The sequence below is a fragment of the Streptomyces hyderabadensis genome (assembly GCF_020404845.1).
GTDB lineage: Bacteria > Actinomycetota > Actinomycetes > Streptomycetales > Streptomycetaceae > Streptomyces > Streptomyces hyderabadensis.
Genome location: NZ_JAIOJZ010000004.1, coordinates 1 through 57,044 on the forward strand (window position 1 = coordinate 1; position 57,044 = coordinate 57,044).

Consider the following 57,044-nt stretch of genomic DNA (forward strand, 5'->3'; position numbering starts at 1 on the left):
GCGCTACCCGGTCTCCGAGATCCTGGCCAAGACCCCGGCCATCCCGTCCGGCTGCCAGTGGGGCATCTTCCTGCGCAACCACGACGAGCTGACCCTGGAAATGGTCACCGACGAGGAACGCGACTACATGTACGCGGAGTACGCCAAGGACCCGCGGATGCGCGCCAACATCGGCATCCGGCGGCGCCTGGCCCCGCTCCTCGACAACGACCGCAACCAGATCGAGCTGTTCACCGCCCTGCTGCTGTCCCTGCCCGGCTCGCCGATCCTCTACTACGGCGACGAGATCGGCATGGGCGACAACATCTGGCTCGGCGACCGCGACGCCGTGCGCACCCCGATGCAGTGGACGCCCGACCGCAACGCGGGTTTCTCGTCGTCCGACCCGGGGCGCCTGTTCCTGCCCACGATCATGGACCCGGTCTACGGCTTCCAGGTGACGAACGTCGAGGCGTCCATGGCCTCGCCGTCCTCGCTGCTGCACTGGACCCGGCGCATGATCGAGATCCGCAAGCAGAACGTGGCCTTCGGGCTGGGCACCTACACCGAGCTGCCCTCCTCCAACCCCGCGATCCTGGCCTTCCTGCGCGAACACGGGGACGACCTGGTGCTGTGCGTCCACAACTTCTCCCGGTTCGCACAGCCCACGGAGCTGGACCTCAGCGCCTTCGGCGGACGCCATCCGGTCGAGCTGTTCGGCGGGGTCCGCTTCCCGGCGGTCGGCGACCTGCCGTACCTGCTGACCCTGGGCGGGCACGGCTTCTACTGGTTCCGCCTGCGCAAGGACGCCGCCTGAGGGAAAGGAAGCGACACGCCATGCCGGAAGCCGTCATACGCACCGACGCCGGCCCGCCGGGACTCCTCGCGTCCCTCGACCCTCTGCTGCGCCAGTGGCTGCCGCGGCAGCGCTGGTTCGCCGGCAAGGGACGCCCGGTCACCGGCCTCTCGCTGGTCGCGGCCACCGAACTGCTTCCGGCCGACTCCCGCCTCGGCCTGCACCACCTGCTGGTGCGCGCCCACCAGCAGGGTGTGCCGGCCGGGGCCGCGGCGGAGCAGCCCGGCGACTGCTACCAGTTGCTGATCGGCACCCGCGAGGCGCTGCCGCCCCGGCTGGCGCCCGCCCTGATCGGGCATGTCACGGAGGGTCCGGTTGCCGGGCGCACCGCCTACGACGCCCTGCACGACACCCGCCCCGCCGAGGTACTGCTGGAGGCGCTGCGCACGCGGGCCCGCATCGGGGGGCTCCGCTTCGAGCGGGCCGCGGAGACCGACCTGCGCGCCGGTCTGGTGCCCCGCCTGATGACCGCCGAGCAGTCGAACTCGTCGGTCGTGTACGGAGATACGTTCATCCTCAAGCTGCTGCGGCGCATCGTGCCCGGCGTCAACCCGGACCTGGAACTGCCGCTCGCCCTGGCCCGCGAGGGCTGCCCCCGGGTGCCCGCGCCGGCGGGGTGGATGGTGGCCGACCTGGCCGGCCGGTCCTGGGTGCTGGGCGTGCTCCAGCCCTATCTGCAGGGCGCGACCGACGGCTGGGAGCTGGCCCTGCGTGAGCTGGCCAAGGGCGAGGACTTCGTCGCCGAGGCCCGGGCGCTCGGGCGGGCCACCGCCGAGGTGCACACCGCGCTGGCCCGCGCGCTGCCGACGGTCACCCTCGGCCAGGCCCAGACGCGGCAGCTCGCCGAGGGCATGACCGAGCGGCTGGAGGAGACCGCGCGGGCCGTGCCCCTGCTCAGGCCGTACGCACCCGCGCTGCGGACGGCGTTCACGGCGCTGGCGGACCTGGCCGCCGAGGGCCTCACCTGGACCGCGCAGCGCGTCCACGGCGACCTGCACCTCGGCCAGTGCCTGCGCTCCCCCGACGGCGAGTGGTCGCTGATCGACTTCGAGGGGGAGCCGGCGAAGCCCCTGGCCGAGCGCCGGCTGCCGCAGCCCGCGGTGCGGGACGTCGCGGGGATGCTGCGCTCCTTCGACTACGCCGCGCACTCGGCCGAGGTCCGCGTGCCGGGCTGGGCCGAGTCCTGCCGGGCCGCGTACTGCACCGGGTACGCGGAGGCCGGCGGCCGCGACCCGCGCACCGATCCGGTGCTGCTGCGCGCCTATGAGACGGACAAGGCGGTCTACGAGGTCCTGTACGAGGCCCGGCACCGCCCCGACTGGCTTCCGGTGCCGCTGGCGGCGGTGCGCCGCCTGTCCGTGCCCGAGCCGGCCTGACGCCCCCGACCCTTCCCACTTCGCCCAGGAGGCTCCGCCCGTGACCCCCCGCCCCTCGTCCAGCGGCCCCGACCCGAGGAAGACGACCGGGAAGGAACCGGCCGGGAAGAAGACGGCCGAGGCCGCCGAGAAGGCCGCCCCGCAGAAGGCCGTCCCGAAAAAGACCGCCGCGAAGAAGACCGCCGCGAAGAAGACGGCAGCGAAGAAGGCCACCACCGAGAAGGCCGTCGCGAAGAAGAAGGTCACGGCGAAGCAGGTCACGCAGAAGACCGCCGCAGGGAAGAGCGCCGTGGGGAAGGCCGCCGCAGGGAAGGCCGCCGCGAAGAAGGCGGCGCCGAAACGGGCCGCGCCCCGGGCGGCCGCCGCCTCCCCCGCGGCCGAGGTCGCCGTCTCCCCCGCGCTGGACGCCTCAGACCGGGAGCGGCTGCTCGCCGGCACCCACCACGACCCGCACGCGGTGCTCGGCGCCCACCGGGTGCCCGGCGGGGTCGCGTTCCGCGCCTTCCGGCCGTACGCCCTCGCGGTGACCGTGCTCGCCGGGGAGCTGCGGCTCGAACTGCACGACGACGGGGACGGGTTCTTCTCCGGTCTCGCGCCGCTGCGGGAGGTCCCGGTCCACCGGCTGCTGGTGGCGTACGACGGGACGGTCCAGGAGGCCGAGGACCCGTACCGTTTCTTGCCCACGCTGGGCGAGCTGGACCTGCACCTGATCGGCGAGGGCCGGCACGAGCAGCTGTGGCGGGCGCTGGGCGCGCACCCGACGACGCACGACGGGGTGGCGGGCACCCGGTTCGCGGTGTGGGCGCCGAACGCGCGCGGGGTCCGGGTCGCCGGCGGCTTCAACTTCTGGGACGGCACCGGACACCCGATGCGCTCCCTGGGCTCGACCGGGGTGTGGGAGCTGTTCCTGCCCGGCGTCGGCGCGGGCGAGCTGTACAAGTTCGAGATCACCCGGCCCGACGGCTCCCGCACCCTGCGCGCCGACCCGCTGGCCCGCCGTACGGAGGTGCCGCCCGCCACGTCCTCCGTCGTGCACGCCTCGGACTACACGTGGGGCGACGGGGAGTGGCTGGCCCACCGCGCGGACGCGCCCGCGCACGAGGCACCGATGTCGGTGTACGAGGTCCACCTGCCGTCCTGGCGCCCCGGACTGACCTACCGCGAGCTGGCCGAGCAGCTCCCGGCCTACGTCGCGGACCTCGGCTTCACCCACGTCGAGCTGATGCCGGTCGCCGAGCACCCCTTCGGCGGCTCCTGGGGCTACCAGGTCACCGGCTTCTACGCGCCCACGGCCCGGCTCGGCGACCCCGACGACTTCAAGTACCTGGTCGACCGGCTGCACCGGGCCGGCATCGGCGTCCTGATGGACTGGGTGCCGGCGCACTTCCCGCGGGACGACTGGGCGCTGGCCGAGTTCGACGGGCGCCCGCTGTACGAGCACTCCGATCCGCTGCGGGCGGCACATCCCGACTGGGGGACGCTGGAGTTCGACTTCGGGCGCCGGGAGGTGCGCAACTTCCTGGTCGCCAACGCCGTGTACTGGTGCGAGGAGTTCCACATCGACGGGCTGCGCGTGGACGCGGTCGCCTCGATGCTCTACCTGGACTACTCGCGCGAGCCGGGCCAGTGGACGCCGAACGAGCACGGCGGCCGGGAGAACCTGGACGCGGTGGCGTTCCTCCAGGAGATGAACGCGACGCTGTACCGGCGGGTGCCCGGGGTGGTGACGGTGGCGGAGGAGTCGACGGCCTGGGACGGGGTCACGCGGGCCACCCACCACAAGGGTCCCAGCGGCTTCGGCGGTCTCGGATTCGGGCTGAAGTGGAACATGGGCTGGATGCACGACTCGCTCCAGTACATGAGCCACGATCCCGTGCACCGCGCGTACCACCACGGCGAGCTGACCTTCTCCATGGTGTACGCCTACAGCGAGAACTACGTGCTGCCGATATCCCACGACGAGGTGGTGCACGGCAAGAAGTCGCTGGTGTCGAAGATGCCCGGCGACTGGTGGCAGCAGCGGGCCAACGAACGGGCGTACCTGGGCTACATGTGGGCCCATCCCGGCAAGCAACTCCTCTTCATGGGGCAGGAGTTCGCCCAGGGCGCGGAGTGGTCGGAGGCGCACGGCCCCGACTGGTGGCTGCTCGACCCGGAGTACGGGGCGGCGGCGGACCACCGGGGCGTGCGCGACCTGGTGCGGGACCTGAACACCGTCTACCGGGCCACGCCCGCGCTGTGGCGGCGCGACACCCACCCGTCCGGTTTCTCGTGGGTGGTCGGCGACGCCGCCGAGGACGACGTCCTGGCCTTCCTGCGCCTGGACGCCGACGGCACCCCGCTGCTCGCGGTGTCGAACTTCGCCCCGGTGGTCCGCTCCGCCTACCGCCTCGGCGTCCCCGACGAGGTCCCGGCCTGGCACGAGGTGCTCAACACCGACGCGGCGCGGTACGGCGGCGGCGACGTGGTCACCCCGGACCCGGTCAAGCCGGAGCCGCAGGGCCTGCACGGCCGCCCGGCGAGCATCCGGCTGACCCTGCCGCCCCTGGCCACGGTGTGGCTGCGCCCGGCCTGAGCCTCACCCGGCGTCGGCCAGCCCCCTCGGCAGCGGTTCGCTGTGCAGGACGCCGAGGTGCTGGGTGGCGCGGGTGAGGGCGACGTAGAGGTCGCTGGTGCCGTAGCGGCCGGGCTCGACGACCAGGACGGAGTCGAACTCCAGGCCCTTGGACTGGCGCGGGTCCAGGAGGACCGTCTTGTGCGTCAGGTCCGGCTCGGCGCCCGCCGTCACCCCGTCGAGCCGGGGTGCGAGCACCCGGTGCAGCTCGCGCGGGGCGATGACCGCGAGGCGGCCCTCCTCGGGGGCCAGCTCCCGGGCCGCCTCGGCGACGGCGGCCGGGAGGTCGCCGGTGGCACGGACCCAGGGGCGTACGCCCGTCGAGCGCACCGAGCTGGGCGGCGTGAAGGACGGGTCCTCGGCGCGGACGACGGCCGCCGCCAGGTCCATGATCTCGGCCGGGGTGCGGTAGTTGACGCCGAGGCGGGTGTGTTCCCAGCGGTCCTCGACGTACGGGGCGAGGATCTTCGACCAGGAGCCGACGCCGGCCGCCTCCGCGGTCTGCGCCGGGTCGCCGACCAGGGTCATCGAGCGGGTGGGGCAGCGCCGCATCAGCAGCCGCCAGGCCATCGGGGACAGCTCCTGCGCCTCGTCCACGATGATGTGCCCGAACGCCCAGGTGCGGTCGGCCGCCGCGCGCTCGGCGGCACTGCGGTGGTCGTCCTCCTCCTGGCGTTCGGCGAACCGCTCGGCGTCGATGATGTCGTGCGCGGACAGGACCTCGGCGTCCTCCTCGTCCTTGTCCTCGAACTCGTAGGTCCGGGAGGCGTACGACACGTCGAGGACGCCCTGCGCGTAGGCGATCTGCTGCTCGCGCTCGCGTTCCGCGCGGGAGCGGGCGACCCGGTCGTCCACGCCGAGCAGTTCGGCCGCCTCGTCCAGCAGCGGCACGTCGGCGACGGTCCAGCGCCGGGTGACCGGGCGGCGGACGGCGGCGGCGTCCTCGGCGGGCAGGAAGGCCTCGGGGGCGGCGAGGAAGTCGGCGACCAGGCGGTGCGGGGTGAGCCGGGGCCAGAGCTGGTCGATCGCCGACCAGACCTCGGGGTTCTCGGCGAGTTCGTCCCGGATCTGGGTGATGTCGCTGGGGTCGAGGAGGTTGCTGCCGTCGTAGGGGTCGGTGCCGATGCGCTCGGCGACCATGTCGGTGAGGGTGTTGAGGATGTGGCCCTCGAAGTGCTCGCGGGCCGCGTTGTGCGGCAGCTTCGCGGCGCGGGTGCGCTCGCGGGCGACGTTGACCAGGCCGTCGTCCAGCATGAGGACGTCCCGGTCGTGCTCGATCGCGATCACCGGGTCGGGCAGCGCCTGCCGGTCGCTGACCACCGCGGCGAGCACGTCGGCCATGTCGGCCCGGCCCTTCACGGCCGCCGCCTCGGGGGTGTCCGTCGCGGTGGCCCGCACGCCGGGGAACAGCTCGCCGACGGTGGCGAGCAGGACGCCGGTCTCGCCGAGCGAGGGCAGCACCTCGCCGATGTAGCCGAGGAAGGCCGGGTTGGGGCCGACGATGAGGACGGCGCGCTTGGCGAGCAGTTCGCGGTGCTCGTAGAGGAGGTAGGCGGCGCGGTGCAGGGCGACGGCGGTCTTGCCGGTGCCGGGCCCGCCCTCGACGACCAGGACGCCGCGGTGCGGGGCGCGGATGATGCGGTCCTGGTCGGCCTGGATGGTCTGCACGATGTCGCCCATGCGGCCGGTGCGCGCCGAGTTCAGCGCGGCGAGCAGCACGGCGTCGCCGGAGGGGTCCTCGTGGCCGGTGCGCCTCTCGTCGCCGAGGTCCAGGATCTCGTCGTGCAGCGCGGTGACCGTGCGGCCCTCGCTGGCGATGTGCCGGCGGCGGCGCAGCCCCATCGGGGTGTGTCCGGTGGCCAGGTAGAAGGGGCGGGCGACACCGGCCCGCCAGTCGATGAGGACGGGGGTGCGTTCGGCGTCGTCGGCGCGCAGGCCGATACGGCCGATGTGGTGGCCCTCCCCGGAGGTGAGGTCGATCCGGCCGAAGCAGAGGGAGCCGTCCACCGCGTTGAGCGCGGCGAGCAGCCCGGAGCGCTCGGCGACCAGGATGTCCCGCTCCAGGCGGGCCTGCTGGGGGGCGTTGCCCTGCGCGAGCGCCTCGGTCACCGAGACCTCGGCGTCGCCGCGCAGCGCGTCCACGCGCGCGTACAGTCCGTCGATGAATTCCTGCTCGTGCCGCAATTCATCATCCGGAAATTCGGTGTTTGACAATTCCACTCCCGGCCGCATATACTGTGCCTACTGAACTTCTTCGCGACCTCTTTTTCCTGAAGTCGCGAATCATCGAATATACGCAGAGAAATCCCCCGAGCGCAATTGCTCGGGGGATTTTTTCTGCGTCGGCCCGTCCGGGTTCCGGGCCGGTCAGACCACGTCGGACAGCTCCTCCAGGAGCCGCCGCTTGGGCCGGGAGCCGACCATCGACTTCACCGGCTCACCGCCGCGGAACACCATGAACGTCGGCATCGACAGCACCTTGTACGCGTTCGTGGTCGCCGGGTTCCGGTCGACGTTCAGCTGCACCACCCGCAGCCGCTCGCCCTCCTCCTCGGCCAGGGCGCTGAGCACCGGCCCCATCTGCCGGCACGGCGGGCACCAGTCGGCGGTGAACTCCACCAGTACGGGCAGGTCCGAGCCGATCACCTCCGCCGCGAAGTCCGCGTCCGTCACCTCGGGCACCCCATGGGAACTCATCCGTGTCCTCCCAGTTCGCACTTGGGCTCCGGACCCCCCGGAACCGCCGCCTCGGCCCGCGTCAGCTGTGCGGCGACCTGCGCGCGCACCGACGTGAGCTGCTCGATCAGCGTGTCCAGCTCGGCCAGCTTGCGCCGGTAGACCACCAGGGACGCGGGACAGGAGTCGCCCTCGGGGTGCCCGGCGCGCAGGCACTCCACGAAGGGGCGGGTCTCCTCCAGGTCGAACCCGAAGTCCTGGAGGGTCCTGATCTGCCGCAGCAGCTTCAGGTCGTCCTCGTCGTAGGTCCGGTAGCCGTTGCCGCCCCGCCGGGCGGGCAGCAGGCCCCGCGACTCGTAGTACCGCAGCGTCCGCGTGGTGGTCCCGGCCCGTGCGGCCAGCTCGCCGATTCGCATACCGACGAACGTAAGCCTTGACGCGGACGTCAAGGCAAGAAGCCCCGCGCCGGGGGGAAGGCGCGGGGCTTCTTCGGGGGACCGGGCGGCTGAGCAACGGGGGGAGCACCTCAGCCGCCCGGGGTGTGCGGGCGTACCCGGAGCGGGTGGGCGTCAGGCCCGTGCCAGCTCCTTCTCGCCGCCCTGCTCGGGCAGGTCGGGCGTGCCGTCGTCGTCGGCGGCGCCGTGCCCGTCGTCCAGCAGCGTCTTCTCGTCGAACGGGACCCGGCCGGCCAGCACCTCGTTCACCCGGTCCTTGTCGATCTCCTTGGTCCAGGTGCCGATGAGGACGGTGGCGACCGCGTTGCCGCCGAAGTTGGTCAGCGCGCGGGCCTCGCTCATGAAGCGGTCGATGCCGACGATCAGGCCGATGCCGTCCACCAGGGCGGGCTTGTGCGACTGCAGGCCGCCGGCCAGCGTGGCGAGGCCGGCGCCGGAGACACCGGCGGCGCCCTTGGAGGCCACCAGCAGGAAGAGCAGCAGCGGGATCTGCTCACCGATCGACATCGGCGTGCCCATGGCGTCCGAGATGAACAGCGAGGCCATGGTCATGTAGATCATGGTGCCGTCGAGGTTGAAGGAGTAGCCGGTCGGGACGGTGATACCGACCACCGGCTTGCTGACGCCCAGGTGCTCCATCTTCGCGATCAGGCGCGGCAGCGCCGACTCCGACGAGGAGGTGGACAGGATCAGCAGGAACTCGCGGCCCAGGTACTTGAAGAGCGAGAAGACGTTGATCCCGGCCACCACGCGCAGCACCGTGCCCAGCACCAGGAAGAGGAAGAGCACGCAGGTCACGTAGAAGCCGAGCATCAGCACGGCCAGGCTCTTGAGGGCGTCGACGCCCGCCGAGCCGGTGACGGCGGCGATGGCGCCGAACGCACCGATCGGGGCCGCCCACATGATCATGGCCAGGACGCGGAAGACCAGCCGCTGGATGTGCTCGATGCCGCGCAGGACGGGCTGCCCGGCGGAGCCCATGGCCTGCAGCGCGAAGCCGCAGAGCAGGGCGATCAGCAGGGTCTGGAGCACCTCACCCGCGGTGAAGGCGGAGACGATCGTGGTCGGGATGATGCCCAGCAGGAAGTCGACGGTGCCCTTGGCCTCCGCGTCGACCTGTGCCTGGCCGGTCTCCTTGACGGCGTCGGTGACCGCGAGGCCCGTGCCCGGGTCCAGGATGTTGCCGACGATCAGGCCGATGGCGAGCGCCACCAGCGACATCACGAAGAAGTAGACCAGGGCGATGCCGCCGACCGCGCCGACCTTGGCGGCCTTGCGGACCGAGCCGATGCCCAGCACGATCGTGCAGAAGATGATCGGGGAGATCATCATCTTGATCAGGTTCACGAAGCCGGTGCCGAGCGGCTTCAGCTCGGTCGCGAAGTCCGGCGCGATCAGACCGACGGCGATACCGAGGGCGACCGCGATGATCACGGCGATGTAGAGATAGTGCGTGCGGTCGCGCTTGGCTTTGGGTGCGGCAGGTGCCGTAGCGGCTTTGCTGGTCACGGCGGCCCTCCTTGACGACGTCGTCGGCATCACCGGCGTGCGGCTCACGTCCGGGGGTGGGTAGTGGGGACGGGGTGACTATCTCCCGGTGTGTGAGCGCGGTCACCCTTGCGTTCATTTAGTTCACGATCCAGCCAGGAGGGAGACTGGCCGCATGCACCTCCGCGTCCCGAGACCCCGCAGCCTGGCGGGGCAGCTCTTCGCCATGCAGGCCGTGCTGATAGCGGTCGTCGTGGTCGGGTACGCGCTGTTCAGCTACATCAGCGACCGTGGGCAGGCACAGGACGCGGCCGGGCGACAGGCCAGGTCAGTGTCGCTGGCGATCGCCGACTCGCCGTCCGTGGCGGAGGCCATCCGCACCCCGGACCCGACGGCGCGCCTGCAGCCGTACGCGGTGCGGGTGATGCAGGACACCGACGTGGACTTCGTGACGATCATGAACCCGGAGGGCATCCGCTGGACCCATCCCGACCCGCAGCAAATCGGCCATCCCTTCCAGGGCCACATCGAGCGCGCGCAGCGGGGCCAGACCTTCACCGAGACCTACACGGGCACGCTCGGCCCCTCGGTCCGGGCGGTCACCCCGATCACGGACGACGGCCGCATCGTCGGGCTGGTCAGTGCCGGGATCAAGGTCGAGGAGATCAGCAAGCGGGCACAGGAACAGCTCACGGCCCTGTCGGGGGTGGCGGCCGGGGCGCTGCTGCTCGGCGCGGTCGGCACGTACGTGATCAACGCGCGGCTGCGCCGGCACACGCACGGCATGAACGCCGACGAGCTGAGCCGGATGCACGACTACCATCAGGCGGCGCTGCACGCGGTGCGGGAGGGCCTGCTGATGCTGGACGGGCAGTACCGTGTCGCGCTGATCAACGACGGCGGACGGGAGTTGCTCGGCGTGCGCGGCGACGTGGTCGGCACCTCGGTGGCGGACCTGGGGCTGCCCTCGCAGCTGACGGGGGCGCTGCTGGCGTCGGAGCCGCGGGTGGACGAGGTGCACCTGGCGGCGGAGCGGGTGCTGGTGGTGAACACCTCGCCGGTCTCCGGCGGTGAGCGCCGTGGCACGGTGGTGACGCTGCGGGACGTGACCGAGCTGCAGTCGCTGACGGGCGAGCTGAACTCGGAGCGCGGTTTCACGCAGGCGCTGCGCTCCCAGGCGCACGAGGCGGCGAACCGGCTGCACACGGTGGTCTCGCTGATCGAGCTGGGACGGGCGGAGGAGGCCGTGGAGTTCGCGACGGCGGAGCTGGAGCTGGCGCAGGCCCTCACCGACCAGGTGGTGGCGGCGGTGAGCGAGCCGGTGCTGGCGGCGCTGCTGCTGGGCAAGACGGCGCAGGCCAACGAGCGGGGAGTGGAGCTGGTGGTGTCGCAGGACAGCCGACTGGACGACGGACTGCTGCCGCGGTCGCTGCCCGCCCGGGACCTGGTGACGATCCTGGGCAACCTGGTGGACAACGCGGTGGACGCGGCGCAGGGTGCGGTGCCGTCGCGGGTGACGGTGGCGGCGTACACGGAGGCCTCCGGCGCCGGCGGCTCCGAGCTGGTCCTGCGGGTGTCGGACACCGGCGCCGGCGTCGATCCCGCCCACGCCGACCTGGTCTTCCAGCGGGGCTACTCGACCAAGCCGGCCGGCGAGGGCGGACGCGGTCTGGGCCTGGCCCTGGTCCGGCAGGCGGTACGCCGGCACGACGGCACCCTGACCGTCACGGAGGCGGAGGGCGGCGGCGCCCGCTTCGAGGCCCGGCTGCCGCTGGCCGACGCCGGGCGCGACGGGTCGGCCCCGGCCGCGGTGACGGGCGGCAGACCGGACTTCGGGGGTGCGGTGTGAGACGGCGACGTCCCCTGCCCCTCGTCCCGGCCGACGTGGACCGCCGGACCGCCGTCGGCGTGCGGCGCGCCCGCCCCGGGGGCGCCGCATGAGCACCGCCGACGCACGGCCCATCCGGGTCCTGGTCGTCGAGGACGACCCGGTGGCCGCCGACGCGCACGTGATGTACGTCGGCCGGGTGCCGGGGTTCGTCGCGGTCGGCAAGGCCCACACCGGCGCGGAGGCCCGCCGCACGCTGGACCGCACGCCGGTCGACCTGCTCCTGCTCGACCTCCACCTCCCGGACGTGCACGGACTCCAGCTCGCCCGGTCACTGCGTGCGGCGGGTCACCACACCGACGTGATAGCGGTGACGTCGGCCCGGGACCTGACGGTCGTACGGGAGGGGGTGTCGCTGGGCGTCGTCCAGTACGTCCTGAAGCCCTTCACCTTCGCCACCCTCCGCGACCGCCTGGTGCGCTACGCCGAGTTCCGGGGCACCGCCGGGGAGGCCAGCGGCCAGGACGAGGTCGACCGCGCCCTGGCCACCCTGCGCGCCCCCGGCCCGGCGGCCCTCCCCAAGGGGCTGAGCGGCCCGACCCTGGAACGGGTCACGGGCGCCCTGCGCGGCTCGGCCGAGGGCCTCACGGCGGCCGGGGTCGCGGAGGCGGTGGGCATCTCCCGCATCACGGCCCGGCGTTACCTGGAGCACCTGGTGGACGCGGGACGCGCGGGGCGGAGCCCGCAGTACGGTCAGGTGGGGCGACCGGAGTTGGTGTACCGGTGGGTGCGGGGCCGGTAAGCCGGGCCGCCCGGCGCGCCTGCTCGGCCTCCTCGGGCGAGCCCGCCCGCTCGTAGGCGTCCGCGGCCTGCGCCATACGCGCGCGGGCCCGCTCGGCGTCCCCCGCCGTCTCGTGCACGAGCCCGAGGGCGTACAGCGTCCGGGCGGCGCCGTGCCAGTCCTCGAACTCCTCGCAGATGTCCAGAGCGTCGAGGCAGGCGGTCACGGCTTCCGCGGTGCGGCCCCGCGCGTTGAGGGCGACGGCGTAGTTGTGCCAGGCCCTGCCCTCGCGGGGCCGGTCCCCCGTCTCCCGGTAGAGGTCGAGAGCGGCTCGGAGGGCGTCGAGGGCCTCGTCCACGCGGCCGGACTTGCGCAAGGGGATGGCGAGGTTGTTCCACACACCGGCCTCGCTGTGCCGGTCACCGGTGCGGTGGAAGAGGCCGAGGGCGATGTGGAAGGCTTCGACGGCCTCGTCGATCTGACCCACGTCGCCGAGGATGTTGCCGAGGTTGGACACCGCCATCGCCTTGCCGTTGTCGTGGCCCACGGCGTGGTAGAGGTCGCCCGCCCGTTGGTGCGCTTCCCACGCCTCCCTGAGCCGGCTGCCTCCCCGCAGGGCGGTCCCCATCCTGTTCCAGGCGGCGGCTTCGACGGCCTTGTCGCCCTCCCGGCGTGCGGCGGCACAGGCGGCGCGGCACACGGTGACCGTGTCGTCGAAGAAGCGCCGCCATTCGAAGTACTCACAGAGCGCACTGGAGAGCCGGACGGCGTCGGAGGCCAGTTGGCGGTCCGTCGCCCACTGGACGGCGGCCACGAGCCCCGCGCGCTCCGCGTCGAACCAGGCGAGTGCCTCCTCGCGGCTCCGGAACGGCCCGGTCTCCTTGTCGTCCGCCGTGTGGTGCTTGAGGTGGGCGTCCGCCGCGCGGGCCCGCTCCAGGTAGTGCCGCAGCACGCGCGCCCGCGCGGCGTCACCCTCTGCTCGGGCCACCACGCCCGCCCCGAACACCCGCACCAGGTCGTGCAACCGCCACCACCCGCGTGTGCGCCCCCGCTCCACGAGGTGCGCCCGGGCCAGGGCGTGTTGGTCACGCACCGGAGGACGGTCGGTGTCGACCAGCGCGGCGACGACCTCGTCGCTCACCTCGGGTCCGGGCGCGAGAGCGAGCAGGCGCAGCAGCCGGGCCTGCTCGGGCGGCAGCCGACGGTAGGACAGCTCGAAGGCGGCGCGGACGCTGCGTTCGCCGTCGTCGAGGTGGTCCAGGCGGTCGTGGGCCTCGGCCAGTTCGGCCACGAGTTCGCTCACCGGCTTGCCAGGGTCGGCCGCCAGCAGGGCGGCCGCGATCTGCAGGGCCAGCGGAAGGCGCCCGCAGAGGCTCGCGAGCCGGTCGCTCGTACTGGGGTCGTCGCCCACCCGGCCGTCGTGCGGATCGGCGATCCGCAGGGCGCGGTCGAGGAGTTCGTACGCCTCCCCCGTTCCGAGTTCGTCCAGCGGCAGCAGCCGTGCACCGAGTTGGGGCAGACGGTCGCGGGACGTGACCAGGACGCGGTGCCGGGAGTCACCCGGCACGAGGAGCCGTACCTGGTCGGCCGACGAGGCGTTGTCCGCCAGGACCAGCACCCCGCCGCGCTCGCGGGCCCGGACGGCCAGCGTCGAGCGGTAGAGCGCGGATCGCTCGTCCGTGGTCGTGGGCATGCGTTCCGGCGGGGTGCCGAGGGCGTGCAGCAGGGTTCGCAGACTTCGGTCCGCGGTCACGGGTTCCCGGTCGTAGCCGTGCAGGTCGATGAAGAGGACCCCGCCGGGGAACCAGCCCCGTTCCCAGGCGAGGTGAGCGGTCTCGACGGCGAGTGCGGTCTTGCCGATGCCGCCGAGACCGGACACGGAGGCGACCGGCGCCGCGGCGGATGGCGCCCCGTCCGGGTCCAGCGCGCGCAACAGGTCCTCGGTCTCGCGCTCCCGGCCGGTGAACCCGCCGGGCCTCGGCGGCAGGCCCGCCATCGCCTCCGGGACGGCGGCCCCGCCCTCCTGGACCACGACCTGTACGCCGATCACCTCGCGCAGGAAGACCCCGCCCCGGAAGTCGGCGTGATCGCCGCCGTACCAGGACGCCCCGCTGCCCGGTGCGGACCGCTCCATGGCTCGGGCGACGGCACCGGCGACGCCGGACGGCTCGGCGGCGAGCAGTTCGGCCACCGTCTCGCCCCACTTCCGTACGGCGTCCCGCCGCGCCGGTTCCGCGGCCGCCTTCGCGATGTCCCGGACGGGTGCGCCGGTGTCGAGCCCCACCGCCCGCGCCAGCGCCTCCACCGCCCGGCGTCCACCGTCCCCGCCCGCGCCCTCGGCCAGTGCCGTCAGCAGTGCCGCTTCCATCCGCGCCGTTCCTCCCGTGCGAGAGGGACGATCACGCCGCCTTCGCGTACCACACGACCTGCGCGGCGAGCCCCGCCACGGCGAGCGCCTCCAGCACCGAGAGCGCGACGAGCAGCCGGGTGGCGTCCCCGTTCACCCAGAAAACGACCAGCGCCGCCAGGGGTACCGCGCAGAACGCCGTCAGGTCGATCACGGTCTGGATGGTCTTGCGGGACCGGCGCCGGGTGTCGCTCCGGTGGTACGCCTCCCACCCGAAGGTCGCGAACCCGCTGCCGTGGGCGGCGAGTTCGGCCAGCTTCGGCCCCAGATCGTCCCGGACGTAGAGCCCGATCGCCGAGATCTTCTCGTCGTTGACGAGGTAGGTCCACCCGAGGACGAGACACACCGGCGGCAGCGCGAGCAGCATCGAGGGCTGCTCCGCCTGTGCCGTGGCGGCGATGACGGCGGCCACGACGGCGAGCGTCACGTAGAGGAGGTTGTCCCGGAACCCGATCCTCGCCCTCTGCTCGCTCTTCACGCTCTCGTACTCGGCGAGCAGCAACTGCCCAACCGTGACGTCCTGTTCCGGCACTCGATCCCCTTCTCCCAGCGGTAACTTATGACTATGCCGGACATCCAGCCCAGCATTCTGGTCCTGACCGCACTCCCGCTCGAATACGCCGCGGTCCGCGCGCACGTGGAGGAGCGGGAGGAGCGGGTGCACCGGGACGGCACCCGGGTCGAGATCGGCCGGCTGCCGGACACCTCCTGGCAGGTCGCCCTCGCCGAGCTGGGCATGGGCGCCGAGCGGGCCGGCGTCCTCACCACCCGGCTCATCGACTGGCTGCGCCCCGAGGCGGTGCTGTTCGTCGGGGTCGCGGGCAGCCTGAAGGACGACGTCGGGATCGGCGACGTCGTCGTCGGCACGCAGGTGTACGGGATCCACGGCGGCAAGCAGACCCCGGAGGGCTTCCTGGTCCGCCCGAAGGCCCTGCCGGGCTCGCACGCGCTGGAGCAGGCCGCCCGCTCCGCCGTGCGGGACATGCCCGGCCTACGGGCGCACTTCATGCCGATCGCCACGGGGGATGTCGTCCTGGCGGACGCCGGGTCCGAGATCGCCCGGTTCGTCCGCCGGAACTACAACGACGCGGGCGCGATCGAGATGGAGGGCTCGGGCGCCCTCCAGGCGGCCCACCTGAGCGGCCAGGTGAACGCCCTGGTGATCCGGGGCATCAGCGACCGGGCCGACGCCGGGAAGCACCAGGCCGATGCCTCGGGTTCGCAGCAGCTGGCCGCCGAGCAGGCCGCGGCGGTGACGGCGGCGGTGCTGCGCAAGCACCGGCCCCGCGAGGGTTCCACCGGCTTCGGAAAGGAGCCCCGCGGAGCGACGTACGGCGGAGACCACATCGACTTCCGGGGCGGCACCTTCCACGGCCCCGTCACCGGCAAGGCCGATCACCTCCTCCGGGGCCAATCCGGCGCACACTCATTGACCTGACTAGACCATTCCTCTTACGTTCGCCACGCAGCCGTCCAGGCCACAGTGTCGTGCGCCCGTAGGAGGTCATGCCCGTGCGTCCCACCGTCCGGTTCACCGCCCTGTTCACCCTCACCGCGCTCGCCTCCACCTCGCTCGCCGCCTGCGGGAGCGGCTCCGGCAGCGATCCGGACACGGTGAAGGTCTCCTTCAAGCAGTCGACGGACAACTCCATCAAGGTGATGGACACCTACCTCGGCGACATCAAGAAGCAGTTCGAGAAGGCCAACCCGGGGAAGAAGGTCGAGCTGGTGCCGATCAAGGCGCCGGACTCGGAGTACTACACCAAGCTCCAGCAGATGCTCCGCTCCCCCAAGACCGCCCCCGACCTGGTCTACGAGGACACCTTCCTCATCAACTCCGACATCACCAGCGGGTACCTGAAGCCACTGGACGACTACCTGGCCGAGTGGAAGGACTGGGACCAGTTCATCGACACGGCGAAGGCGGCGGCCAAGGGCGAGGACGGCAAGACGTACGGCGTGCCGGACGGGACGGACACCCGCGGGCTCTGGTTCAGCAAGGACGTGTTCGCTAAGGCGGGGCTGCCCGCGGACTGGCAGCCGAAGACCTGGGACGAGGTCCTCGACGCCGCCCGCACCATCAAGGAGAAGGTGCCGGGCGTCACGCCGATCAACGTCTACACGGGCAAGCCCGCCGGCGAGATGGCCACCATGCAGGGCTTCGAGATGCTGCTGTACGGGACGGGGGACGGCGGCGCCGACCCGCTGTACGACAAGGGCGCCAAGAAGTGGATCACGGCGGGGCAGGGGTTCAGGGACTCCCTCGGCTTCGTCGAGACCGTGTACAAGGAGAAGCTCGGCCCGGAGGTCTCCGACGCGCTCGACCCCAACTTCTCCACCAAGATCCGCGGTGAGCTGCTGCCGCAGGGCAAGCTCGGGATCGCGCTCGACGGCTCCTGGCTGCCGCAGGACTGGCTGGAGGGCAGCGGGCACGAGTGGCCCGAGTGGTCGAAGGAGCTGGGGCTCGCCGCCATGCCCACACAGAACGGGCAGGCCCCGGGACGGGTGAGCATGTCCGGCGGGTGGACCTGGTCCATCCCGGACAAGGCCGGCAACCCCGACCTGGCCTTCGAGTTCATCAAGACGATGCAGACCAAGGCCAACGCCCAGAAGTGGTACGTCGCCAACTCCGGCATCGCGGTCCGCGAGGACGTCGCGAACGACCCCGCCTACGTCGACGCCCAGCCCGGCATCAAGTTCTTCACCGACCTCGTCGCCGACACCCACTACCGGCCCGCCTACCCGGCGTACCCGAAGGTGTCCGTCGCCATCCAGGAGGCGATGGAGGGCGTGACGACCGGCGACAAGTCGGTCGAGGAGGCCGCGCGCGGCTACGACGAGGCGCTCAAGGAGGCCACCGACAACCAGGTGGTGAGCAAGTGACGGCGACCGCGCCGGGCCGCGCCGGGCCGGGGGTGCGGAAGGCGTCGGCGCCCCCGGCCTCCGGCGGGCGCACCGGAACCGTCCGGCGGTCCCTCTTCCGCGCCCTGCCCGTCTCCCCCGCCGTCGTCCTGCTGCTGCTCTTCCTGGCCGGCCCGATCGTCTACTGCGTGGTCATCGCCTTCACCGACCTCCAGCTCACCGGGCAGGCCCAGGAGTCCTTCGTCGGCTTCGACAACTTCACCCGTGCCTTCAAGGACGAGGCGTTCCTCAACGCCGTGTGGCTGACCCTGGTGTTCACCGTGCTGTCCTCGCTGATCGGGCAGAACACCCTGGGCCTTGCGCTGGCCTCGCTGATGCAGCGGGCCTCGAAACCGGTCCGCACCCTCACCGGTGGCATCGTTGTCACGGCCTGGGTGCTGCCGGAGGTGGTGGCGGGCTTCCTGCTCTACGCCTTCTTCCGGCGCGAGGGCACCCTCAACGCCGTCCTGGACTGGCTCCACCTGCCCACCCAGAACTGGCTGTTCACGCTGCCGATCCTGGCGGTGTCCTTCGCCAACGTGTGGCGCGGCACGGCGTTCTCGATGCTGGTGTACTCGGCCGCGCTGAACGAGATCCCCAAGGAGGTCACCGAGGCCGCCGAGGTGGACGGCGCGAGCGGCTGGCGCCGGATGTGGCACATCACGCTGCCGATGATCCGGCGCTCCATCGGCACCAACCTGATGCTCAACACGCTGCAGACCCTGTCGGTCTTCGGGCTGATCTGGGTGATGACGCGGGGCGGGCCGAGCGGCAAGAGCCAGACGCTGCCGCTGTTCATGTACGAGCAGGCCTTCCAGAACAGCCTGATCGGGTACGGCACGGCGGTGGCGCTGCTGCTGTTGCTGATCGGCTCGCTGTTCTCGGTCGTGTACCTGCGCCTGCTGCGGACGGAGGTCTGAGATGACGGACACGCTCACGCCCCGCCCGTCCACCCGGACGGTCCGCCGTACGACCCCGGCCTCGCGGCGCAACCGGCGGCGGGCGGCCGCCGACGCCGGGCTGCTGGTGGCGGCCGCGGCCTTCGTGCTGCCGCTGGCCTGGGTGGTGCTGTCCGCCCTCGACCCGCACGCGAGCCTGCGGGTCAAGGTCCCCGACGGGGTGACGCTGGACAACTTCGACGCGGTCCTCACCCCGGAGATCACCTTCACCCCGCTGCTCAACAGCCTGATCCTGTGCGGCGGCGCGACGCTGCTGACGGTGGTGTGCGCGGCGCTCGCGGCGTATCCGCTCTCCCGCTTCCGGTCGCGGCTGAACCGGCCGTTCCTGCTCACCATCCTGTTCGCGACCAGCCTCCCCATCACGGCGATCATGGTGCCGGTCTACGCCCTGTTCGTGCGGGTGAACATGATCGACACCATGCAGGGGACGATCTTCTTCTTCGCCGCCTCGCAGCTGCCCTTCGCGATCTGGCTGATGAAGAACTTCATGGACGGGGTGCCGAAGGAACTGGAGGAGGCGGCCTGGACGGACGGGGCGTCGTCGTTCCAGTCGCTGCTGCGGATCGTGCTGCCGCTGATGGGCCCCGGGGTGGCGGTGGTGACGGTGTTCTCGTTCGTGATGATGTGGGGGAACTTCTTCGTCCCCTTCATGCTGCTGCTCTCCCCGGACCAGATGCCCGCCTCGGTCAGCATCAACGACTTCTTCGGCAACCGCGGCATGGTGGCGTACGGGCAGCTCGCGGCGTTCTCGATCGTCTACTCGACGCCGGTCGTGCTGCTGTACGTGCTGATCTCCCGGCGGCTGGGCGGGGGCTTCGCGCTGGGCGGGGCGGTGAAGGGGTGAGCGGCGGGGGCGCACCCCGGCCGGCGCGCCCCCGTACGTTCCTACAATCCGTATCGCTGGCCGAACAGCCCGTAGTCAGCGCCGCCCCGGACCCCTACGGTGTGGCGCGTGCGCCGACCCTCACCCGGCCCGAGCCAGTCGGGCCCCCCGTTCAACGCCCTCGCCGCCCGCCGGCTGCGTGCCGCCCTCAACATGGGGCCCGAGCACGTCGCCCACGGCATACGGGTCTCGTACGGGCTGCCGTACGTCACCCCCGACCTCGTCATCGCCTGGGAGCGCGGCACCGCCGCCCCCGAGGGCCCGGAGCTGACCGCGCTCGCCGGGGTGCTGTGGTGCTCGCCGGGTGAGCTGCTCGGGCGGCCGCAGTCGCTGCGCGAGCACCGCGTCGCCCGCGGTCTGGCACCCGAGGACGTGGCCCGTGCCGTCGGACTCGGGCTCTCCGCCTACCAGCGGATGGAGGAGGCGGACGACTGGCGCGGCACCGACCGGCAGTCGGCCCAGCTCGCCGACGTGCTCGGCCTCACGCTGCCCGACTTCGTGACCGTCACGGGGCGCGAGGAGAAGCTGGCCGAACTGCTCACGAGCGCGGTGACCACCCGCTGGCAGGGCTGTGTGCGCCCGATCGGCAAGCTGGCGCCGCTGGACCGGCGGGTGCTGGAGAACGTCCTCCAGGTGCTGCACCAGGACTACCAGGGGCGGATGGCCGCCACCCTCAGCTGGGGCGGCGGCGCCCCCGAGTCCAGCGCCGGGGGCCGGGACTTCCTGGACCGGATCGTGGAGCACTTCTGGACGGCGGTCGAGAAGCACCCGTAGCGCTCCTCCAGCGCTCGGTTCGGCGGCTAGAAGACCGACTCCGCCTCGTCCATCCGGTCCTTCGGCACCGTCTTCAGCTCGGTGACCGCCTCCGCCAGCGGCACCATCACCACGTCCGTGCCGCGCAGCGCCGTCATCCGGCCGAAGTCGCCCCGGTGCGCGGCCTCCACCGCGTGCCAGCCGAAGCGGGTGGCGAGCACCCGGTCGTACGCGGTCGGGGTGCCGCCGCGCTGGACGTGACCGAGGATGACCGGCTTGGCCTCCTTGCCGAGCCTGCGCTCCAGCTCGAAGGCGAGCGCGGTGCCGATGCCCTGGAAGCGCTCGTGGCCGAACTTGTCGATGGCGCCCTTGCCGTAGTCCATGGTGCCCTCGGCGGGGTGGGCGCCCTCGGCGACGCAGACGACGGCGAACTTCTTGCCGCGGGCGAAGCGCTCCTCGACCATCTTGACCAGGTCGGCCGGGTCGAAGGGCCGCTCGGGCAGGCAGATGCCGTGGGCGCCGGCGGCCATGCCGGACTCCAGGGCGATCCAGCCGGCGTGCCGGCCCATGACCTCGACGACCATCACGCGCTGGTGCGACTCGGCGGTGGTCTTCAGGCGGTCCATGGCCTCGGTGGCGACGCCGACGGCGGTGTCGAAGCCGAAGGTGCGGTCGGTGGAGGAGATGTCGTTGTCGATGGTCTTCGGCACGCCGACGACCGGCAGGCCCGCGTCGGACAGCATCCGGGCGGCGGTGAGGGTGCCCTCGCCGCCGATCGGGATCAGCGCGTCGATGCCGAAGTTCTGGATCATGTCGCCGGCGTTCTCGCAGGCCTCGCGGAGCCGGTCGCGCTCCAGGCGGGAGGAGCCGAGGATGGTGCCGCCGCGGGCCAGGATGCCGCTGACCGCGTTGAGGTCGAGGGTGCGGTAACGGCCGTCCAGCAGCCCGGCGTAGCCGTCCTCGAAGCCGATGACCTCGTCGCCGTAGTTGTCGACCGCTCGGTGCACGACCGACCGGATCACTGCGTTCAGGCCGGGGCAGTCGCCGCCTGCGGTGAGAACTCCGATACGCATCGTGCTGTGTCTCCTGCTCGCTGTTGACACCGGTGAGCCGATCCAATTGTTTCACGGCCCGACCGCCGACGGACGCCGGCGGACGCTGACGGGCGCCATAACCATGGCCGGAGGTACTGTCAAGAGGATTCCGCCCATCCCCTCAGCCCGACGAAACGCCCAGCCAGACGAAACGGAGAGCACGCGTGACGCGCAGCGTGTACGTGACCGGTATCGACCGCGGCGACGGCCGCCAGGTCGTCGAGCTGGGGGTGATGGAACTCCTGACCCGGCAGGTCGACCGGGTCGGCGTCTTCCGTCCCCTGGTGCACGACGGGCCCGACCGGCTCTTCGAGCTGCTGCGCGCCCGCTACCGGCTCTCGCAGGACCCGGCGACGGTCTACGGCATGGACTACCAGGAGGCCTCCCTCCTCCAGGCCGAGCAGGGTGTGGACGAGCTGGTGTCCGCGCTGGTCGACCGGTTCCACCTGGTCGCGCGGGACTACGACGTGGTCCTCGTCCTCGGCACCGACTACGCCGACACCCAGTTCCCGGACGAGCTGTCGCTGAACGCACGGCTCGCCAACGAGTTCGGCGCCTCGGTCCTCCCCGTCGTCGGGGGCCGCAGGCAGAGCGCCGAGTCGGTGCTCGCGGAGACCCACAACGCCTTCCGCGCCTACGACGGGCTGGGCTGCGACGTGCTGGCCATGGTGACCAACCGGGTGGCGCGCGAGGACCGGGACGAGATCGCCGAGCGGCTCGCGCACCGGCTGCCGGTGCCGTGCTGGGTGGTGCCGGACGAGCCCGCCCTGTCCGCGCCGACGGTCTCCCAGATCGCGCACGCCCTGGGCGCCGAGATCGTCCTCGGCGACGACTCGGGGCTCGCCCGCGACGCGCTGGACTTCGTCTTCGGCGGGGCCATGCTGCCCAACCTGCTGGCCGCGCTGACCCCGGGCTGCCTGGTCGTCACGCCGGGCGACCGCGCCGACCTGGTGATCGGCACGCTGGCCGCGCACAGCGCCGGCACCCCGCCGATAGCCGGGGTGCTGCTGACCCTGGACGAGGTGCCGGGCCAGGGCATCCTCACCCTCGCCGACCGGCTGGCCCCCGGCACGCCGGTGCTGTCGGTGGCGGGCACCAGCTTCCCCACCGCCGAGCAGCTGTTCTCCCTGGAGGGCAAGCTCAACGCCGCCACCCCGCGCAAGGCGGAGACCGCCCTCGGCCTGTTCGAGCGGTACGTCGACACCGCCGAGCTGAACCAGCGGGTCTCCGCCCCCAGCAGCGACCGCGTCACGCCGATGATGTTCGAGCACAAGCTGCTGGAGCAGGCCCGCTCCGACCTGCGCCGGGTCGTCCTGCCGGAGGGCACCGAGGAGCGGGTGCTGCACGCGGCGGAGGTGCTGCTGCGCCGGGGCGTGTGCGAGCTGACGCTGCTCGGACCGGCCGAGCAGATCCGCAAGAAGGCCGCCGACCTGGGCATCGACCTCGGCGGTGCGGAGCTGATCGACCCGGCCGCCAGCGAGCTGCGCGACTCCTTCGCCGAGAAGTACGCCGCCCTGCGCGCCCACAAGGGCGTGACCGTGGAGCTGGCGTACGACGTGGTCTCCGACGTGAACTACTTCGGCACGCTGATGGTGCAGGAAGGGTTCGCCGACGGCATGGTGTCGGGGTCCGTGCACTCGACGGCGGCCACCATCCGCCCGGCCTTCGAGATCATCAAGACCAAGCCGGACGCGGCCATCGTCTCCTCCGTCTTCTTCATGTGCCTGGCCGACAAGGTGCTGGTCTACGGCGACTGCGCGGTCAACCCGGACCCGGACGCGGAGCAGCTCGCCGACATCGCCGCCCAGTCCGCGTCGACGGCGGCGCAGTTCGGCGTGGAGCCGCGGATCGCGATGCTGTCGTACTCGACCGGCACGTCCGGTTCCGGCGCGGATGTCGACAAGGTGCGCGAGGCCACCGAGCTGGTCCGTTCGCGCCGCCCGGACCTGAGCATCGAGGGGCCGATCCAGTACGACGCCGCGGTCGAGCCGTCGGTGGCGGCCACCAAGCTGCCCGGCTCGGCGGTCGCCGGGCAGGCCAGCGTGCTGGTCTTCCCCGACCTGAACACCGGCAACAACACCTACAAGGCGGTGCAGCGCTCGGCCGGTGCCATCGCGGTGGGCCCGGTGCTCCAGGGCCTGCGCAAGCCGGTCAACGACCTGTCGCGGGGCGCGCTCGTGCAGGACATCGTCAACACCGTCGCCATCACGGCGATCCAGGCCCAGCAGTCCCCCAGTGAGAAGGCATCCGACCTGTGACCGGCACCCGTGTCCTCGTCCTCAACTCCGGCTCCTCGTCGGTGAAGTACCAGCTGATCGACATGCGCGACGGCGAGCGCCTGGCGGCCGGGCTGGTCGAACGCATCGGCGAGCGGACTTCGCGGCTGAAGCACACCCTCGTGGCCGCCGGCGACACCCGGGAGCAGGAGGGCCCGATCGCCGACCACGAGGCCGCCCTGAAGGCGGTCGCCTCCGAGCTGGGCCGGGACGGTCTGGGCCTGGACTCCCCGGAGCTGGCCGTGATCGGGCACCGGGTGGTGCACGGCGGCGAGTTCTTCAGCGAGCCCACTCTCATCGACGAGAGTGTGCTCACGGAGATCGAGCGGCTGATCCCGGTCGCGCCGCTGCACAACCCGGCCAACCTCACCGGCATCCGCACCGCGCAGGCGCTCCGTCCCGACCTGCCCCAGGTGGCGGTCTTCGACACCGCGTTCCACACCACGATGCCTCAGTCCGCGGCGCGCTACGCGATCGACCCGAAGATCGCCGACCGGTACCGCATCCGCCGCTACGGCTTCCACGGCACCTCGCACGCCTACGTCTCCCGGGAGACCGCGCGGCTGCTCGGCCGGGCGCCCGAGGACGTGAACGTGATCGTGCTGCACCTGGGCAACGGCGCGTCGGCCTCGGCCGTGCGGGGCGGCCGGTGCGTGGACACCTCCATGGGGCTGACGCCTTTGGAGGGGCTCGTGATGGGTACGCGCTCGGGAGACATGGACCCGGCCGTCATCTTCCATTTGATGCGCGTTGGGGGAATGTCCGCCGACGAGATCGACACTCTTCTCAACAAGAGGAGCGGCCTGTTCGGTCTGTGCGGCGACAACGACATGCGGGAGATCCGCCGCCGGGTGGACGAGGGCGACGAGCAGGCGGCCCTGGCCTTCGACATCTACATTCACCGGCTGAAGAAGTACATCGGCGCCTATTACGCCGTTCTCGGCCGGGTGGACGCGGTGGCCTTCACCGCCGGGGTCGGCGAGAACGCCGCGCCGGTGCGGGAGGCGGCCGTGGCGGGCCTGGAAGGGCTGGGCCTCGCGGTGGACGCCGGGCTGAACGCCGTACGGAGCGGCGAGGCGCGGCTGATCTCGCCCGCGGGGGCGCGGGTGGCGGTGGCGGTGGTACCGACGGACGAGGAAATGGAGATCGCGACACAGAGCTATGCACTTGTGAATGAATCGGAGAATCCCCGTCTCACCTGAGCGGCATCCCGCCCTTTTGTATTTTCCGCCAGCCGGAATATTCCGCGCCGAAACAAACCGATAGGATGGCCCCCATGCGCCGTTCGAAAATCGTCTGTACTCTCGGCCCCGCGGTCGACTCCCACGAGCAGCTCGTCACGCTGATCGAAGCCGGCATGAACGTGGCCCGCTTCAACTTCAGCCACGGCACCCACGCCGAGCACCAGGGCCGTTACGACCGGGTCCGGGCCGCCGCCAAGGAGACCGGCCGGGCCATCGGTGTCCTCGCCGACCTCCAGGGCCCGAAGATCCGCCTGGAGACCTTCGCGGAGGGTCCCGTCGAGCTGGTGCGGGGTGACGAGTTCACCATCACCACCGAGGACGTCCCCGGCGACCGGACGATCTGCGGCACGACGTACAAGGGCCTGCCCGGCGACGTCACCAAGGGCGACCAGGTGCTCATCAACGACGGCAACGTCGAGCTGAAGGTCACCGAGGTCGAGGGCCCCCGGGTGAAGACGATCGTCATCGAGGGCGGCGTCATCTCCGACCACAAGGGCATCAACCTGCCGGGTGCCGCGGTCAACGTCCCCGCGCTGAGCGAGAAGGACGTCGAGGACCTGCGTTTCGCGCTGCGCATGGGCTGCGACCTGGTCGCCCTCTCCTTCGTCCGGGACGCCAAGGACGTCGCCGACGTGCACCGCGTGATGGACGAGGAGGGCCGCCGGGTCCCGGTGATCGCCAAGGTGGAGAAGCCCCAGGCGGTCGACAACATGGAGGACGTCGTGATGGCGTTCGACGGCGTGATGGTCGCGCGCGGCGACCTGGCCGTCGAGTACCCGCTCGAGAAGGTCCCCATGGTGCAGAAGCGCCTGATCGAGCTGTGCCGGCGCAACGCCAAGCCGGTGATCGTGGCGACCCAGATGATGGAGTCGATGATCACCAACTCCCGGCCGACCCGCGCCGAGGCCTCCGACGTGGCCAACGCGATCCTGGACGGCGCCGACGCGGTCATGCTGTCCGCCGAGTCCAGCGTGGGCGCTTACCCGATCGAGACGGTCAAGACGATGTCGAAGATCGTCACCGCCGCCGAGCAGGAGCTGCTCTCCAAGGGCCTCCAGCCGCTGGTGCCGGGCAAGAAGCCGCGCACGCAGGGCGGTTCGGTGGCCCGGGCCGCCGCCGAGATCGCCGACTTCCTCGGCGGCAAGGGCCTGGTGGCCTTCACCCAGTCCGGCGACACCGCCCGCCGGCTCTCGCGCTACCGCGCCTGCCAGCCGATCCTCGCCTTCACCACCGACGAGTCCACCCGCAACCAGCTGGCGCTCAGCTGGGGCGTGGAGCCGCACGTGGTGCCGTTCGTGAACAGCACCGACGAGATGGTCGACCTGGTGGACCAGGAGACGGTCCGGCTCGGCCGGTTCAACGACGGCGACATCGTCGTGATCACCGCCGGTTCGCCCCCCGGCGTGCCCGGCACCACCAACATGGTCCGGGTGCACCACCTGGGCGAGACGCGGCGCGGCTGACGACGCACGGCCCCCGCGGGCTCCCGTACGGCGCTGAGGGCGCCCCCTGCCACAGGGGGCGCCCTCGGGCGTCGGTGCGGGGCCTGCTCAGTCGGTCGTGTACTGGTGCAGTCCCGGGACGTGGAGCGTGCCGCCGAACTGGCCGGCCTGGACCACCGTCACCTTGGTGAAGTAGATCAGCGGGATGTCCAGCGGCGGCGGGTGCTCCGGGTCGAAGGTGATCGGGATCAGCCCCAGCAGGTTGCCGGAGATGCTCTCGGTGTACATCACCGTCTCGCCGTCGCGGATCGTGGACGTGGAGCCCTTGGCCGCCTGCACGTGGTAGGTCTTGCCGGACTGCTCGTCCTTCACCGTCTGGTGCAGGTCGCCGATGTCGGTGCCGTTGGAGATGACGTACTTGAGCACCTTCTTGGTGGTGCCGTTGGCCGTCTTCACCTGGACGACGCCCTTGTAGGAGGCGCCCTTCAGCAGCAGCGAGCTGGCGTTGAGGTACCACGGGTCGTCGGGCAGCGGCAGTTTGTTGTCGACGCCGCCCTCCTCGTCGGTGGCGACCGGGCAGTCGTCGGCGTCCTTGCCCGCCTCGTCGGCGCTCTCGGAGGCGTCGGGGCTGGGCGTGGCGGTGGCGTCCTCCTCGGCCTTCGCCGCGTCCTCCTTCGCCTTCTGCGCCGCCTCCTTGGCCGCCTCGGCGGCCTCGTCCACCGTGTCCTTGGTGTCCTCGGCCGCCTTCGACGCCGTGTCGGTCGCGCCCTCGACGGTGTCCTTCGCGGTGTCGGTGACCGCGTCGGTGGTGTCCTTCAGCGCGCCGGAGGCGTCGCCCGCGCTCTCGGACGCGGACGGGGTCGGCGTGGGGCTCGGGCTCTCCTCGGCCTTCTTGCCGCCGGTGAAGATGCCCTCGATGGCGTCGCCGAGACCGTCCAGCAGCCCGCCCTTGTCCTCCGACTCGGACGGGGAGGGCTCCGTGGCGCTCTGACCGGACGCCTCCTGGCTCTGCGACGCGGAGGGGCTCGGGTCGGGGGCGGCCTGATCGTCCTTGGCGCCCTTGCCGTCCTCGTCGTCGGAACCTGAATCCGACGAAGAGGAGTCGTCCTGGTCCGAGCCGGTGCCCTGCTCCCCGGTGGAGGCCGAGGGGTCGGGCTCCTTCGTGTCGTCCTTGCCGTCCTCGGCACCGTCGCTCGCCGAGGGCGAGGGGGTGGGCGACTCGGACGGGTCCTTCTCGGCGTCCTCGAGGGCCGCCACGCAGTCCTTGTACTCGTCGGCCGTCAGGCTGTTGGAGGGCGGCGCCGCGTCGTTGCCGTCGGCGATGGCGAGCGTCGGCGTGAACCCCATCCCCATCAGGACGGCCGTGGGCATCGCCGCGATGGCTATCGCCTTGCCGGCCGGCATGTGGAACCTGGTGAACAACGGCTTCTTGGGTGCCGCGTGGCGCGGCCCGGTTCTCACACGGGACGACTCCACGTCAGTCCCGCGGGTCACCTCGTCAGCCGGCACTGTGCCTCCCGTTCGCCCCGTTGGCCGGGCTCGTTCCTGACAGATCGTGCGCCCCCGGTGCCATGAAGGCCTGGGAGGGCTCCCCGTCGTCCATTCCGCCCCGCGGCCCCGGCACCGTGGGGTCGGCCGCCTGCGTGCCGGGCTCCGGGAAGCCGGGGAACGCGGTGTCGCCGGCCGCGGGGACCGCGCCCTCGGGCGCGTCGTCCGTGCCCTTGCCCTCCAGCGGCGGCTCGGCCTGCGGCGGCTCGCCCGGCACCCACGACACGGCCATGGCCCCGCCGATCAGCGCGAACAGGAAGCCGATGAGGAAACCGCCGAGGTTGGAGACGGGGATGGACACCAGCGCCAGCAGGATCGCCGCGACGCCCGCGAAGACCCGGACGTGCTTCTGGAACCACAGGCTGACGCCCAGGACGACCAGCAGCACGCCGATGATCAGGGACCCGGCGCCCGCGGTGGTGGACATCGCCAGCGTCAGATGGCCGATCTGGAGGTTCGCGTACGGGAAGTAGGCGATGGGGAGTCCGCCGAGCGCGACGAACAGGCCGGCCCAGAACGGCCGCGCGCCTCGCCAGGCACGGAACTGCAGCCTCCGGCGGGTGAACTGGCCGGCTGCGGCAGGAGTCTCGGCGCTCATGGAAAACAGCTCCCTGGTACGGCTTTGCTGTGGTGGAGATGTGGACCGCGGGTGAAGACGCGGCCGGAGAGGGGACGGGCGGGGGCGCCACCGGCTCCCCCGCCCGTCAGCGAGTGCTTAGTAGCACTCCTTGACACCCTTGGACAGCGACATCTTCAGACCGCTGAGCTTGAAGGTTCCGGCGGTGGTCGCCCACGCCGTCTGCTTCACACCGGTCAGCGTGGCCGAGTCGGCCTGCTGCGCGAATCCGTTGGGATTCGTGGTGTCGCCCTTCTTGATGCCGGGACCCTTGTTGGCGTCCTTGGCGGCCACACCGATGTCGATGCCGCGGAACGTGGCATCGGCCTCGAGGTCCTCGACGTCGATGTACAGGTTCTCCGCCTTGACCGGGGTGTCCCCACCGCCGGCCTTCAGCATGAGGCTGACCGAACCGATCAGCGGGATGTCCGGGGTGACCACGGACTGGCACATGTTCTTGATCTGCGCGGACTTGAACGCCGAGACCGCGACGGGGTGAGCCGCCTTCTCGCCCTTCAGCGTGTAGCCCGAGTCGATCGCGCCGTACTGCATAAAGCCCGTACCGTCGAGCCGGTCCGCCGTCACCTTGAACGACTGGCCGGACACGCTGAACGACGCGGCGAGAGCGCCCTGCGCGAGCGCGACGCCTATCGCAGCCGTGGCGGCGACGCTGGGCACCATGACCACAGCGAACCGCTTCCATCTGGTCCCGCCACGCACCTGGGACTCCATATTTCCTCCTTCTCGGACGTACATCTCCTGGCCTCGGCTCCGTCGCCAGTCGGCGACTCGGCCCGGCAGGGATGGGAGAAGTGCTACGTCCTCGGGAAGGAGAGCGCCCGCACTCGGCGGCACGTACAACGCGCCCGAATAACCGGCGATCACCCCCGAGCGACAACCACTGGTCGCGCCTGACACGCATCACGCACAACCCTGCTGGACAGGCTTCGCCGGATGAGCGAAGACCCCCCTGCCCAAGGGCCGGCATCACTGCCGCCGACCCTGCTCGGTGGGGACCCAGGAACCCCCGCCACCCGACCGGCTGTCGGGGTACGGGAATGGACCGAGCGTCGCCGATCGTGGTGCATTCTCGCCGTCGACACAAGGGGGTTCGTTACTGGCTAGTAGCGGCCGTGTGACGGCGGGACGACACACCGGCCCCGAACGGCGACGCTGGGTGTGCCAAACGGGCGGAACAAAACTATTGATCGATGGACAGAGTCCGACAGATCGACGCCGTCGACTTACTGGCAGTAACAGCGGCCGCGATTACCAAGTTTTGGTAAAGCGCGGCCGCAGTGACGCCTCTTCGACAGCTCCTTCACACGCACAACACGTGGACGGCGTTTGAAACGCGGATCGGAGCAGCGGCTAGAACAGCGCGCGGGCGAGCGCCCGGCGGGCCGCGGTCACCCGCGGGTCGTCGGCACCGACCACCTCGAACAGCTCCAGCAGCCGCAGCCGTACGGCGTCCCGGTCGTCGCCCGCCGTGACGCGCACCGTGTCGATGAGGCGCCCGAAGGCGTCCTCCACGTGACCGCCCACCAGGTCCAGGTCGGCGGCGGCGATCTGCGCCTGGGCGTCGCCCGGCTTGTCGGCCGCCTCCTGGCGGACCTTCTGCGGATCGGCGTTCTGCACCCGCTGGAGCAACTCGGCCTGGGCCAGGCCCAGTTTGGCCTCGGTGTTGCCCGGCTCCTCGGCCAGCACGTTCTTGTAGGCCTGGACGGCGCCGCCCAGGTCGCCCGCGTCCAGCGCCTGCACGGCGGCCTCCAGCGCCGCGTCGTGCGGCCCGGCCGGGCGCTCGGGGGCGGCGGCCTGCGCGGCGCCCGGCTCCGCCTCGGGGTCGACGACCAGACCGGTCAGACCGAAACGCTCCTCGCCGACCTGCACCAGCTGGTCCAGGGTCTGGCGGATCTGCGCCTCGCCCGCGGCTCCCTGGAAGAGGGGCAGCGCCTGCCCGGCGACGACCGCGAACACGGCGGGGATGCCCTGGACGCCGAACTGCTGCATCAGCATCTGGTTGGCGTCGACGTCGATCTTGGCGAGCAGGAAGCGCCCGTTGTACTCGACGGCGAGCCGCTCCAGGACCGGGCTCAACTGCTTGCAGGGCTCACACCACTCGGCCCAGAAGTCGATGACGACCGGGACCTCGGTGGACCGCTGGAGAACTTCACTCTCGAAGCCGGCCTCGTCGACGTCGATGACGAGATCGGCCGGGGAGACGGCCCCCGTCCCGCCCTGCCGGGCCGCCTCGGCGCGCGCCTGCTCCGCCTTCGCCTTGGCCTCCTGGGCCTGCTTCACCGCGGCGAGGTCGACGACCCCGCTCATGGACATGTTCCGTGGCTGCATGGGTCTATCCTCCCCCGTACGGCGCGCGCGTGTGAAAACCGGGTCGAAAGCCCGCCCGGATGTGTGCTGTTCGACATGTGTGCTGCTCGGCATGCGTACTGCTCGGCGCCGGGTCCCCACCCCACGCCCGTGGTCGTCGCTGGGGCGCGGGCGGACCCGCGCTTTCGCTACGCGTCGTAGCGTAATGCCATGAGGGTCCGTCGGAACACCCCGCCCCGGTGATCTGTCTCACGGCGGACGCCGTGTTACCCGCCGGTTAAGGTCGGGGGATGCAGAGCAGCACCCCCGCCGGCCGTGCCGGACGCCCGCGCAGCGCCGCGGCGGACACCGCGATCCTGGCCGCGACGCGGGCCGCCCTGGTCGACCTGGGCTGGTCGAAGCTCACCCTGGGAGACGTCGCCACCCGGGCCGGGGTTGCCAAGACGACGCTCTACCGCCGCTGGGCGGGCAAGAACGAGCTGGTCGTGGACGCGGTGGCGGAGCTGTTCGACGAGCTGGAACTGCCCGACCGCGGCTCGCTGGCCGCCGACATCGAGGGCGTGGTGCTCCAGTTCGCGGCGATCCTGGCGCGTCCGGAGGCCCGGAGCGGTCTGATGGCGGTGGTCGCGGAGTCCACGCGGGACGAGGCACTGCGCGAGCGCATCCGCACCTCGATCGTCGAACGGCAGAAGCGCCTGGTGCTGGAGGGCAGGGCGCGGGCCCAGTCCCGGGGCGAGCTGCCGCCGGAGCCGGACGCCGCGGAGGCGGCCCGCACCGCGGACCTGATCTTCGACATGGTCGCGGGCGCGGTGGTGCACCGCACCCTGGTCAGCGCGGAGGCCGCGAACGGCGACTGGGTACGCAGCCTGACCCAGGTCCTGCTGTGGGGCCTCACCTCCCGCCCACCCGAGCAAACCGAGCCGACCGACGGCTGACTCCCCGACCGCCCGAGCCGGGCGGCGATGACGGCCGACTCCCCGGCCGACCGAGCCGGGTAGTGGTGACGGGCGACTCCCCCGCCGACCGAGCCAGCCGACCGGCGGGCGACTTCCCGGCCGACCGAGCCGGGTAGTGGTGACGGGCGACTCCCCCGCCGACCGAGCCAGCCGACCGGCGGGTGACTCCCCGGCCGACCGAGCCGGGTAGTGGTGACGGGCGACTCCCCCGCCGACCGAGCCGGCCGACTTCCCGGCCGGCCGAGCCAGCCGACCGGCGGGCGACTTCCCGGCCGACCGAGCCGGGTGGCGATGACGGGTGACTTCCCGGCCGACCGGGCCGGGTAGTGGTGACGGGTGACTCCCCCGGCCGACCGAGTCGGGCGGCGATGACGGGCGACTTCCGGGGCCACCGAGCCAGCCGGCCGACGGGTGACTTCTCGGCCGACCGAGTCGGGTGGTGGGTGGGCATAGGCCGGGGGTCCAGGGGGCGGAGCCCCCTGGTACGCCGGCTACGACACCGGGCTCAGAACCCCGCAGGCTCCGTGTACACCCCCCACTCATCCCGCAGCACCCCGCAGATCTCCCCGAGCGTCGCCTCCGCCCGCACCGCATCCAGCATCGGCTCGATCATGTTCCCGCCGGACCGCGCCGCCGCGAGCATCGCGTCCAGCGCACCCCTCACCGCCGCATCGTCGCGGGCGGCCTTCCGCTCGCCCAGCACCCGCACCTGCTCGCGCTCGACCTCGTGGCTGACCCGCAGGATCTCCAGGTCGCCGGTGACGGAGCCGGTGTGGACGTTGACGCCGACCACCTTCTTGTCGTCCTTCTCCAGCGCCTGCTGGTATCGGAAGGCCGACTCGGCGATCTCACCGGTGAACCAGCCGTCCTCGATGCCGCGCAGCAGCCCGGAGGTGATCGGCCCGACGGGGTGCTGCCCGTCGGGGTGGGCGCGCAGCCCCCGCTCCTTGATCTGCTCGAAGATCTTTTCCGCGTCGGCCTCGATGCGGTCGGTCAGCTGCTCGATGAACCAGGAACCGCCCAGCGGGTCGGCGACGTTGGCGACACCGGTCTCCTCCATCAGCACCTGCTGGGTGCGCAGGGCGATCTCCGCGGCCTGCTCGCTGGGCAGCGCGAGGGTCTCGTCGAGCGCGTTGGTGTGCAGCGAGTTGGTCCCGCCGAGCACGGCAGCCAGTGCCTCGACGGCGGTCCGCACCACGTTGTTGTACGGCTGCTGCGCGGTCAGCGAGACACCGGCGGTCTGGGTGTGGAAGCGCAGCCACTGGGCCTTCTCGCTCTTGGCCCCGTACACGTCCCGCATCCACCGCGCCCAGATCCGGCGGGCCGCGCGGAACTTGGCGATCTCCTCGAAGAAGTCGACGTGCGCGTCGAAGAAGAAGGAGAGGCCGGGCGCGAAGACGTCCACGTCGAGACCGCGCGAGAGGCCCAGCTCCACGTACCCGAACCCGTCCGCCAGCGTGTACGCCAGCTCCTGCGCCGCCGTCGCGCCCGCCTCGCGGATGTGGTAGCCGGAGACGGAGAGCGGCTTGTAGGCGGGAATGCCGGCCGCGCAGTACTCCATGAGGTCGCCGATGAGGCGCAGATGGGGCTCGGGCTGGAAGAGCCACTCCTTCTGCGCGATGTACTCCTTGAAGATGTCGGTCTGCAGCGTGCCGTTGAGCACCGACGCGTCCACGCCCTGGCGTTCCGCGGCGACCAGGTACATGCAGAACACGGGCACGGCGGGCCCGCTGATCGTCATGGAGGTCGTGACATCGCCGAGGGGGATGTCCTTGAAGAGAACCTCCATGTCGGCGGCCGAGTCGATGGCCACCCCGCAGTGCCCGACCTCGCCGAGCGAGCGCGGGTCGTCGGAGTCGCGGCCCATCAGCGTCGGCATGTCGAAGGCGACGGACAGACCGCCTCCCCCGTTGCGGAGGATCATCTTGTAGCGCTCGTTGGTCTGCTCGGCGTTGCCGAACCCGGCGAACTGCCGGATGGTCCACGTACGCCCCCGGTACCCGGTCGGATACAGGCCGCGGGTGAAGGGGTACTCGCCCGGCCAGCCGATCCGCTCGAAGCCCTCGTACTCGTCCCCGGGACGGGGCCCGTACACCGGCTCCACGGGGTCTCCGGAGAGCGTGGTGAAGTCCGCGTCGCGCTTGCGCGCCGCGTCGTACCGGGCCTGCCAGCGACGGCGGCCCTCTTCTATGGCGTGAGCGTCCATACCTTCAAATTTACTAGGACGTCCAAGTAAATGTCGATGGGGTACCGCCGTACGGGTGTCCGTACGGCGGTGGGACGGCTCTCGAAGGGCCGGTTACGCCTTGACGGGGGCGGGCGCCTCGGCGGCGGCCACCTTGGCCTCCAGCTCCTGGCTGACCCGGCGCTCCACGAAGAACGCGGCCGTCGGAACGGTCCCGGCGAGCAGCACCCAGAGCTGCTTCTTCACCGGCCACTTCGCCTTGGACCCGAGGTCGAAGGCGAAGACGAGGTAGATGACGTACAGCCAGCCGTGGGCGATGCTGACGACCTGGGTGAAGTCGGCGGCGCCGCCCAGGTCCAGCACGTACTTCGCGATCATGCCGAGACACAGCGCGATCAGCAGCACACCGGTGACGTACGCCATGACCCGGTAGCGGGTCAGCACGCTCTTTTTCATGGCTCCGAGCGTAACCGCCCGTTTCGCGCGATCTTCGACCGGGTCGGGCGACTCGCCGGACCCGGTCAGTCCTCCTTGAAATCCCCCGCGGCGACCCGCAGCGGCCTGAGCATCGCGAAGATCTCCCCGCACTCCTCGGCGTCGTAGGCGCCCAGGCCGAAGTCCATCGCCATCAGGTCGCGGGTGGCCGCCTCGACGACCTCGCGGCCCTTGTCGGTGATGGTGGCGAGCGTGCCGCGGCCGTCGTTGGGGTTGGGGCGCTTGGCCACCAGGCCGGAGCGCACCAGCCGGTCGACGGTGTTCGTCACGGAGGTGGGGTGCACCATCAGGCGCTCGCCGATCTTGGACATCGGCAGTTCGCCCGACTTGGAGAAGGTGAGCAGCACCAGCGCCTCGTACCGCGCGAACGTCAGCCCGTACGGCTTGACCACGGCGTCGACCTCGCCCAGCAGGATCTGCTGGGCCCGCATGATCGAGGTGATCGCCGCCATGGAGGGCACACCGCCCCAGCGCTGTGCCCAGAGTTCGTCGGCTCGGGCGATGGGATCGAAGGAGAGACTGAGGGGCTTCGGCACGGCAACAGACCTTACCGGCCGGTCATATGCCGGTCAGCCCCGTCTCGCCTTTCGATACCATCGCCCGCTCATCGGGCGGTCATTCGGCGAGGTGGCGCTCGACCGTCTCGACCTTGGACGTGAGACCGTCCGTCACTCCGGGGCGGATGTCCGCCTTGAGGACCAGGGAGACCCGGGGCGCGCGGGCCTCGACGGCGGCCACGGCCCGCCGGACGACGTCCATGACCTCGTCCCACTCGCCCTCGACCGAGGTGAACATCGCGTCGGTGCGGTTCGGCAGGCCCGACTCGCGGACCACGCGGACGGCGTCGGCGACGTACTCCCCCACGTCCTCGCCGACGCCGAGCGGCGTCACGGAGAAGGCGACGATCATGCGTTGACGATCCCTTCCTGGCGGGCGCGGGAGGCGATGACCGCGTTCTCGGCCTCGCGCTTGAGCTTGCGCTCGGCGAAGAAGCCGCCGGTCGGCAGGACCGAGAGGACGAAGTAGAGGGCGGCGGTCTTCAGCGGCCACTTGGCGCGGTTCCAGGCGTCCGCCCAGAAGATCACGTACAGCACGAAGAGGACACCGTGGATCATGCCCATCGCCGGCACCGCGTTGAAGTCGGTGGTCCGCTTCAGCACGGAGCAGACGAGCAGGAGGAGGAACGAGATCGCCTCGGGGGCCGAGACCAGGCGGAGGCGGCGGAGTGCGGTGGCGGTCTTGAGGTCCACGGGTCACCTTCGGGAGGGAGGGGATGCGCCGACGGCGCGGGCGGCGTGCCGTCCGCCTTGTGAACGGAAGCACAATCGTTCGCCCATTGTGGCAAACAATGCCCCAAGGGATGGACTCAGGGTCGTTCTCCACCCGTGGGCCCTGTTCTGTCCACCCGTGGCGGGGCTACTTTCGCAGCGTGGCGATGTTCCGACTTCAAAGCAGCAAGGTCCTCGCCGTCGACATGACCCAGGACGCCGTGAAGGCGAAGAACGGCTCGATGGTCGCGTACGACGGGGAGATGGCCTTCAAGAAGCTGAGCGGCGGCGGTGAGGGCCTCCGGGGCATGGTGACCCGGCGGATCACCGGTGAGCAGATGACGGTGATGGAGGTGAGAGGGCAGGGGACCTGCTGGTTCGCGGACCGGGCCTCGGAGATCACCCTGGTGGGGCTCCAGGGCGACAAGCTGTACGTCGAGTCGAGCAACTTCCTGGCGGCCGACGCCGGGCTGCGCACCGGCACCAGCTTCACGGGCACGCGCGGCGCCTCCCAGGGCAACGGGCTGTTCACCACGACGATCGAGGGGCACGGGCAGGCGGCGATCATGTCCGACGGTCCCGCGGTGGTGCTGCGGGTCAGCGCGCAGTACCCGCTGACCGTCGACCCGGGGGCATACGTCGCGCACCAGGGGAACCTGCGGCAGTCCTTCCAGTCGGGTGTGACCTTCCGCACGCTGCTCGGGGAGGGCGGCGGCGAGGCCTTCCAGATCCGCTTCGAGGGCGACGGACTGGTGTACGTGCAGCCGAGCGAGCGGAACACGATCGCGGGGGACGTCTGAGATGGCCTTCCAGGAGATCAACTCGAAGATGGTCCAGGCGACCGTCGCACCCGGGCAGCGGCTGTTCAGTCAGCGCGGCGCCATGCTCGCCTACCGGGGCGAGGTGTCGTTCACCCCCAATCTGCGCGGCGGGCAGGGCGGGGTCATGTCGATGATCGGACGCCGGGTGGCCAACGAGGACACGCCGCTGATGACCGTCGAGGGCAGCGGCACAGTGTTCTTCGGGCACGGCGGCCACCACGTCCAAGTGATCAACCTTTCGGGCGACACCCTGTACGTGGAGGCGGACCGCCTCCTCGCCTTCGAGGGCACCCTGGAGCAGAACACGGTGTTCCTCGGCTCGCAGGGCGGCGTCATGGGCATGGTGCGGGGCCAGGTGAGCGGCCAGGGGCTGTTCACCACCTCCCTCAAGGGGCACGGCTCGGTGGCGGTGATGGCCCACGGCGGTGTCTTCGAGGTGCCCATCACCCCGCAGCGCCCGGTGCGCGTCGACCCGCAGGCCTACGTCGCCCACCACGGCGACGTGCGCAACAAGCTGTCCACGGCCCTGGGCTGGCGGGACATGGTGGGGCGCGGCTCGGGCGAGGCGTTCCAGCTGGAGCTGAGCGGCAGCGGCACGGTGTTCGTCCAGGCGTCGGAGGAGAAGCTGTGAGCACGGTCCACCACGACCCGGCGACGCTGCCGGCCGACGACAACGTCAACGCGTACACCTTCTGTGTGGAGCTGAAGGGGAGCCAGTGGTTCCTGCAGAAGGGGAAGATGATCGCCTACTACGGGACGATCGACTTCAACGGCATCGGGCACGGCCGGCTGGACCGTCTGGTGCGCACGTCGTTCCATTCGCCTCTGCACGCGAGCGACTGGGTCGTGGCGGAGGGCTCGGGCAAGATGCTCCTCGCCGACCGGGCCTTCGACGTGAATTCCTACGACCTGGAGGACGGCAATCTGACCATTCGCTCGGGCAACCTGCTCGCTTTTCAGCCAAGCCTCGCGCTGAAGCAGTCGATCGTGCCGGGCTTCCTGACGCTGATCGGAACCGGAAAGTTCGTGGCCGCGTCCAACGGTCCGGTGGTGTTCGTGGAACCGCCGATCCGGGTGGACCCGCAGGCCCTGGTCGGCTGGGCCGACTGCCCGTCCCCGTGCCACCACTACGACCACGGGTACATGACCGGCCTACTGGGCGGTCTACGTGCGATGACGGGGCTCGGCGGGGCCTCCGGGGAGGAGCACCAGTTCGAGTTCGTGGGAGCCGGCACGGTGCTGCTGCAGTCGAGCGAGGCGCTGATGGCGGAGCAGTCCGTGGGGGCTCCTCCGCAGCAGGCGGGGGTGCCCGGCGGCGGCACCTCCGGAGCGTCGGGAGGCCGGTCCGGGGTACCGGGGCTTCCCGGACAGCTGGGGGACCTCCAGCGCCGCTTCGGGCTGTGAGCGGTAATCTGCGGAGTGTGACATCGAACGCGTGCGCACCGTCACCGTCACGGAAAACCCCTCACTAGTTCGCCTTTCAACCTTTTAGGTAGACTTCATTCATGGAGACCGAGACGGCCACTCGCTGGCTGACCGATACGGAGCAGTGTGCTTGGCGCACCCACCTGGAGGTCAACAGGCTGTTGACGCACCAGCTCGAGAAGGACCTGCAGCCGTTCGGCCTGACAATGAACGACTACGAGATCCTGGTGAACCTCTCCGAGTCGGAGGGCGACAGAATGCGGATGAGCGACCTGGCCACCGCCACGATGCAGTCCAAGAGCCGCCTCTCCCACCAGATCACCCGCATGGAGAACGCGCACCTGGTCCGCCGGGAGAACTGCGAGTCCGACCGGCGCGGGCTCTTCGCCGTCCTCACCGAGCACGGCAGGGAGACGATGCGGAAGGTCGCACCGCACCACGTGGCCTCGGTCCGCAGGCACTTCATCGACCTGCTGGCCCCGGAGGACCTGACGGAGCTGGACAAGGCGCTCAAGCCCATCGCGGAGCACCTGCGCGGGCAGCGGGGACGTCCCTGATCACGTACCCGAGGACCGTGAAGGCCTAGACACCCGGCAGGCGGAGCTCGAACAGGGCGCCGCCTGCCGGTGCGTCGTGCACCGTGAGCGTGCCGCCGTGCCGTACGGCGACGTCGCGGGCGATGGCCAGCCCGAGACCGGCACCGCCGTCGTCTCGGCTGCGGGCGGCGTCCAGGCGTACGAAGCGCTCGAAGATCCGCTCCCGGTCGGCGGCCGGCACGCCTTCCCCGTCGTCGGCCACGGCGACCACCGCCGTGTCCCCGTCCCGGCGTACGGACACCTCCACCGCCGAACGGGCGTGCCGCTGGGCGTTGTCGAGCAGATTGGCCAGCACCCGCCCCAGCTGCCCCCGCGATCCGGCCACGCTCACCGGGCCTTCGGCGCCCCGCACCCGCACCCCGGTCCGCCCCTCGGCGGCCTCCCGCGCCAGCGCCGCGAGGTCGACCCGGGCGTCGGCGGGCCGCTCCCCCGCGTCCAGCCGGGCCAGCAGCAACAGGTCGGCGGCGAGCCGCTGGAGCCGGACGGTGTCCGCCACGGCGCCGTCCAGGTCCAGCAGTTCCGGATGGGCGGCGGCCACCTCCAGCTGGGTGCGCAGCGAGGCGATCGGACTGCGCAGCTCGTGCGAGGCGTCCGCGACGAAGCCGCGCTGCCGCTCCACCGAGGACTCCAGCGCGGCCAGCGTCTCGTTGGTGGTGGTGGCGAGCCTGGCCACCTCGTCGTGGGTGGCCGGCACCGGAACGCGGCGGGCCAGGTCCTCGCTGGCGGTGATCGCGGCCATCTCGCGCCGGATGCCCTCCACCGGGCGCAGCGCGCGCCGGGTGACCAGCCAGGTCACCCCCGCCACGACCGCGAGCAGCAACGGGAAGCCGATCAGCATCACGGTCAGCGCGGTGCTCACGGCGCCGTGTTCGGCGGAGAGCGGGGCACCGGCGTAGACGGTGAGCGTGCCCCGGTCGTCGGTCTTCACCGGGACGGCGGCGAAACGGTAGTCCTCGGCGTCGCCGTCGATGGTCGCCGAGCCGTCGCTGACGGTGATCCGGGCGCCGATCTCACCGGGGTCGAGGGACTCGCCGGAGTCGTCATCGTCGTCGTCGGCGTCGTCGTCTCCCCCCGGAGACACCGCGGGCCGCGGCTGCACCGCGTCGACGCCGGTGCCGGTGATCTGCTCCAGGTCCTCGCTGGCGGCGACCAGCACGCCGTCGTCGTCGACGACCTGCACCGGCCGGTCGTCCACGTCCAGCGACAGGTCCGCGTACGGCGTCCCGACGGCCAGCTCCGTCGCCACCTCCCGCGCCGAGCGCTCCGCCTGGGTGCCCGCCTCGCCGAGCAGGTTGGAGCGCAGCGACAGCAGGACGGCGGCGCCGGCCGCGACCAGGGCGACGGCGACCACGAGGGTGGCGGCGAGCGTGGCGCGGGCCCGCACCGAGCCGAAGAGGCGGCTCACCGCCCGGTCTCCAGCCGGTAGCCGGCCCCGCGCACGGTCCGGATGAGCCCGGCGCGCAGCTTGCGGCGCAGCGCGCTGACGTACACCTCGACGATGTTCGGATCGCCGTCGTAGGCGAAGTCCCAGACGTGCTCCAGGATCTCCGCCTTGGACACCACCTGTCCGGCCCGCACCACGAGCTGCTCCAGGACGGCGAACTCCTTGGCGGTGAGGGTCACTTCGTCCTCGCCGAGGAAGACCCGGCGGGCCGCGGTGTCGACCCTGAGGTCGCCGTGGACGTGCACGGGCGAGGCCCCGGCGCCCTGCCCCCGCCGCCGCAGCAGGGCCTTCACCCGGGCGACGAGGACGACGTACGAGAAGGGCTTGGTGAGGTAGTCGTCCGCGCCGGTGTCCAGGCCCTCGGCCTCGTCGTACTCGCCGTCCTTGGCGGTGAGCATCAGGATCGGCACGTCGTGCCCGGCGGCGCGCAGGGCGGCGCAGACCCGGTAGCCGTTGAGGCCGGGCAGCATGATGTCGAGGACGACGAGGTCGTAGGTGCCCTCGCCGGCCCGGTGCAGCCCTTCGAGTCCGTCGTGGACGACGTCCACGGCGTATCCCTCCGCGGTGAGGCCCTTGGCGAGCGACACGGCGAGGCGCTTCTCGTCCTCCACGATCAACAGGCGCATGGGTAAAGAGTGGCAAAGGCGAGCTGAAGATCCCTTCAGGTGGCTTCAGGTTGGCCTCAGCGTCGGTCCGCGACAGTGAACACGTCGAAAACGACGGGACTGGGACGACTCGGAGGAAACAGCATGAAGCGCAACATCGCGATCGCCGCCGTCACCGCCGCCGCACTGATCGGCGGCGGTACGGCGACGGCGCTGGCCACGACGGGGGACGACGGCCGGGGCACGACGTCCCGCGCGGACGCCGCGCACGCCGCGGACACGTCGGCTGTCAGCGTGTCGGACGACGGCGGCGTACGGGACGAGGCCGACGACCGCGACGACGACGCGGACCGCGCCGCCTCCTCGAAGGTGACGGCGCACGACGCCGTCGCCGCCGCGCTGGCGCACACCCCGGGCACCGCCGTCTCCGCCGAACTGGACGACGAGGACGACGACGGGGACGACGACGACCGAGGTGAGCGGGCGGCCTGGGAGGTCGACGTCCTGTCCGGCGACGGCACCTGGCACAGCGTCCGGGTCGACCCGGCCACCGGCAAGGTGCTGGGCTCGGAGCGGGACGACGACGAGGACGACACCGCCGAGGTGCGCGCGGCCCTCAAGGGTGCCTCCGTCGACGCGGCCGAGGCGGCGGAGGCGGCGTCCGGCCGCGGCACCGTCACCTCCGTCGAGCTGGACGAGGACGGCGACCACGGTGACGGCAGGCCCGCCTGGGAGGTCGAGACGCACACCGCCGGCAAGGGCGAGCAGGACTGGCGGGTCGACCTGAAGACCGGCAAGGTCACGGCCGACGCACACGACCGGTACGGCGCTCACGCCTCGGACGACGACGCCGACGGCTCCGGCAGCTCGGACGACTCCGACGACTCTGACGACGACTGAGCGGCGGCCGGCCCGCGGCGGCGCCCCGGCACCAGCGCCGCCGCCGCGGCGACCGCGCCGGACACCGCGAAGCACACCGGCAGCGGCAGCCGTTCCACCAGCAGGCCCACCGCGGCGGCGCCGACCGACATCCCGGCGTTCACGGCGGTGTTGCACCAGGTGCCCGCCCGGACCCGGAAGCCGGGCGCCGCGCTCTCGTCGGCGATCAGGTACGCCGTGGTCAGCGCCGGTGCCACGAACAGGCCCGCGCACGTGACGGCCAGGAGCAGCGTGCCGAGTCCGGGCGCGAGACCCGCGGCGGCCAGGCAGACGCCCACACCGGCCGCGAACAACGGCAGCCGGGCCCGGGCGGGCGAACTCCAGGCGACGGCGCCGTTGACGAGACCGCCGACCGCGCTGCCCACCGACAGCGCCGCGAGCACCCAGGCGACCGTGCCGTCCCCGAGGCCGCGCTCTCCCGCGTAGGCGACGACGAGCAGGTCGACGGCGCTCACCGAGATGCCGACACCGGCCGCGACGACGACGGGCTGCAGCAGGGCCCGGCCCTGCCCCGGGCCGCCTCGCCCGGGTGCCGGGCCGTCGCTCTTCCCGCGCCCCGCCGGGCGCAGCGCCGCGGTCGCCGGTGAGGTGACGAAGGCGAGGGTGCCGACCGCCACCAGCACCGCGCTGAGCACGACGCCGACCACCGGCGAGGCGACGGCGACGATGCCGCCGACCAGGAGCGGGCCGGAGACGAAGAGCAGTTCCTCGGCGACGCCGTCCAGGCTGTAGGCGCGCTGCAACAGCCGCCGGTCAGGGAGCAGTTCGGCCCACACCGCGCGCATCGTGGGGCCGAGCGGGGGCGTGCAGGCACCCGCGAGCCCGGCGGTCACCGCGAGGACGGCCTCGGTGGTACCCGGACGCCGGCAGGCCGCCGCCAGCACGCAGAGCAGGGCGGCGTAGAGCAGGGCCATGGGCAGCAGGGCCCGGCGCGGACCGTGCCGGTCGACGAGGGAAGCACGGTAGGGGGACAGGAAGACGCTGGTGGCGCCGAAGAGCGCCATGACCAGCCCGGCCACGGCGTACGACCCGGTGGACCGGGTCAGGGAGAGCATCAGGGCGAGGGAGACCGTGCCGTAGGACAGCCGCCCGACGAGGGCGGCCGCGAAGGTGCGGCGGGCATGCGGGACGCGGAGGACGGCGGCGTACGAGGGCCGCGAAAGAGGTGTGGACACGCGAAGGGTTCCTCAGCAGGAAGGCAACTAGGGGACGCCGATGCGCGCGACGGCCGGATGCGGCGGTCGCGTGCGGGGCGGGTCCTAGGCCAAGAGGAGGAACACGCGGGTCACTTTAGCCCGTCCGGCGCTTGAGGACGAGGCCGTTCAGGCCGAAAGCGGGGGTCTGGGGGCAGAGCCCCCAGAGCCGGGAAGGGAAGGGGCGGCGGGGGCGAAGAAAACCCCACGCCGACAAGCCGCCCCGCGTCAGCCGCGCGTCAGCCCCGCCACCAACTCGTCCGCCGCACGGTACGGATCCAGCTCCCCCGCGACGATCCGCTCCGCCAGCGCCCCGAGCCGCCGGTCCCCGTGCAGGTCACCGATGCGCTCGCGCAGCGTGGTGACCGCGATCGTCTCGACCTCGCGGGCGGCCCGGGCCCGCCGGCGTTCGGCCAGCACGTCCCGCTCCTCCATCCACGCCCGGTGCTTCTCCAGCGCCTCGACGACCTCGTCGACGCCCTCGCCGCGCGCGGCGACCGTCTTGACGATGGGCGGGCGCCAGTCGCCCGCCGCGCGGGCCTCGCCGAGACCCAGCATGTGGTTCAGCTCGCGCGCGGTCGCGTCGGCGCCGTCGCGGTCGGCCTTGTTGACCACGTAGACGTCGCCGATCTCCAGGATTCCGGCCTTGGCGGCCTGGATGCCGTCGCCCATGCCGGGGGCGAGCAGGACGACGGAGGTGTCGGCCTGGGAGGCGATCTCGACCTCCGACTGGCCCACGCCCACCGTCTCCACCAGGACCACGTCGCAGCTGGCCGCGTCCAGCACGCGGATCGCCTGCGGCGCGGCCCAGGCGAGACCGCCGAGGTGGCCGCGGGTCGCCATCGAGCGGATGTAGACGCCGGGGTCGGAGGCGTGCTCCGACATCCGGACGCGGTCGCCGAGCAGGGCGCCGCCGGAGAAGGGGGAGGACGGGTCGACGGCGAGCACGCCGACCCGCTTGCCCTGCTTGCGGTACGCCGTCACCAGCGCCGAGGTGGACGTCGACTTGCCGACGCCCGGCGAGCCGGTCAGACCGACGACATACGCGTTGCCGGTGAGCGGCGCGAGCGCCTCCATGACCTCCCTGAGCTGCGGGGACGCCCCCTCCACCAGGGAGATCAGCCGGGCCACGGCCCGCGGCCGGCCTTCCCGTGCCTGGGCCACCAGTGAGGAGACGTCCTGCATCACAGCTCCGTTCAGTGAGAAGTCGTAACTCGGGCGGTCAGGCCCCGGGCACCCGCACGATCAGCGCGTCGCCCTGGCCGCCGCCGCCGCACAGCGCCGCCGCGCCGACGCCGCCGCCGCGCCGCTTCAGTTCCAGTGCCAGGTGCAGTACCAGCCGGGCGCCGGACATGCCGATCGGGTGTCCGAGGGCGATGGCACCACCGTTGACGTTCACCTTTTCGGTGGACACGCCGAGGTCCTTCATTGACTGGAAGGCGACGGCCGCGAACGCCTCGTTGATCTCGATGAGGTCGAGGTCGCCGACCTCCAGGCCCTCCTTCTTCAGGGCGTGCCGGATGGCGTTCGACGGCTGCGACTGCAAAGAGTTGTCCGGGCCTGCGACATTGCCGTGCGCGCCGATCTCCGCGATCCACTCCAGGCCCAGCTCCTCGGCCTTGGCCCGGCTCATGACGACCACGGCCGCCGCGCCGTCGGAGATCTGCGAGGAGGACCCGGCGGTGATGGTGCCGTCCTTGGCGAAGGCCGGACGCAGCTTGCCGAGGGACTCGGCGGTGGTGTCGCCGCGGATGCCCTCGTCCTTGCTGAACAGCACCGGGTCGCCCTTGCGCTGCGGGATCTCGACCGGGGTGATCTCGGCGTCGAACACGCCGTTCTTCTGTGCGGCGGCGGCACGCTGGTGGGACAGGGCGGCGATCTCGTCCTGGGCCGCGCGCTCGATGCCGAGCCGGGTGTTGTGCTTCTCCGTGGACTCGCCCATGGCGATGCCCTCGAAGGAGTCGGTCAGTCCGTCGTGGGCCATGGAGTCGATCATCTGGACCGCGCCGTACTTGTAGCCCTCGCGGGACTTGGGGAGCAGGTGCGGGGCGTTGGTCATGGACTCCTGGCCGCCGGCGACGATCACGTCGAATTCACCCGCGCGAATGAGCTGGTCGGCGAGTGCGATGGCGTCGAGGCCGGAGAGGCAGACCTTGTTGACGGTGAGCGCCGGGACGCTCATGGGGATGCCGGCCTTGACGGCGGCCTGGCGGGCGGGGATCTGCCCGGCACCGGCCTGGAGCACCTGCCCCATGATCACGTACTGGACCTGGTCGCCGCCGATCCCGGCGCGGTCGAGGGCGGCCTTGATCGCGAATCCGCCGAGGTCGGCCCCGGAGAAGGGCTTCAGGGAGCCGAGCAGCCGCCCCATCGGGGTGCGGGCACCCGCGACGATGACGGAGGTCGTGCCGTTCGTTGCAGAGGTTTCGGAGATTCCAGAAGACATGAGCTGTGGTCCCCTTTTCCGGCCCGCACAGGCCGCGGAGTGAACGAGGGTTTACTCGAATGTACTGAGCGGTATCCCGCCCGTCACCGGGCTGTCGGTGTGATCGCGCGCACGTTGCGTAACCACCTCCGGAGCGCTGCACTGAAACCATGCTGACGCGAATCGACCACATCGGAATCGCCTGCCGCGACCTCGACGCGACCGTCGAGTTCTACCGTGCCACGTACGGCTTCGAGGTGTTCCACACCGAGGTCAACGAGGAGCAGGGGGTCCGCGAGGCCATGCTCAAGATCAACGATACGTCGGACGGGGGTGCCTCGTACCTCCAGCTCCTGGAGCCCACCCGCGAGGACTCCGCGGTCGGCAAGTGGCTCGCGAAGAACGGCGAAGGCGTCCACCACATCGCCTTCGGTACGGCGGACGTGGACGCGGACGCCGCGGACATCCGGGGCAAGGGCGTACGCGTCCTGTACGACGAGCCCCGGCGCGGTTCCATGGGATCGCGGATCACCTTCCTGCACCCCAAGGACTGTCATGGCGTACTGACAGAACTGGTCACATCGGCGGCCGTTGAGTCACCTGAGCACTGACCCTCGTACATAGGGGCCGGTAGGGTTGGGTGCGGTCGCCGCTCAGTCCAGGGTGACCCGGTCCTGCCGTCTTGGGCGCCGGGACCGCCGGGGTCGTGTTTCGGGGGGCGGGCGACGGGGCAGCAGCACATGCTCCGCCGTTGATCTGACACCATTCCCCGGGGGCCCCGTCCGTCGGACGGACGGAGCTCGTTCGGGAAGATTTGCGACCAGGGGACGGATGGGACCGCGCAGTGCGGGGCTACGAGAGCCAGGAGCGAGAGCCGGCGGCTGACGTCGACCACCTCTCTCGGTTCGAGGCCGAGATGAAGCGGCTGAAGACCGAGCGGGAAAAGGCGATCCAGCACGCCGAGGACCTCGGCTACCAGGTCGAGGTGCTGCGCGCCAAGCTGCACGAGGCGCGGCGCACCATCATGTCCCGGCCCGCCTTCGACGGCGGCGACATCGGGTACCAGGCCGAGCAGTTGCTGCGCAACGCGCAGACGCAGGCCGACCAGCTGCGCGCCGACGCGGAGCGGGAGCTGAGCCAGGCCCGGGCGCAGACCCAGCGGATCCTCCAGGAGCACGCCGAGCAGGCCGCCCGGCTCCAGGCGGAGCTGCACCAGGAGGCGGTGACCCGCCGCCAGCAGCTGGACCAGGAGCTGGCCGAGCGCCGGCAGACCGTCGAGTCGCACGTCAACGAGAACGTGGCGTGGGCGGAGCAGCTGCGCGCCCGCACCGAGCAGCAGGCCCGCCGGCTGCTCGACGAGTCCCGCGCGGAGGCCGAGCAGGCCTTGAGCGCGGCCCGCGCGGAGGCGGAGCGGCTGACCGCCGAGGCCCGGCAGCGGCTGCGCAGCGACGCGGAGAGCGCGCGTGCCGAGGCCGAGCAGATCCTGCGCCGGGCCCGTACCGACGCCGAGCGGCTGCTGACCGCCGCCTCCACGCAGGCGCAGGAGGCCACCGACCACGCCGAGCAGCTGCGCAGCTCCACCGCGACCGAGTCGGAGTCCGCGCGCCGCGAGGCCCAGGAGCTGAGCCGGGCCGCCGAGCAGCGCATGTCGGAGGCCGAGGAGGCGCTGCGCAAGGCGCAGGCCGAGGCCGAGAAGGTGGTCGCCGAGGCCGAGGAGGCCGCGGCCAAGGCGCTGTCGAGCGCCGAGGCGACCAACGAGCAGCGCACCCGTACCGCCAAGGAGCAGGTCGCCCGGCTGGTCGGCGAGGCCACCAAGGACGCGGAGAACACCAGGTCCGAGGCCGAGCAGGTGGTCGCGGACGCCCGGGCCGAGGCCGAGCGGATCCTCGCCGAGGCCGCCGAGAAGGCCCGCACGATCACCGCCGAGGAGTCGGCCACCCAGCTGTCCAAGGCGGCCAAGACGGCCGAGGACGTGCTGAACAAGGCCTCCGAGGACGCCAAGCGGACCACGAAGGCCGCCACCGAGGAGGCCGAGCGGATCCGCTCCGAGGCCGAGGCCGAGGCGGACCGGCTGCGCGGCGAGGCGCACGACATCGCCGAGCAGCTCAAGGGCGCGGCGAAGGACGACACCAAGGAGTACCGCGCCAAGACGGTCGAGCTGCAGGAGGAGGCGCGCCGGCTGCGCGGCGAGGCCGAGCAGCTGCGGGCGGACGCGGTCGCCGAGGGCGAGAAGATCCGCGCCGAGGCCCGCAAGGAGGCCGTGGCGCAGATCGAGGAGGCGGCGAAGACCGCCGAGGAGCTGCTCGCCAAGGCCAAGGCGGACGCGGACGAGCTGCGGCAGACCGCGACGGCGGACAGCGAGAAGGTCCGCACCGAGGCGATCGAGCGGGCCACGACCCTGCGCCGGCAGGCCGAGGAGACCCTGGAGCGCACCCGCGCGGAGGCCGAGCGGCACCGTGCGGAGGCCGCCGAGCGGGTCGAGGAGCTGCAGGCGGAGGCCGAGCGGGCCGCCCGCGAGCTGCGCGAGGAGACCGAGCGCGCCGTCGAGGCCCGGCAGGCGGAGGCCGCCGAGGAGCTGACCCGGCTGCACACCGAGGCCGAGGAGCGCCGCACCGCCGCCGAGCAGGCGCTGACCGAGGCCCGCGAGGAGGGCGAGCGGATCCGCCGCGAGGCCGCCGAGGAGAGCGAGCGGCTGCGCACCGAGGCCGCGGAGCGGGTCCGGGCGCTCCAGCAGCAGGCCGAGACGGAGGCCGAGCGGCTGCGCACCGAGGCCGCCGCGGACGCGTCCGCCTCCCGCGCGGAGGGCGAGGCCGTCGCCGTACGGCTGCGCTCGGAGGCCGCGAGCGAGGCCGAGCGGCTGAAGTCGGAGGCGCAGGAGAGCGCCGACCGGGTGCGGGCGGAGGCGCAGAGTGCCGCCGAGCGCATCGCCGCCGAGGCGTCGGAGACGCTCGCCGCCGCCCAGGAGGAGGCCGCCCGGCGCCGCCGCGAGGCGGAGGAGCTGCTCGGCTCGGCCCGGCAGGAGGCCGACCAGGAGCGCGAGCGGGCGCGGGAGCAGAGCGAGGAGCTGCTGGCCTCGGCGCGCAACCGCGTGGAGGAGGCGCAGGCCGAGGCGGTCCGGCTGGTCGAGGAGGCCGACCGGCGCGCCACCGAGATGGTGTCGGCCGCCGAACAGCACGCGGCGCAGGTGCGGGAGTCGGTCGCCGGGCTGCACGAGCAGGCCCAGGAGGAGATCACCGGCCTGCGCAGCGCCGCCGAGCACGCCGCCGAGCGCACCCGGCAGGAGGCCGAGCAGGAGGCGGACCGGGTCCGCGCCGACGCCTACGCGGAGCGGGAGCGGGCGAGCGAGGACGCGGGGCGGCTGCGGCGCGAGGCGCAGGAGGAGACCGAGGCCGCCAAGACGCTGGCCGAGCGGACCGTGTCCGAGGCCATCGCGGAGGCCGACCGGATCCGCGCGGACGTCTCCGAGCACGCCCAGCGGGTGCGCACGGAGGCCTCCGACGCCATCGCCGAGGCCGAGCAGTCCGCGTCGCGCACCCGGGCGGACGCCCGCGAGGACGCCAACCGCATCCGCTCCGACGCGGCGACGCAGGCGGACACCCTGATCACGGAGGCGCGTTCCGAGGCGGAGCGGCTCACCACCGAGACGGCGGCCGAGACCGACCGGCTCCGGACGGAAACGCTCGCGGAGGCGGAGCGCGTCACCACCGAGGCGGCGAGCGAGGCCGAGCGGGTCAGGACCGAGGCGGCCGCGGAGGCGGAGCGGCTGCGCACCGAGACCACCGCCGAGGCCGAACGGGTCCGCGCCGAGGCCGGCGCCCGGGCCGAGCAGCTGGTCTCGGACGCCACCGGGGAGGCGGAGCGGCTGCGCGCCGAGGCCGCCGACACGGTCGGCTCCGCCCAGCAGCACGCCGAGCGGATCCGCACCGAGGCGGACCGGGTCCGCCGCGAGGCGGCCGCGGAGGCCGAGCGGGTCACCGCGGCGGCCCGCGAGGAGGCCGAGCGCACCCTCGACGAGGCCCGCAAGGACGCCAACAAGCGGCGTTCGGAGGCCGCCGAGCAGGTCGACACGCTCATCACGGAGACCACCGCCGAGGCCGACAAGCTGCTCACCGAGGCGCAGCAGCAGGCCCAGAAGACCACCGCGGACGCCGAGTCGCAGGCCGACACGATGGTCGGCGCGGCCCGCGCGGAGGCCGACCGGATCGTCCGGGAGGCGACGGTCGAGGGCAACACCCGGGTGGAGAAGGCCCGTACGGACGCGGACGAGCTGCTGGTCGGCGCCCGCCGGGACGCGACCGCCATAAGGGAGCGCGCGGAGGAGCTGCGCGAGCGGCTCACCTCCGAGATCGAGGAGCTGCACGAGCGGGCCCGCCGCGAGGCCGCCGAGACGATGAAGTCGGCCGGCGACCGCTGCGACGCGCTCATCAAGGCCGCCGAGGAGCAGCTCGCCAAGGCGGAGGCGAAGGCCAAGGAGCTGGTGTCGGAGGCCAACTCGGAGGCCGGCAAGGTGCGCATCGCCGCCGTCAAGAAGGCCGAGGGGCTGCTCAAGGAGGCCGAGCAGAAGAAGGCGACCCTGGTCCGCGAGGCCGAGGAGCTGAAGGCCGAGGCGGTCCGCGAGGCCCGGGCGACGGTCGACGAGGGCAAGCGCGAGCTGGAGGTGCTGGTCCGGCGCCGCGAGGACATCAACGCGGAGATCTCCCGGGTCCAGGACGTGCTGGAGGCGCTGGAGTCGTTCGAGGCGCCCGGGGGCGCGAAGGACAACGGGGTGAAGGCCGGAGCGACGGTGGGCGCCCCACGTTCGGGTGGCAAGTCGTCAGACGGCTAGCATTCGGGGTGATTTGGGTGTCTGCTGGAGATCTTTGGCCGAGTCCCGACGGGACCCCTGCCCAAGGCTTTGGCAAGCCATCCGAGGGTCAGCCACTCAAAAGAGGTGTCATTCTCCGTATCAAACGTGCATCCGCTCGATGACACACCGCATTGGCGCCTAGGATTCCCTCTATCACCTCACCCGGTCTCTTTCGACAGGAACCCCATGAGCGACACTTCCCCCTACGGCTTCGAGCTTGTGCGGCGTGGGTACGACCGCGCTCAGGTGGACGAACGTATCTCCAAGCTCGTCTCCGACCGTGACAGCGCTCTCGCCCGCATCACCGCTCTGGAAAAGCGCATCGAGGAGCTCCACCTCGAGACCCAGAACGCCCAGGCCCAGGTCAACGACGCCGAGCCGTCGTACGCCGGGCTCGGCGCCCGGGTCGAGAAGATCCTGCGGCTCGCCGAGGAAGAGGCGAAGGACCTGCGCGAGGAGGCCCGGCGCGCGGCCGAGCAGCACCGCGAGCTGGCCGAGTCGGCCGCCCAGCAGGTGCGCAACGACGCGGAGTCGTACGCCGCCGAGCGCAAGGCCAAGGCCGAGGACGAGGGCGTCCGGATCGTCGAGAAGGCCAAGGGCGACGCCTCCCAGCTGCGTTCCGAGGCGCAGAAGGACGCGCAGTCCAAGCGCGACGAGGCAGACGCCCTCTTCGAGGAGACCCGCGCCAAGGCCGCGCAGGCCGCCGCCGACTTCGAGACCAACCTCGCCAAGCGCCGCGAGCAGTCCGAGCGGGACCTGGCCTCCCGTCAGGCCAAGGCGGAGAAGCGGCTCGCGGAGATCGAGCACCGCGCGGAGCAGCTGCGCCTGGAGGCGGAGAAGCTGCGCACGGACGCCGAGCGCCGGGCCCGCCAGACCGTGGAGACGGCGCAGCGCCAGTCCGAGGACATCGTGGCCGACGCCAACGCCAAGGCCGACCGGATCCGTTCGGAGTCGGAGCGCGAGCTGGCCGCCCTCACCAACCGCCGCGACTCCATCAACGCGCAGCTCACCAACGTGCGCGAGATGCTGGCGTCCCTCACCGGTGCCGCGGTGGCCGCCGCTCCCTCGGTCGAGGACGAGTCGGTCACCCGCGGGGTGCCGGCCCAGCAGTCCCGCTGAGGCTGCCCGGCCCACGCGGGGGCGGGCGCCTGCTGAATACGTACGAACAACGACGAGGCCTGTTGTCACTGGGGTGGCAGCGGGCCTCGTCCCGTTCTAGCGTGGGCGCCATGATCGAGCTCGAGGGGCTGACCAAGCGGTACGGCGAGAAGGTGGCGGTCAACAATCTCTCCTTCACCGTCAGACCCGGCATCATCACGGGCTTCCTCGGCCCCAACGGCGCGGGCAAGTCCACCACCATGCGGATGGTGCTGGGCCTGGACCGGCCGACCGCCGGGGACGTGCGGATCGACGGCAAGCACTACGAGCAGCTCAAGGACCCGCTGACGTACATCGGCGCGCTCCTGGAGGCCAAGGCCTGGCACGGCGGGCGCAGCGCCTACAACCACCTGCTGTGCCTCGCGCAGAGCAACGGCATCCCGGCGAGCCGGGTGCGCGAGGTGCTGGACACGGTCGGGCTCTCGGCGGTCGCCAAGAAGAAGACCAAGGGCTTCTCCCTCGGCATGGGGCAGCGGCTCGGCATCGCCGGCGCACTGCTCGGCGATCCGCGGATCCTGATGTTCGACGAGCCGGTCAACGGCCTGGACCCCGAGGGCATCCACTGGATCCGCAATCTGATGAAGACCCTGGCCTCCCAGGGCCGTACGGTCTTCGTCTCCTCCCACCTGATGAGCGAGATGGCACTGACCGCCGACCACCTGGTGGTCATCGGCCAGGGCAGGCTGCTCGCGGACACCTCGATGGCCGAGTTCATCGCGGAGAACTCGCGCAGCTACGTCCGGATCCGCACCCCGCAGCGCGAGCAGCTGCTCGACGCGCTGCACGGCGCCGGGGTCGCGGTCGTCGAGGCGGGCGACGGGGTCCTGGAGGTGGACGGCGACAAGTCGGAGGCGGTCGGCGAGCTGGCGGCGCGGCAGCAGATCGTGCTGCACGAGCTGAGCCCGCAGCGCGCCTCGCTGGAGGAGGCGTTCATGCAGCTGACCGCGGAGTCCGTGGAGTACCACGCGCACGACGGGCAGCCGCCCGGCGCGGTGCCGCAGCAGCCGCCCCCGGGGCAGCCGCCGCGGCAGCAGTGGGGCAGCGACTGGAAGAGGGGTTGAGCATGGCGGCGGCACAGGTCGTCCGGTCCGAGTGGACCAAGATCCGGTCGGTCGCGTCCACGGTGTGGACGCTGGGCCTCGCCGTGGTCGTCACCATCGCCCTCGGCATGCTGATCTCGGCCCTGTCGAAGAACGAGTTCGGCGACATGAGCCGGCGCGACCAGCTCTCCTTCGACCCGACCTTCATCAGCTTCGCCGGCACCAGCCTCGGCCAGCTGGCGATGATCGTGTTCGGGGTGCTGGTGGTGGGCAACGAGTACAGCTCCGGGATGATCCGCACCTCGCTGGCCGCCGTGCCGAAGCGCGGCACCTTCCTGTTCAGCAAGATCGCGGTGGCCACCGCCCTCGCGCTGGTCGTGGCCATGGTCACCAGTTTCGCCACGTTCTTCCTGGGCCAGGCGATGCTCGGCGACCTCAAGGCGTCGATCGGCGACCCGGGCGTGCTGCGGGCGGTGTTCGGCGGCGGCCTCTACATGACCTTGATCGCGATGTTCTCGATGGGCGTCGCCGCGATGCTGCGCTCCCCGATGCTGTCGCTGGGCATCCTGATGCCGTTCTTCTTCCTGATCTCCAACATCCTGGGCAACGTCCCGGCGACGGAGAAGGTCGGCCGGTTCCTGCCCGACCAGGCCGGCAGCAAGATCATGCAGGTGGTCGCGCCGATCGACGACGACGTGCCGTACGGCCCGTGGGGCGGCCTCGGGATCATGGCACTGTGGGTGATCGCGGCACTCGTCGGCGGGTACGCGGTGCTGAAGAAGCGGGACGCCTAGGGCCTGTCCGGACCGTCTCCGTACGGTGTCGGATTTTGCCCGCGCTTGAACGGAACCGTCAGCGCCTGGATATCCTCCTAACCCTTACGGGGGCGTGTGCCCTGCTGTCCCTGAACCTTCCGATGGGTGCGGAGCATGATCGAGGCAGTCGGCCTGACCAAGCGCTACGGCGACAAGACCGCTGTGTACAACCTGTCCTTCCAGGTGCGGCCCGGTGCCGTCACCGGCTTCCTGGGGCCCAACGGCTCAGGCAAGTCGACGACGATGCGGATGATCCTGGGCCTGGACAACCCCACCTCGGGGCACGTGACGATCGGCGGCCACCCCTACCGCAAACTGCCGAACGCGGCGCGCCACGTCGGCGCGCTGCTCGACGCCAAGGCGGTGCACGGCGGCCGGGCCGCCCGCAACCACCTGCTGAGCCTCGCCCAGCTGTCCGGCATCCCGGCCCGGCGGGTGGACGAGGTGCTCGGCGTGGTGGGCCTCCAGGACGTGGCCAAGCGGCGCTCCAAGGGCTTCTCGCTCGGCATGGGCCAGCGGCTCGGCATCGCCGCCGCCCTGCTCGGCGACCCCCAGGTGTTGCTCTTCGACGAGCCGGTCAACGGCCTCGACCCGGAGGGCATCCACTGGGTGCGCAACCTGATGAAGGCGCTCGCGGCGGAGGGCCGTACCGTCTTCGTCTCCTCGCACCTGATGAGCGAGATGGCGCTGACCGCCGACCACCTGATCGTCATCGGGCGCGGCCAGCTGCTCGCCGACATGAGCGTGACGGACTTCATCTCGGCCAACTCCGCCGACTTCGCGCGCGTGCGCACACCGGACACCGAGCCCCAGCTGCGCGAGAAGCTGACCTCGGCGCTGACCGAGGCGGGCGGCCACGTACTGCCCGAGCAGGACGGCGCGCTGCGGGTGACCGGGCTGGCCCTCCCCCGGATCAGCGACATCGCGCACGAGTCCGACGTACGGCTGTGGGAGCTGTCGCCGCACCAGGCCTCGCTGGAGGAGGCGTACATGCGGATGACGCAGGGCGCCGTGGACTACCGGTCGACCGCCGATCAGAAGGCGGGGCTCCAGCAGCCCCTGCCGCCGGGCGCGCAGCCGCCGATGCCGGTGCCGGGACAGGGCCAGCCCGGGTGGTACGCCCCGCCGCCGCCCCAGCAGGGCGGTCAGCCCTTCGCGGCGCCGCAGGGCGCCCCGGGCCAGGCCCCGGCGGGCCCGTACGGCGCCCCGGTGGCGCCCGGTGCGGTGCCGGGCGGTCCGCCGGCCAACCCGTACGCGGCGCAGCAGGCGCCCCAGGCCCCGCCGGTGCCCCAGGCCCCCGCCGCGGCCCCGGCGCCGCCCGCGACGGCCCCCGCACCCGCCTCCGACCCGACCAAGCCCGAGGACGCCCGATGAGCACGCCCCAGCCCCCGACGCAGCAGGCCGCGCCCGACTGGCACGCGGCGCCCGGTTCGCCGTTCCCGACCTACACGTCGCCGATCCCGGTGGTGCGCACCACCCTCGTGCACGCGCTGGCCTCCGAGTGGACCAAGATCAAGTCGGTGCGCTCGACGATGTGGACGCTGGGCGTGTTCGTCCTGCTGGTGCTCGGCATCGGGCTGCTGACCGGCGCGGTGGTCGCCAGCTCCGACTCCGACCTGGCGGGCGAGAGCGCGCTGAGCCTCGGCTTCTTCGGCCTGCTGCTCGGCAGCATGTGCGTGATCACGCTCGGCGTGCTGACCACCGCCTCGGAGTACGGCACGGGGATGATCCGCACGACGATGACCGCCTGCCCCAGCCGCGGCCGGGTGCTGGCGGCCAAGGGCATCGTGTTCTTCCTGGTGGCCTTCGTGGTGACGCTGGTCTCCGCGACGCTGGTCGGACTGGCCCACGTCTCCATGCTGGAGGGCAACGGCGCCGAGAACCCGACCGGCACGGAGTGGCTGAAGGGCACCGTCGGCGTCTCGCTCTACGTCGCGCTGCTCGGGCTGCTCTCGCTGGCCGTGGGCTCGATCATCCGGCACTCCGCGGGCGCCATCACCATCATGATCGGCCTGCTGCTCGCCCCGCTGGTGATCGCGCTGTTCATGTTCTCCGAGTCGCTCAAGGACGTGCAGCAGGCGCTGTTCGAGTACTCGATCCCGAACCAGATGAGCATCTTCTACGCCAACTCGCTCTCCGATTCCGGGCCTTCGGGCTGGGACCCGCTGTGGATCGTGCTCGGTGTCACGGCGGCCGCGTTCGCCGCCGCCTTCGCCCTGCTGGAGAAGCGGGACGTGTAGCGCGTCGCTCAGAACCTCGGCGCGTTCCGGGACCGCTGCACCCGCGTGGTGCGGCGGTCCTTCGCGTTCCAGCACGCCTTGTGCCAGTGCCGCCGGTCGTCGACGCCCGAGTGCGCGGGCCAGGCCACCACGTGCGGGACACCGTCCGGAATGAGCTGGTCGCACCCCGGGCAGCGGTACGACTTCCCCTGCGCGCTCGCGCCCGCCACGTGCCGTACGCTCCACTCCTCGCCCTGCCAGCTCTCCGAGGACTGCCAGCCGCCGTAGCGGCCGGAGCCGTCCTCCTCGGCGCTCCGGCCGGACGAACCGGCTCCCTTGGGTCGGTTGCGACGCGGGGACACAGGACACCTCACGGAGCTATACAGGAAGCAGGGCGGCATCAAGCCTACGCGGCACGGACACGGGTACGCGTACGCCGCCAAACACCGCAACTCCCCCGCGCGGGTTTCCGCCCGGGCCCGTGCGCCGTCCCAGGGCGGCCGATTCTGCAGACAATCCGCAAATCCCTCCGTCCGGCCGTGTCCTCGGCACGTGTCAGGCGGTTATGCCGTGTGGGGGAGCTCCACGTCGGGGCCGAGGAAGCAGGAAAAGGCAATGCGCGTAGGAAGTTTCGTGTTGGGGGCCCAGTTCCCGGGCCAGGGCCAGGGGGAGGCGCTGCACCGCGCGGTCCGCTCGGCCGAGGTCGCCGAGGAGGCCGGGCTCGACGCGGTCTGGCTGGCCGAACACCACTTCGTGCCGTACGGCACGTGTCCGTCGGCCGTGACCCTGGCCGCGCTGCTGCTGGGCCGCACCCGGCGCATCCGGGTCGGCACCGCGGTGAGTGTGCTGCCCACCGTCCACCCCGTGGCGCTCGGCGAGCAGGCCGCGCTGCTGCACGTCACCAGCGGCGGCCGCTTCTCGCTGGGCGTGGGCCGCGGCGGCCCGTGGGTGGACCTGGAGGTGTTCGGCACCGGCCTCGAGGCGTACGAGAAGGGTTTCCCGGACTCGCTCGACCTGCTGCTGCGCTGGCTGCGCGAACCGTCCGTCGGCGCCTCGGGGGACCGCTTCCGGTTCCGCGAGGTGCCCGTGGTGCCGCGCCCCTCGGAGTCCCTGTCGGAGGAGCCGGGCCCGGAGGTCGTCGTCGCCTGCACCTCGCCGTCGAGCGTGCGCCTGGCGGCCGAGCGGGGGCTGGCGATGCTCCTCGGGATGCACGTCGGCGACGAGGAGAAGGCGGAGATGGTCGCCCTGTGGCGCCGTCACGCCCGCGCGGCCGGCCACCCGGCGGCGCGGGTCCACGGCGCGGCGCACGTCTCGGCCGGCGTCTGCCAGATCGCGGACCGGCGCACGGACGCGGCGGAGACCCTGCTCAAGGCGATGCCGGGCTGGCTGCGGCAGGGCCTGGGCGCGCATGTCACGGTGGACGGCCGGGAGCGGCGGATGCGCGACCCGCACGCCTACACCGAACTGCTCTGCGGGCTGCACCCGGTGGGCACGCCCCGGCTGTGCGCGGACCGGCTGGCGGCGACCGGCGAGCGGACCGGCATCTCCCGCTTCGCCCTGCTCGTCGAGGGGTCGGGAGACCTCGCGGCGACCGAGGAGAACGTACGGCGGCTCGGGGCCGAGGTACTCCCCCAGCTCCGCTGAGCCGGCGGCCGGGGAGCTTGCCGCTCCGGTACAGAACTGCACCTCCCACGTACGGAGCGGCAAGCGGATGCTCTGGTGGCCGTCAGCAGTCGCGCAGTTCCGGCGACTGGTTCAGCAACTGGCTGCGCACCGAGGTGAACTTGGCCAGCGTCTCGTCGACAGCGGAGTCCAACGGGAACACCGCCACCCGGTGGCAGTTCTGGAAGGCCAGCCGCACCCCGAAGTGCCGCTGCAGTGCACCGCGTATGGCGTCACTCGCGAGCGCACGCAGGAGCTGGCCGCGCGCCTGCTCGTCCGGCGGGGGCGTCTGGTTGTCGGCGAAGGCTCCGCCGTCGACCTTCAGCTGTGCCACCAGGGAGCTGACCATCTCCCATGCGTAGGGCAGGGAGGTCCGGACGCAGTCGACGAAGTCTGCTTCGTCGACCTCGCCTCGCTCGGCCTGTTCGAGTAGGGCCGGTGAGACGTC

The 57,044-nt window shown here is 71.9% G+C and carries 50 protein-coding genes (1 of these 50 running past the window's edge); 27 read left to right on the forward strand and 23 right to left on the reverse strand.

What is annotated here, in order from left to right; all coding sequences use genetic code 11:
- The 3 genes from K7854_RS04805 to glgB all read left to right on the forward strand — a co-directional run.
- On the forward strand, window positions 1-796 hold a 796-nt coding region (locus K7854_RS04805), incomplete at its 5' end, for an alpha-glucosidase C-terminal domain-containing protein (protein ID WP_226025088.1).
- A 20-nt stretch (window positions 797-816) separates the two neighbouring features.
- Window positions 817-2,211 carry a maltokinase N-terminal cap-like domain-containing protein gene (locus K7854_RS04810; protein ID WP_226025089.1) on the forward strand — a complete coding sequence of 465 codons (1,395 nt, stop codon included), beginning with the start codon at window positions 817-819 and terminating at the stop codon, window positions 2,209-2,211.
- Between the two features lie 40 nt (window positions 2,212-2,251).
- Window positions 2,252-4,786 (forward strand): 1,4-alpha-glucan branching enzyme, encoded by a 2,535-nt coding sequence (glgB, locus tag K7854_RS04815; protein WP_226025090.1) that lies wholly within the window; start codon window positions 2,252-2,254, stop codon window positions 4,784-4,786.
- A gap of 3 nt (window positions 4,787-4,789) precedes the next feature.
- On the opposite strand, the gene K7854_RS04820 is transcribed toward glgB, so the two are convergent.
- The 4 genes from K7854_RS04820 to K7854_RS04835 form a co-directional block, all read right to left on the reverse strand.
- Window positions 4,790-7,057 (reverse strand): HelD family protein, encoded by a 2,268-nt coding sequence (locus K7854_RS04820; RefSeq protein WP_226025091.1) that lies wholly within the window; start codon window positions 7,055-7,057, stop codon window positions 4,790-4,792.
- A gap of 135 nt (window positions 7,058-7,192) precedes the next feature.
- Window positions 7,193-7,507: a thioredoxin gene (locus tag K7854_RS04825; protein WP_226025262.1), complete on the reverse strand. Its 315-nt coding sequence runs from the start codon at window positions 7,505-7,507 to the stop codon at window positions 7,193-7,195.
- An 11-nt stretch (window positions 7,508-7,518) separates the two neighbouring features.
- Window positions 7,519-7,917, reverse strand: a complete 399-nt coding sequence (locus tag K7854_RS04830; RefSeq protein ID WP_226025092.1) for a MerR family transcriptional regulator — start codon at window positions 7,915-7,917, stop codon at window positions 7,519-7,521.
- Between the two features lie 153 nt (window positions 7,918-8,070).
- Entirely contained in the window at window positions 8,071-9,465 is a 1,395-nt protein-coding gene (locus K7854_RS04835; RefSeq protein ID WP_226025093.1) for a cation:dicarboxylate symporter family transporter, read from the reverse strand.
- A gap of 154 nt (window positions 9,466-9,619) precedes the next feature.
- Between K7854_RS04835 and K7854_RS04840 the strand changes: the two genes are divergently transcribed.
- Window positions 9,620-11,293, forward strand: coding sequence for a sensor histidine kinase (locus tag K7854_RS04840; protein ID WP_226025094.1), 1,674 nt, complete (start codon window positions 9,620-9,622; stop codon window positions 11,291-11,293).
- A gap of 88 nt (window positions 11,294-11,381) precedes the next feature.
- The gene (locus K7854_RS04845) at window positions 11,382-12,074 is read left to right on the forward strand and encodes a response regulator (protein ID WP_226025095.1); all 693 of its coding nucleotides are present in this window, start codon (window positions 11,382-11,384) and stop codon (window positions 12,072-12,074) included.
- Here K7854_RS04845 and K7854_RS04850 read toward each other — a convergent pair.
- Together K7854_RS04850 and K7854_RS04855 are read right to left on the reverse strand one after the other, a co-directional pair.
- Window positions 11,959-14,244, reverse strand: a complete 2,286-nt coding sequence (locus tag K7854_RS04850) for a tetratricopeptide repeat protein (protein ID WP_226025263.1) — start codon at window positions 14,242-14,244, stop codon at window positions 11,959-11,961. The genes K7854_RS04845 and K7854_RS04850 overlap by 116 nt on opposite strands.
- A gap of 208 nt (window positions 14,245-14,452) precedes the next feature.
- Window positions 14,453-14,992 (reverse strand): hypothetical protein, encoded by a 540-nt coding sequence (locus tag K7854_RS04855; protein WP_226025096.1) that lies wholly within the window; start codon window positions 14,990-14,992, stop codon window positions 14,453-14,455.
- 27 nt (window positions 14,993-15,019) lie between these two features.
- Between K7854_RS04855 and K7854_RS04860 the strand changes: the two genes are divergently transcribed.
- From K7854_RS04860 to K7854_RS04880, 5 genes are all read left to right on the forward strand, one after another.
- Window positions 15,020-15,898, forward strand: coding sequence for a 5'-methylthioadenosine/S-adenosylhomocysteine nucleosidase family protein (locus K7854_RS04860; RefSeq protein ID WP_226025097.1), 879 nt, complete (start codon window positions 15,020-15,022; stop codon window positions 15,896-15,898).
- A gap of 68 nt (window positions 15,899-15,966) precedes the next feature.
- Window positions 15,967-17,343, forward strand: a complete 1,377-nt coding sequence (locus K7854_RS04865; RefSeq protein WP_226025098.1) for an extracellular solute-binding protein — start codon at window positions 15,967-15,969, stop codon at window positions 17,341-17,343.
- The gene (locus K7854_RS04870; RefSeq protein WP_226025099.1) at window positions 17,340-18,281 is read left to right on the forward strand and encodes a carbohydrate ABC transporter permease; all 942 of its coding nucleotides are present in this window, start codon (window positions 17,340-17,342) and stop codon (window positions 18,279-18,281) included. The genes K7854_RS04865 and K7854_RS04870 overlap by 4 nt, the downstream gene beginning before the upstream one ends.
- 1 nt (window position 18,282) lies before the next feature.
- A complete protein-coding gene (locus K7854_RS04875; RefSeq protein ID WP_226025100.1) occupies window positions 18,283-19,164 on the forward strand; it encodes a carbohydrate ABC transporter permease in 882 nt (293 codons plus the stop codon).
- 99 nt (window positions 19,165-19,263) lie between these two features.
- A complete protein-coding gene (locus tag K7854_RS04880; RefSeq protein WP_226025101.1) occupies window positions 19,264-19,977 on the forward strand; it encodes a helix-turn-helix domain-containing protein in 714 nt (237 codons plus the stop codon).
- Window positions 19,978-20,003: 26 nt separating this feature from the next.
- Here K7854_RS04880 and K7854_RS04885 read toward each other — a convergent pair whose 3' ends face one another.
- Window positions 20,004-21,029: an ATP-dependent 6-phosphofructokinase gene (locus K7854_RS04885; RefSeq protein WP_226025102.1), complete on the reverse strand. Its 1,026-nt coding sequence runs from the start codon at window positions 21,027-21,029 to the stop codon at window positions 20,004-20,006.
- Between the two features lie 185 nt (window positions 21,030-21,214).
- Here K7854_RS04885 and pta point away from each other — a divergent pair, with 185 nt between their 5' ends.
- From pta to pyk, 3 genes are all read left to right on the forward strand, one after another.
- A complete protein-coding gene (gene pta, locus K7854_RS04890; protein ID WP_226025103.1) occupies window positions 21,215-23,308 on the forward strand; it encodes a phosphate acetyltransferase in 2,094 nt (697 codons plus the stop codon).
- Entirely contained in the window at window positions 23,305-24,528 is a 1,224-nt protein-coding gene (locus K7854_RS04895) for an acetate kinase (protein WP_226025104.1), read from the forward strand. Before pta ends, K7854_RS04895 begins: the two co-directional genes overlap by 4 nt.
- Window positions 24,529-24,602: 74 nt before the next feature.
- Window positions 24,603-26,033 (forward strand): pyruvate kinase, encoded by a 1,431-nt coding sequence (gene pyk, locus K7854_RS04900; RefSeq protein ID WP_226025105.1) that lies wholly within the window; start codon window positions 24,603-24,605, stop codon window positions 26,031-26,033.
- An 87-nt stretch (window positions 26,034-26,120) separates the two neighbouring features.
- Here the strand turns inward: pyk and K7854_RS04905 are convergent, their stop codons facing one another.
- From K7854_RS04905 to K7854_RS04920, 4 genes are all read right to left on the reverse strand, one after another.
- The gene (locus K7854_RS04905; protein WP_226025106.1) at window positions 26,121-27,521 is read right to left on the reverse strand and encodes a hypothetical protein; all 1,401 of its coding nucleotides are present in this window, start codon (window positions 27,519-27,521) and stop codon (window positions 26,121-26,123) included.
- The gene (locus tag K7854_RS04910) at window positions 27,511-28,158 is read right to left on the reverse strand and encodes a DUF6114 domain-containing protein (RefSeq protein ID WP_226025107.1); all 648 of its coding nucleotides are present in this window, start codon (window positions 28,156-28,158) and stop codon (window positions 27,511-27,513) included. The genes K7854_RS04905 and K7854_RS04910 overlap by 11 nt, the downstream gene beginning before the upstream one ends.
- A gap of 117 nt (window positions 28,159-28,275) precedes the next feature.
- Window positions 28,276-28,908: a DUF6230 family protein gene (locus K7854_RS04915; RefSeq protein ID WP_226025108.1), complete on the reverse strand. Its 633-nt coding sequence runs from the start codon at window positions 28,906-28,908 to the stop codon at window positions 28,276-28,278.
- 639 nt (window positions 28,909-29,547) lie between these two features.
- On the reverse strand, window positions 29,548-30,525 hold the full coding sequence (locus K7854_RS04920) for a tetratricopeptide repeat protein (RefSeq protein ID WP_226025109.1): 978 nt from the start codon (window positions 30,523-30,525) through the stop codon (window positions 29,548-29,550).
- A gap of 269 nt (window positions 30,526-30,794) precedes the next feature.
- Between K7854_RS04920 and K7854_RS04925 the strand changes: the two genes are divergently transcribed.
- Entirely contained in the window at window positions 30,795-31,439 is a 645-nt protein-coding gene (locus K7854_RS04925) for a TetR/AcrR family transcriptional regulator (protein ID WP_226025110.1), read from the forward strand.
- Between the two features lie 526 nt (window positions 31,440-31,965).
- Here K7854_RS04925 and icmA read toward each other — a convergent pair.
- The 5 genes from icmA to K7854_RS04950 all read right to left on the reverse strand — a co-directional run bounded on the left by icmA (window position 31,966) and on the right by K7854_RS04950 (window position 35,390).
- On the reverse strand, window positions 31,966-33,666 hold the full coding sequence (icmA, locus tag K7854_RS04930) for a coenzyme B12-dependent isobutyryl-CoA mutase large subunit (protein ID WP_226025111.1): 1,701 nt from the start codon (window positions 33,664-33,666) through the stop codon (window positions 31,966-31,968).
- Between the two features lie 93 nt (window positions 33,667-33,759).
- Window positions 33,760-34,101 (reverse strand): DUF3817 domain-containing protein, encoded by a 342-nt coding sequence (locus K7854_RS04935; protein WP_226025112.1) that lies wholly within the window; start codon window positions 34,099-34,101, stop codon window positions 33,760-33,762.
- A gap of 65 nt (window positions 34,102-34,166) precedes the next feature.
- A complete protein-coding gene (locus K7854_RS04940) occupies window positions 34,167-34,676 on the reverse strand; it encodes a MarR family winged helix-turn-helix transcriptional regulator (protein WP_059301498.1) in 510 nt (169 codons plus the stop codon).
- A 79-nt stretch (window positions 34,677-34,755) separates the two neighbouring features.
- Window positions 34,756-35,049 (reverse strand): MTH1187 family thiamine-binding protein, encoded by a 294-nt coding sequence (locus K7854_RS04945; protein ID WP_043383196.1) that lies wholly within the window; start codon window positions 35,047-35,049, stop codon window positions 34,756-34,758.
- On the reverse strand, window positions 35,046-35,390 hold the full coding sequence (locus K7854_RS04950) for a DUF3817 domain-containing protein (protein ID WP_226025113.1): 345 nt from the start codon (window positions 35,388-35,390) through the stop codon (window positions 35,046-35,048). Before K7854_RS04950 ends, K7854_RS04945 begins: the two co-directional genes overlap by 4 nt.
- 185 nt (window positions 35,391-35,575) lie before the next feature.
- On the opposite strand from K7854_RS04950, the gene K7854_RS04955 reads away from it, so the two are divergent.
- From K7854_RS04955 to K7854_RS04970, 4 genes are all read left to right on the forward strand, one after another.
- Entirely contained in the window at window positions 35,576-36,208 is a 633-nt protein-coding gene (locus K7854_RS04955) for an AIM24 family protein (RefSeq protein ID WP_226025264.1), read from the forward strand.
- Between the two features lies 1 nt (window position 36,209).
- Window positions 36,210-36,860: an AIM24 family protein gene (locus K7854_RS04960; protein WP_226025114.1), complete on the forward strand. Its 651-nt coding sequence runs from the start codon at window positions 36,210-36,212 to the stop codon at window positions 36,858-36,860.
- Window positions 36,857-37,633 (forward strand): AIM24 family protein, encoded by a 777-nt coding sequence (locus K7854_RS04965; RefSeq protein ID WP_226025115.1) that lies wholly within the window; start codon window positions 36,857-36,859, stop codon window positions 37,631-37,633. The genes K7854_RS04960 and K7854_RS04965 overlap by 4 nt, the downstream gene beginning before the upstream one ends.
- A 101-nt stretch (window positions 37,634-37,734) precedes the next feature.
- Entirely contained in the window at window positions 37,735-38,211 is a 477-nt protein-coding gene (locus tag K7854_RS04970; RefSeq protein ID WP_226025116.1) for a MarR family winged helix-turn-helix transcriptional regulator, read from the forward strand.
- Window positions 38,212-38,236: 25 nt separating this feature from the next.
- Here K7854_RS04970 and K7854_RS04975 read toward each other — a convergent pair whose 3' ends face one another.
- Window positions 38,237-39,655, reverse strand: coding sequence for a sensor histidine kinase (locus K7854_RS04975; protein WP_226025117.1), 1,419 nt, complete (start codon window positions 39,653-39,655; stop codon window positions 38,237-38,239).
- Window positions 39,652-40,320 carry a response regulator transcription factor gene (locus K7854_RS04980; RefSeq protein WP_226025118.1) on the reverse strand — a complete coding sequence of 223 codons (669 nt, stop codon included), beginning with the start codon at window positions 40,318-40,320 and terminating at the stop codon, window positions 39,652-39,654. Before K7854_RS04980 ends, K7854_RS04975 begins: the two co-directional genes overlap by 4 nt.
- A gap of 123 nt (window positions 40,321-40,443) precedes the next feature.
- Between K7854_RS04980 and K7854_RS04985 the strand changes: the two genes are divergently transcribed.
- Entirely contained in the window at window positions 40,444-41,199 is a 756-nt protein-coding gene (locus K7854_RS04985; protein ID WP_226025119.1) for a PepSY domain-containing protein, read from the forward strand.
- Here K7854_RS04985 and K7854_RS04990 read toward each other — a convergent pair.
- The 3 genes from K7854_RS04990 to K7854_RS05000 form a co-directional block, all read right to left on the reverse strand.
- Window positions 41,130-42,413, reverse strand: a complete 1,284-nt coding sequence (locus K7854_RS04990; RefSeq protein ID WP_226025120.1) for an MFS transporter — start codon at window positions 42,411-42,413, stop codon at window positions 41,130-41,132. The genes K7854_RS04985 and K7854_RS04990 overlap by 70 nt on opposite strands.
- Before the next feature lie 246 nt (window positions 42,414-42,659).
- Window positions 42,660-43,616, reverse strand: a complete 957-nt coding sequence (meaB, locus tag K7854_RS04995) for a methylmalonyl Co-A mutase-associated GTPase MeaB (protein WP_226025121.1) — start codon at window positions 43,614-43,616, stop codon at window positions 42,660-42,662.
- Between the two features lie 37 nt (window positions 43,617-43,653).
- The gene (locus K7854_RS05000) at window positions 43,654-44,877 is read right to left on the reverse strand and encodes an acetyl-CoA C-acetyltransferase (protein ID WP_226025122.1); all 1,224 of its coding nucleotides are present in this window, start codon (window positions 44,875-44,877) and stop codon (window positions 43,654-43,656) included.
- A 149-nt stretch (window positions 44,878-45,026) separates the two neighbouring features.
- On the opposite strand from K7854_RS05000, the gene mce reads away from it, so the two are divergent.
- The 7 genes from mce to K7854_RS05035 all read left to right on the forward strand — a co-directional run bounded on the left by mce (window position 45,027) and on the right by K7854_RS05035 (window position 54,955).
- Window positions 45,027-45,467, forward strand: coding sequence for a methylmalonyl-CoA epimerase (gene mce / locus K7854_RS05005; RefSeq protein ID WP_077796659.1), 441 nt, complete (start codon window positions 45,027-45,029; stop codon window positions 45,465-45,467).
- Between the two features lie 233 nt (window positions 45,468-45,700).
- Entirely contained in the window at window positions 45,701-49,681 is a 3,981-nt protein-coding gene (gene scy / locus K7854_RS05010) for a polarized growth protein Scy (protein WP_226025123.1), read from the forward strand.
- 207 nt (window positions 49,682-49,888) lie between these two features.
- The gene (locus tag K7854_RS05015; RefSeq protein WP_226025124.1) at window positions 49,889-50,821 is read left to right on the forward strand and encodes a coiled-coil domain-containing protein; all 933 of its coding nucleotides are present in this window, start codon (window positions 49,889-49,891) and stop codon (window positions 50,819-50,821) included.
- A gap of 110 nt (window positions 50,822-50,931) precedes the next feature.
- Entirely contained in the window at window positions 50,932-51,921 is a 990-nt protein-coding gene (locus tag K7854_RS05020) for an ABC transporter ATP-binding protein (protein ID WP_226025125.1), read from the forward strand.
- Window positions 51,922-51,923: 2 nt separating this feature from the next.
- Window positions 51,924-52,694, forward strand: a complete 771-nt coding sequence (locus tag K7854_RS05025; protein ID WP_226025126.1) for an ABC transporter permease — start codon at window positions 51,924-51,926, stop codon at window positions 52,692-52,694.
- 135 nt (window positions 52,695-52,829) lie between these two features.
- Window positions 52,830-54,089 carry an ABC transporter ATP-binding protein gene (locus K7854_RS05030; RefSeq protein WP_226025127.1) on the forward strand — a complete coding sequence of 420 codons (1,260 nt, stop codon included), beginning with the start codon at window positions 52,830-52,832 and terminating at the stop codon, window positions 54,087-54,089.
- Complete coding sequence (locus K7854_RS05035; protein ID WP_226025128.1) at window positions 54,086-54,955, forward strand: ABC transporter permease; 870 nt, start codon at window positions 54,086-54,088, stop codon at window positions 54,953-54,955. The genes K7854_RS05030 and K7854_RS05035 overlap by 4 nt, the downstream gene beginning before the upstream one ends.
- 8 nt (window positions 54,956-54,963) lie before the next feature.
- Here K7854_RS05035 and K7854_RS05040 read toward each other — a convergent pair whose 3' ends face one another.
- Window positions 54,964-55,296 (reverse strand): Rv1322 family protein, encoded by a 333-nt coding sequence (locus K7854_RS05040; RefSeq protein ID WP_159328426.1) that lies wholly within the window; start codon window positions 55,294-55,296, stop codon window positions 54,964-54,966.
- A gap of 253 nt (window positions 55,297-55,549) precedes the next feature.
- Here K7854_RS05040 and K7854_RS05045 point away from each other — a divergent pair, with 253 nt between their 5' ends.
- The gene (locus K7854_RS05045) at window positions 55,550-56,578 is read left to right on the forward strand and encodes an LLM class flavin-dependent oxidoreductase (protein ID WP_226025129.1); all 1,029 of its coding nucleotides are present in this window, start codon (window positions 55,550-55,552) and stop codon (window positions 56,576-56,578) included.
- A gap of 82 nt (window positions 56,579-56,660) precedes the next feature.
- On the opposite strand, the gene K7854_RS05050 is transcribed toward K7854_RS05045, so the two are convergent.
- Window positions 56,661-57,044: the 3' portion of an SCO5389 family protein gene (locus tag K7854_RS05050; protein ID WP_226025130.1), read on the reverse strand. Its footprint extends 9 nt past the window's final position; 384 of the gene's 393 nt are visible here — the last part of the coding sequence; the start codon falls outside the window, past its right edge — the gene reads right to left on this strand; its stop codon occupies window positions 56,661-56,663.

Excerpts from the sequence above, each read along its gene's own strand:
- meaB (WP_226025121.1), bottom strand. The coding sequence starts at position 43,616 with ATGCAGGACGTCTCCTCACTGGTGGCCCAGGCACGGGAAGGCCGGCCG.
- K7854_RS05025 (WP_226025126.1), top strand. The coding sequence starts at position 51,924 with ATGGCGGCGGCACAGGTCGTCCGGTCCGAGTGGACCAAGATCCGGTCG.
- K7854_RS04980 (WP_226025118.1), bottom strand. The coding sequence starts at position 40,320 with ATGCGCCTGTTGATCGTGGAGGACGAGAAGCGCCTCGCCGTGTCGCTC.
- mce (WP_077796659.1), top strand. The coding sequence starts at position 45,027 with ATGCTGACGCGAATCGACCACATCGGAATCGCCTGCCGCGACCTCGAC.
- K7854_RS04860 (WP_226025097.1), top strand. The coding sequence starts at position 15,020 with ATGACTATGCCGGACATCCAGCCCAGCATTCTGGTCCTGACCGCACTC.
- K7854_RS05000 (WP_226025122.1), bottom strand. The coding sequence starts at position 44,877 with ATGTCTTCTGGAATCTCCGAAACCTCTGCAACGAACGGCACGACCTCC.
- K7854_RS04920 (WP_226025109.1), bottom strand. The coding sequence starts at position 30,525 with ATGCAGCCACGGAACATGTCCATGAGCGGGGTCGTCGACCTCGCCGCG.
- K7854_RS05030 (WP_226025127.1), top strand. The coding sequence starts at position 52,830 with ATGATCGAGGCAGTCGGCCTGACCAAGCGCTACGGCGACAAGACCGCT.
- K7854_RS04985 (WP_226025119.1), top strand. The coding sequence starts at position 40,444 with ATGAAGCGCAACATCGCGATCGCCGCCGTCACCGCCGCCGCACTGATC.
- K7854_RS05045 (WP_226025129.1), top strand. The coding sequence starts at position 55,550 with ATGCGCGTAGGAAGTTTCGTGTTGGGGGCCCAGTTCCCGGGCCAGGGC.
- K7854_RS05035 (WP_226025128.1), top strand. The coding sequence starts at position 54,086 with ATGAGCACGCCCCAGCCCCCGACGCAGCAGGCCGCGCCCGACTGGCAC.
- K7854_RS04840 (WP_226025094.1), top strand. The coding sequence starts at position 9,620 with ATGCACCTCCGCGTCCCGAGACCCCGCAGCCTGGCGGGGCAGCTCTTC.
- K7854_RS04845 (WP_226025095.1), top strand. The coding sequence starts at position 11,382 with ATGAGCACCGCCGACGCACGGCCCATCCGGGTCCTGGTCGTCGAGGAC.
- K7854_RS05020 (WP_226025125.1), top strand. The coding sequence starts at position 50,932 with ATGATCGAGCTCGAGGGGCTGACCAAGCGGTACGGCGAGAAGGTGGCG.
- K7854_RS05015 (WP_226025124.1), top strand. The coding sequence starts at position 49,889 with ATGAGCGACACTTCCCCCTACGGCTTCGAGCTTGTGCGGCGTGGGTAC.
- K7854_RS04935 (WP_226025112.1), bottom strand. The coding sequence starts at position 34,101 with ATGAAAAAGAGCGTGCTGACCCGCTACCGGGTCATGGCGTACGTCACC.
- K7854_RS04820 (WP_226025091.1), bottom strand. The coding sequence starts at position 7,057 with ATGCGGCCGGGAGTGGAATTGTCAAACACCGAATTTCCGGATGATGAA.
- pyk (WP_226025105.1), top strand. The coding sequence starts at position 24,603 with ATGCGCCGTTCGAAAATCGTCTGTACTCTCGGCCCCGCGGTCGACTCC.
- K7854_RS04945 (WP_043383196.1), bottom strand. The coding sequence starts at position 35,049 with ATGATCGTCGCCTTCTCCGTGACGCCGCTCGGCGTCGGCGAGGACGTG.
- icmA (WP_226025111.1), bottom strand. The coding sequence starts at position 33,666 with ATGGACGCTCACGCCATAGAAGAGGGCCGCCGTCGCTGGCAGGCCCGG.
- K7854_RS04810 (WP_226025089.1), top strand. The coding sequence starts at position 817 with ATGCCGGAAGCCGTCATACGCACCGACGCCGGCCCGCCGGGACTCCTC.
- K7854_RS04970 (WP_226025116.1), top strand. The coding sequence starts at position 37,735 with ATGGAGACCGAGACGGCCACTCGCTGGCTGACCGATACGGAGCAGTGT.
- K7854_RS04910 (WP_226025107.1), bottom strand. The coding sequence starts at position 28,158 with ATGAGCGCCGAGACTCCTGCCGCAGCCGGCCAGTTCACCCGCCGGAGG.
- K7854_RS04915 (WP_226025108.1), bottom strand. The coding sequence starts at position 28,908 with ATGGAGTCCCAGGTGCGTGGCGGGACCAGATGGAAGCGGTTCGCTGTG.
- K7854_RS04875 (WP_226025100.1), top strand. The coding sequence starts at position 18,283 with ATGACGGACACGCTCACGCCCCGCCCGTCCACCCGGACGGTCCGCCGT.
- K7854_RS04960 (WP_226025114.1), top strand. The coding sequence starts at position 36,210 with ATGGCCTTCCAGGAGATCAACTCGAAGATGGTCCAGGCGACCGTCGCA.
- K7854_RS04865 (WP_226025098.1), top strand. The coding sequence starts at position 15,967 with ATGCCCGTGCGTCCCACCGTCCGGTTCACCGCCCTGTTCACCCTCACC.
- K7854_RS04830 (WP_226025092.1), bottom strand. The coding sequence starts at position 7,917 with ATGCGAATCGGCGAGCTGGCCGCACGGGCCGGGACCACCACGCGGACG.
- K7854_RS04925 (WP_226025110.1), top strand. The coding sequence starts at position 30,795 with ATGCAGAGCAGCACCCCCGCCGGCCGTGCCGGACGCCCGCGCAGCGCC.
- K7854_RS04955 (WP_226025264.1), top strand. The coding sequence starts at position 35,576 with ATGTTCCGACTTCAAAGCAGCAAGGTCCTCGCCGTCGACATGACCCAG.
- K7854_RS04885 (WP_226025102.1), bottom strand. The coding sequence starts at position 21,029 with ATGCGTATCGGAGTTCTCACCGCAGGCGGCGACTGCCCCGGCCTGAAC.